Below are 57671 nucleotides of genomic sequence, written 5' to 3'. Positions count from 1 at the left end.
GAAATGACCTAGTTCAGCTGCACCTCCCCAGTGACCATGTAGAAGCTTACCAGCCGTCATGACTCCCCCACCAACTCCTGTCCCTAAAGCTAAGCAGACAATTTCCTCATAGTTGCGCCCGGCTCCAACGACTTTTTCAGCTATCGTCAACACATTAACATCATTATCAACGTGAACTGGCAAACTCGTATAAGAATGGATAATATCACGTAAAGGGATGTCATTCCATTCTTTAATATTGGATGTACCAGATATAATTTTTCCTTCCTTTACATCGACTTGACCTGCACTACCAATGCCAATCCCACTTACCCTTAACTTTCGTAAATCCGACCATTCAAGCAGTTTCAAAATAACCTCTTTTAAGTCAATTAAAATTTGCTCCTTGCTTTCTTGTGATGTATTTATTTTGAGCTTATGTTTAACTTCCCCATCTCCTCCGACAATACCAGCGGCAATTTTTGTTCCACCTATATCGATTCCAATTGCAAATTCCATAGATTAGCTCCCCTCTGCTTGCTCACCATTTTCACCAAACTTAATAATGAATAAGAGACACAGGAGCAATTCCTTTAAAAGGCTTTTCCCCCTCAATTAGACTCTTAAGAGCATAGATGACTTCTTCTGTATTGCTATAAGTTGCAATATAACTTTCAACACGAGTCTCTTTAGGAAAATGATGAACGATTTGTGGGTTCCACAAAGAAACAACGATAATGTTATCTGTCTTTTCAGAAATTTTTTGATACGCCATTGCCCATTCCTCACCTAAAGTTCTACGTTCATTAATGAGGAAGAGCACAGTCTGATTTAATTCAAGTGATTCACTTATCTTACTCATTTCCATTAGAGATGGTTTTTCCTTTTCTAAATAAACAACTTCATAGTTCCCATCGTTAAACACGTATTCGACAATTGCTCTTCTGTCACCCATATAGTTCTCATCATTATACGTTTGTTGACTAATGACCTTGACTTTTTGATGCCCCAAGATTGGGATTAGACCTCTCTCGTTTCGTTGCAATGTAACTCCCGCTTCAGCTATCTCGAGCATTTGTTTTCGATAATGCTCTTTCTGTTTTTTAAAAGCTAAAGAGCTATGAGCTCCCATTTGTTCTTTTCTCATCCACTTATCTTTATAAAATAAAATCCTCTCAACAGCAACATTAACTACCGCTTCATCTAACTCACCACTAAAAACAGCCTGAATAACACGTTCCATCATCGCACTTTGTGAGGTTAAATCTTGACCGCAAGCCAATATAATATCTGCTCCTGCTTGAATTGCCTTTACCGTCCCTTCTTCTCTTCCATAAAACTTCGCAATCGCATCCATTTCCATTGAATCTGTTATAATTAAACCTTTAAATTGATACGTTTCTCTTAATAAATCCGTTAAAATTGTTTTACTTAATGTTGCTGGATATTTTTTATCAATGGCCGGGAAAACGATATGAGCAGTCATAATTGCGTCCAAGCCTTCTTCTATATTTTCTTTAAAGGGTAGAAGTTCATGCTGCTCAAGCTCTTCAAGACTTTTATTAACAACAGGAAGGCCAAGATGAGAATCAGTTGCTGTATCACCGTGACCAGGAAAATGTTTGGCAACGGCAATAACTCCAGCATCATGATATCCACTAACAGCGTGTTTACCGAATATACTGACCTCTTGAGGGGAATCACTAAAGGCTCTTGCTCCTATAACAGGATTTGCTGGATTATTATTCACATCAATGTTCGGTGCATAATTCATTGTAAAACCTAGTTCAATTAATTGCTCCCCCATTACTTTGGCAGCATCATATGCATATTGTGCTTCTCCCGTAGCAGCAATAATCATATTGCCTGGAGATAACACCATGCCCTCCCATAGATAAGAGATTCCCCCTCCCTCTTGATCAATCGATATCCATAAAGGTGGTCTGTTATGCTCACTTGCAAGAGCTTGAATTTGCTTGTTTAGCTTTACAACTTTATTATTGTCTCGTAAATTTCTTTGAAACAAAATAACCCCGCCTACATTCCACTCAATAATTGCTTGCTTGAGCTCCTCAGTCATTTCCTCTCCCGCAAAGGCGATTATAAACATTTGACCAACTTTTTCCTTTAAAGACCAAACTTCCACTTTCATCCCCTCGATTCCTTCGATTTGGGTTGTGCAAATAAACCTGTTTTTGAATAGTTTAATGAAAAACCGATTTCAAACATTCTTCTCCAAGGAAGATAGACATTCTTCAATTGAATATATCCCTCTGATAAATCACTTAAATATTCCTCAATAAATTCGTTAAGTTCTTTCTCTACTAACGACGTAATATCAACAACTTGCTCCTCTAAAAATCTAGGAGTCAGTCCAAGCGTTGGCAACACTTCATAAGAAACATACTTTCTCACAACAGATTGATAACCCCAATCCTCTACTAACCTTGAATAAAAAAAGGTCCGATCATTGCGTTCATATTCAACTGGTTTATTAATCGGATTTGTACGGTAATAAGAGGATATTATCGCATGGGCAACCACCGTTCCCATCGTATTACCGTTTGTATTCCATCCCGCATAAGCTATTAAGCTCTCTAACATGCCTTGCTTTTTAACTTGCTTTAACAAAGAATGATCAGCCCCATTGCAAATCGCGACATCCGCTAAGGCAACTCTTACTCCTTTTGCTACAAAATGCTTCATAACTTGAATAAACTCACGATTATTGACCTCTGAAAAATAAGAACGATGCCTCTTATCATAAGAGAAGCTCGATTCAGCCATTGTTTTTGGTGTATCGGCTGGGGAATGAACCATTAAGAGAAAATCATTTTCTTTTTCATTATGAATAATGACACCACCCGCTGCTGTAATATGTGATTTAATACTTTCTCCTAAACTACGATCCTCGTATCTTGGTATAACAAATGGACCATTTATTGACGAATATCGTAAAGCGATTTCTGGCGTATATAAATTAGCTTCACAAAATACACGGGCAAATAATGTACAGGCAATTTCATCTGCTCCAGGATAAACAGCCACTCTATCTGCAATATTTCTTTTTTCAATCTCATAAGTTAGTTGACGTTGTTCCATTGCTGAAAAACCGTACTCGGCATTATCATCCAATGGAATGATTAAATAATCAATCTCCTCTAACTCCACCATCTCGAGAACCTTTTTTGTTAACTGTGCATTTTGATTTCTTCTTTTAAAATAATCATTCAAAATATGATCCGGAATATCCTTTTTCAGTTCATCTAATTCAGTATTTTCACCGTCCGTTGCTAAAAGTTGCTCCCTCTTATCACTCAACCAGCCTAATCGATGAATTTCAGCACCATATTGCTCATAATAATCAGGCTCCTCTTCACTGCTACTATAAGCTGGCACCCGCATAATAAGGTCATAGGCGAAAATTTGCAACGATGGATTAAGCTTTTTCAATTCTTTTAAACTATGTAACCTTGCCAAGCACTCTTCCACTGAATGATTATGCAACCTAGATGGCACAATCCCCCCATAAAGAAGCATATCAATAGAAACAATTGCATATTTAGCCTCTGTAGCTATCGATTTTAACCAATTAACGATTGATTTAGTTTGAGCAGGCTTTTTCATATCCCCTAGCATTCCTCTGCTTGGTAAAAGCATTTCCAAATCAGTCATCGCCGCTAGTGTTTGTGGATAATCGTAATTACAAGGTCTTTCATCTAATGGAACATAAATTACTTTTGTCATCTTCAATACCTCCTAATAGACTCATTACCACCAGTTGTATTTTTCTAAATAGATTGAGTCAAAGATCATAAATCGGTCACTTTTGCCCTGACAAAGCTCAATCGCTTCTTTAAACCGACTGTAATTTCCCTCATAATCAAAAACGAATAAACTAGGCAAAAGAGTGACTTTATTAGCAGTTGCTTGCTTGCTCATTTCGATTGCTCCTTCTACACTCTTCCATTCCTCTAACCCTTTATTTTCAGCTTCTGCTTTGATCAAATCAGCGTAATAACAGCCCACCATTAAGAAATCAAGCTCATCTGCTATTCCTGTTTGATAATAATCCTTATTAACCCATTCTAAGTCTGCACGATATTCTTTACTCCCCCAATTGACCCCTTCATGAAAATAATCTGGATACCAAGATCCAACATATAAACCAAAGAACATAAGAGGATTAAATCCTTTCACTAAATTTTTTGCTTTTAAAATAAAACCTTTTGTTACACTCGCCCGCCACGTAAGCCATTCTTGGAATAGTGGTCCAGGCTCAAATCCGCTTGCTAGTGGTGTTAAAATATCTGCTGGCCAATTCTTTACTTTGATTTGGCTTGCCTTCTCAAAAATCTCACAGCTAGTTAAACTGAAATCAGCGTAGACATTAGGGTAGCGACATCGATCTAAGATAAATCCTTCCCCTTGATAATTAGTTAAAATCTCTTGCATAATAGAAAGCTCATATTGCTGAACGTCTAATAAGGCAGGATTCACAAAAATACCTTGCTCTGTATAATTTTCCGCTTTTGTGTATACAGGCTTTCCCTTTTCAAAGTGATAGTATTGAATTTGCCAATTTGTATTAAGATGACATTTTCGATTTTTAAAAACAATACTTCCTTCTGAAAAAATATCGCATTTTATAAGGACTTTCAAATTAAATTGTGAGGCACTCTCACTCATGAGCCTAACGTAATCCTTGTCTTTCCAGTTACTAAATCTCTCCCATTCACTTATATGTGGAGCAATTGAACTTGGGTAAGTGACAAAACCATAAGGAGTTTTTGCATCAATAACAACGTGAGTAAATCGTGCTTTCTTAGCATTTTCCATGTATTTTGTTCGATAGAATTTGTCTAAGAGATTTTCACTATTCGCCATAAAATCAATCCAAAGCACGTTTGTAAGGATCTCGTTTTCCATCCTTCTCCCTCTTTTCTTTTTAAAAGAGATTAGTATGAAGAAATGGTACCTAAATTAGGTACCATTTCTTCTGTTTTTCGTTTACCTGTTGCTGTACCATTCATTCACTTCATCAGTCCACTCTTGCCCACCATCACGATACCATCTGTCAACAAAATCATCGAAGGCGTCAATTGAACTATTTCCAGCAATTATATTTGCAAATACTTCATCTTCCATTGCATTTAATTGTCCTCCATATAAACCACTTGAACGTGTTGGTGGACCATTATATTCAGAGAACATAGCGTTTTCTTCAATCTTCGTCACATTATCAAATAGATTAAATTCTAATCCTAAGGAATCTAAACGGATTTTGGTTGTTTCTGGGTCTAAAGGTTCAACCGTTGTATACATTTGACGGTACAAATGCTCATTATGCTTTTCAAAATCAGTTGTTGCCACATCATCTTTTATTTCCCAAACATCGCCTTCAAATCCTAAGAAAATTTCTCTAAATCCGTCTGAAACGATAAAGTCTAACATTCTAACTACAGCTTCTGCTTCATCACTCGTAACGGGCACAGCATTATAACCACGAACTAATGCACTTCCTGCTGTTCCTGAATCACCATTTGGTCCTACTGGATATGGTAGTGGCACCCACTCAGCGGCATCATTATTTTGTGAATTTGTTAAAATCGGTCCTCGTGTATCCCACCATGCAGCTGAGAATAAACCAGTTCGATCATTGGCGACCTTTTCACCAAGAACGGTTAAGTTATTGGAAGGAAACTCTTTGTCTAAAATTCCTTCCTCATACATATCAGCTAAAAAAGATAATGCTTCTTTCATTTCAGGAGTTGTACTCGAATAAACCAGTTCTCCGTCACTCTCTACCCACTGGTTTCGTTGAACTCCAAAGGCACCTAAGATAGGAGCAATTCTTCCTAAAGCGTCTGTCATAATATAGCCCGTGTTGTTATAACTCTCTTTAAACGCTCTTAACACCTCAACATATTCATCTAATGTTTCTGGTTGTTCCAAACCTAATTCGTCTAACCAATCTTGTCTCACATAAATGATTTCCGTTCCAGCTTCTTGGAGAATATGCGGAATTGCATACACCTTACCATCTATCGTTACAGCTTCCCAGGCTTCAGCTGGAATTAGCTCTAAGAGGTTTTGGCCATACTGTTCCACAACTTCCGTTAGGTCTGTTAAAGCATTTTGATTCACATAGTTTACAAACCATGTCGCATCAGGGCTATAAATCATGTCCGGCAAATCATTCCCTGCCATTAATACATTAAGTCTTTCCATATACCCTTCCGCAGGTGGGATTTGTACGTTCACCTCAAGGTTTGTATTCTCTTCAATAAAATCTAAGTAAGGGTTGTTGCCTTCATCCATCCCACTAGGAAAGCTTCTTCCATAATTATTGACGACAATCTCAATTGTTCTTAACTCCTGAACTAGTTCTTCACCTTCACCATCTGTACCAGGTTCAGAGTCATCAGTACTACCAGTATCTCGATTCGTATCTTGTGAACATGCCGCAACAAACATTAGACCAATCAAACAAAAAATTAAAAAGTACCTTTTGCTCAACATTCCTTTCATTTTTTCATTCCCCCTTAATATTTGTCCAATCAATAAATCCGGGCACAAGCGGTTTAGTTCTATGATGTATCTACCCCATCCAATCACCCCCTGTAATTTTGAATGAGTCAACCTTTTACAGAACCTAACATGACACCTTTAACAAAGTATTTTTGTAGAAATGGATACACAATAAGTATTGGGACGGTACTCGCAATTAATGCTGCTGCTTTTAGTGATTCGGTCGCTAGCAATTGCTGTTCAAAATTATCACGTAAACTTATATCAGACTGATCGAACTGAATTAGCTCTCGTAAATAAACTTGTAAAGGGTATAAGTTTCGATCGCTTATATAGATCACGGCATCAAAGAACGAATTCCAATGAAATACCGCATGGAATAAACCAATTGTTGCAATAACAGGCATCGATAAAGGAATGACAATTCTAAATAAAATTCTTATATTCGATGCTCCATCTATCTTGGCTGATTCTTCTAACTCAGCCGGTACACTTTGAAAGAAATTTTTAACAATAATTAGATTAAAGGCACTAATTAATGAAGGAATAATATAAACCCAAAATGAATTTAATAACCCTGTTTCTCTAACAACCAAATAAGTAGGAATCATTCCTCCATTAAATAACATCGTAAAAACGATTAAAAACAGGATTAGCCCTCTGCCTTTTATATACGTTTTCGAAAGTGGATAGGCCATTAAGCATGTAAAAAATACATTGAAGAAAGTCCCTACTACTGTTCTTGCTACACTGACAATAAAAGAGTTAATAAAATGAGCGTCCATAAAAACTTCTTTATACGCATGAAAAGTAATTTCTATCGGGAAGAAAATAACTTCACCTGATACAATTGCTCGATGGCTACTTAAGGATTGGGCAATAACATGCATAAAAGGAAATAGACAAAGCAGGGCAAAGGCTCCTAAAAAGATTACATTAAAAATCGAAAACGCTTTCTCACCTTTCGTTTGATATACAGCCATGGGTAACCCTCCTTACCACAATCCATTTTGTCCTAATTTTTTGGCCATTTTATTAGCAGACACGACTAATATTAAAGCAATGACTGATTTAAATAGTCCAACCGCCGTTGTATAACTAAATTGACCTTGTGTAACCCCAACTCGATACACATAGGTCTCAAATACATCACCGACGTTGTATACGAGTGGATTTAAGAGAATAAATACTTGTTCAAAACCAACTTCTAAAATATTGCCCATTTGTAAAATAAATAGAATAACAATAGTCGGTAAAAGACAAGGTAACGTAATATGCCAAGTTTGTTGCCATTTATTAGCCCCATCCACTCGTGCCGCTTCATAAAGCTGTGGATTAATACCTGCTAAAGCAGCTAAATAAAGAATCGTTCCCCATCCAACACTTTTCCATAAGTCACTTGTAACGAGTACAGTTCTGAACCAGCTATCATCCGCAATAAAATAAATCGGGTCGAAACCAAAAAACTGAATAAAATGATTCACAATACCAGTAGAAGGCTCCAAAATGTTAATCATTATCCCGCCGACAATAACCCAAGATAAGAAATGAGGCATGTAAATGACGGTTTGTATTGTTCGTTTATACAACATATTTCTTAATTCATTTAGCATTAAGGCAACAATAATAGGTGCCGGAAAGCCCCAAAAGAGTTTGTATAAACTAATTAACAATGTGTTAGAGAAAATTCGATAAAATTCCTCCGTCTGAAACATCCGCTCAAAGTGCTTCCAGCCAACCCATTCACTCCCACTAATTCCGGCAAAGACACTATAATCTTGAAAGGCAATAACAACACCCCACATCGGAACATATCTGAAAATTAGAAAAAATAAAATCCCTGGGATCATGATCAAATATAAATCCCAATGCTTTAATAAAGCATTTTTAGTCTTTGGTTTTATCTTCGGCTCTAGCTTCGGTGTCTTTTCTAAGTTTATCGATGAGCTTTTTGCCATTTATGAAACCTCCTCTCATAGCAATTTTTCCTTTTGCTTTAAACGGCATGAATACTTGGCCAAGTCAGCTCAATTCCTTCTTGTATTAGATGTTTTTGAAATTGTTCTAACCACTTTTTATCATTTCTGACTTGTCGTGGTGTCACCTTATTTCGAATACTAAAAGCCACTAAATAACCACTTACTTCCCCAATATTCCATTCGACCGGATGCAAGCGATAACATCCATTTGTGATGTGCGTTACACCAATATTTTTAGAACCAGGGAGTAAGTTATTAACTCTTACAGGAATTAAACTACCTAACGGGATTTGAAATGGGAGGCTCGAAATATCAATAAAGGACGATAATCCCGTACTTGGATGAAGGTCGATGCGGTAGCTTCCAATCCCAACTGAATCTTGGAAAATTTCCGCCCCTGCCTCTCCTCTCACTTCAGTACTAATATGCTGCTCCAACACAGTAAACTCCGTCTTCATTCTTCTCGATTCTCGAATATAAGGGAACATCGCCAACCCATCATCTGTCCCAACTACGTCATTCCTCAACCTTAATCCAGGATATCCTGCTTTCCCATCAGGTCTTGGTGCTTCCGTCTGTAACCAGTAAAGCAATGACAATGATAGTTGCTTCGCTTGTTTTAAGTGCTTTTGACGCTCGTCTTCCTCTACATCAATAATAGGACCTAACCAATAATCATTTTGCGGCCAATTAATTAAAGAAATATCTCCTTCGTATAAATCAGATGTAAATTGTGACTTATCTATGATACGCCGATACTCCCATAACGGAAATTTATCATTTTCTTTAAAAAGACCATATGTAATTGGCTCTAACGTAATAGGGTTAACCGCCGTCCAGTCTAGAAGCTTATTAGGCCAGAAGGACGCTTGATAATTCGACCAAAATTGATAGCTTTCTGGTTTTTTTATCGTAAAATCTTCTCCCTCAATGTAATCTACTGCAAAGCATTGGGTAAAAGCTTGCATATCCATCGGGTCTGACTCTCCTGTTAATGCATGTGGTTCACCTGTTTCCTTCTGAGACTCAGCACCTGTGACATATTCGCCCCCCGCTAACGGCAGGACATCGCCACAATCGGTTGCATCAATAAAATAAGGAGCTACTAAAGTGTGAGTTTGCTGCCTAAACAAATGCTCGACTTCAATTGCTTGAACATCATCCCCATTTGTTTCAACTTTTGTTAGTTTCGTTTCCGTTAAAATCATTAGCCTTCCGCTATGTATATACGGGGCTAGCATTTCATGAAGAACAGCTAATGCCGCTCTTGGTTCACACGATATTCGACTCACAATCGCATTTCCTGGATTAAATCTAGGAGTATTCCTTGTTTGCTCGGTTAGCGAAAAATGTTGTTGATAATAACCACGGAGTCGATTGCGAAAGACTCGGTAACTACTCGTACAACCAAAGCTTTCGATCCAACGGTGTTCGTCTGGTGGAACAGCTTGGTTTGTTAGCTGACCACCAATCCATTTTGTTTCTTCCGTCATAACAACTCGACAGCCCGCCTTTGCTGCTGATAAGGCAGCGGCACAGCCGCCCGTACTCCCCCCGATAATAATGACATCCGCAATAATTTCTGTATTCATTAATAAAACCTCCTAGTATAGCTTGTCGGATACTGATTTCGCTGTATTCTTTAAAGCCTCCTGAGAACGTTCTTTATTTTGTAGTTCAATATATCTCGTCAAAATGTCAAGAACATGCATTTGCGAGATTATGGAAGAAAGTGCTCCCCCATGCAAGGGGCTTTCCTTTGTTGATGTTAGCAAAACAACATCTCCATATTTTGTAATTGGTGAGCGCATATGATTTGTAATACAAACAATAAAAGCTCCCTTTACTTTTGCAATTTTTATTGCATCAACTAAATCTTTTGTACTCCCTGAAGTTGAAATACAAATTACAACATCTCCTGGTCCTGCTAATGAACTGTTCATGGCAATTAAGTGTGCGTCGGCTGCCGTTAAACTATGATAGCCAAGTCTCATAAAGCGATACTGAGCTTGCTGAGCCATAATTCCTGATGCTCCAACACCAAATACATAGAGCTTTTGTGATTGAATAATTTGCTCAGCTACTCGCTCAACCGCTTCTGGGTCGATTAACTTCATCGTATTTTGCAGCATATTTGTATTTGCCGAGGTAACTTTTTTTGCTAAAGTAGAAACATTGTCTGTATCCTTCACTTCTTCTATTTCTTCTTCCTTCGACGATTGTTCTGTGGCACTTTGGGCAACAGCAAGCTTAAAATCTTGATAACCCCTATATCCTAATCTCCGACAGAAACGAATAACTGTCGTTTCACCAACTTCAGCTTGTTCAGCAAGGTCTGAAACAGACCAGTAAACCACTTCTTTTAGTCTACTTTTCACGACTTCTGCTACTTTTTGTTCGGACTTCGTTAATGAATTAGCAATACTCGTAATCATCATTTCTGGACTTATTGAATAACTAATTTTTTCCATCCGTTCATCTCACCTCTTCATTCTAAAATGACTTATAGATACTGTTTGACATATAAAAGAGTTTTGTCCATATGCTCAATAATGGCCATATCATGCCCTGAGAAAGGATAAACCTCAATCGACTTTTCCGCATTGATCCTGTTATACACTCCATAAATAGGCATCGGTGGGCAAATTAAATCCTTCAATCCTACTGAAATCCTTGTTCTACATGTAATCTGCTCACATAGATTCAAATTATCAAAGTAAGTTAGATTCTTATAAACAGTTTCCACATATTCGGGATGGCGATGAAGAAATTGCTCAACAATCGTCAACGACCCTTCAAACTTTTGCTTCATTGCCAACTCGATATCGCACATATTAGGTACATCAGCTACGGCTAACTTTGGGCGATCGTCTAAAGCAGCTACGGCTAATGTAATGCCACCTCCCATACTTGCCCCCATAACCCCAATACGTTCTTGGTCAACCTCAGTCCTTGTACAGACAAAATCTATTGCTCGAATGGCATCAACATAAACTTTTCGATAATAATAATCTTTTTTATCTAGAATGCCTTTCACAACCCAACTGCCTAGTTCATCAGAGGTATAACCTGAAAAATCACCGCTTCTTCCTTGCCCTCGACAATCAACCGCTAAAACAGCATAACCTTGTATAAGCCATTTCATATAATGTGAAATCGAATTTTTATGCCCACCATACCCATGAAAAATGACTAAACAAGGCAATGATCCTTCATGTTCTTCTGGCACGATATAAAAAGCTTGGAGAGGTGTTTCATCAAACCCTTGATAGCTAACTTCGTAGGCCTTTATTTGTTTAATTGGATAATCTACCTCCTGCAATGTTTCATTTAATGGTTTCAAGTGTGCATCTCTTATTGTATCTGTCCAAAATAAATCATGATTCGCCTGTTTAGTTAAAATCGGCTCATACATCTCTAACTGTTCAATCGTTTCCTTCAAATACTTCATGTCTTATCACCGACTTCCCTTATGATGATGAATTCTTGTCATTTACGTTCTAGCATTTAATGTTTCATTGGCTTCTTGAATAGCTTGATAAAACCTTTTTGTTATAATTTGTGGCCTCGTTATCGCCGCTCCCACAACAACAGAGTAAGCACCAGCATGTAAAGCATTTGCTGCTTCATCAGGCGTTTTTATATTGCCCTCCGCCACGATCGGCACATCTGTCGCTTTGGACAACTTCTCTATTAATGGAAGATCCGGGATGACCCGCTCCTTTGTATAAGACGTATAGCTTGATAGTGTCGTCGAAACTAGATCAACTCCGGCTTCAATGGCCGCCATGCCTTCCTCATATGTAGAAACATCGCCCATTATTAAACAAGTGCTAGATTGATGTATGTATTGGACGAGTTCCTCGAAGCTTTCTTTATTAGGTCTTTCCTGAAAGGTAGCTTCAATCGCAATGACATCTACCTCTACTTCAATTAAAGCATCGATTTCTTTCAGTGTTGGTGTTATAAAGACTTTGCTATTTTCATAGTTTTGTTTTATTAAACCAATAACCGGTAATCCAATTTCCTTTTTGATCGCTTTTATATCGTTTACACCATTTGCTCGAATCGCTGCTGCTCCGCCTTCTTTGGCAGCTAATGCCATTTTCGCCATAAAATTCTCACCATGCAACGGTTCACCTAGTAGAGCTTGGCAAGAAACAATCAATTGACCTTTAATACATTTCATAAAATCCTCTCTATTCATCACGTAAACACCCCAACTTTTATCGACTTTAACTTACTCATATTTTCAGAACAGCTTCTTCCTTTTGCTCCCCTTTTTCCTGAAGATCTTCTACTTTAACAAATGCCCGATAGCTAACTAGCATTAAGCCAAATGCCAATGCACTACCAGAAAATAAAGGAATTAACCCTGGTAAAGCTCTTAAAATAATTGCAGCTACACCAATCATTAAAATATACGAAATCACAACAAGTGGATTCAAAACCATAATGAGAAGAGACGATTTATAGTATCGCCACCACTTATTTTGATATTGCACATAAACAGGAAACAAAAAGAAACCTAATAGAAGATAAATGAATGTTACAACCCAGAAGAAGTAATAAAGCACTAAGGTGATAATGGTTGAAGGAGAAGAAAAATATAGGATATCGATGTATAAAATAAAGCCGATTAATAAATAGCTAAGTCCGAGCATATTGCCTTTTAAAAATTCTTTTTTAAAAGCATGAAAGAAAGTAGAGAAAACTGGAACTTCTAGATTTCCTTGCACCCATTGGCGTACAACGGTGAACATGGCAATTGTTGCGGGAAAAAAGCCAAAAATGATTAAACCTAACGCAATAAATAGAAGCCAAAGTAAATTAATATAAGCTAATCGAACGAATAACATAGAGAATTTATAAAAACCACTCATAAAACTTTCTTGATTCAAAATAAACACCTCGCTTGTAAAAAGTTATCTATGAAGAGGCTTGCACATATTCATTAAATAAAGTGGATATTTCCTTCTTTTTTAAATATTATTTTGGATTATACCTCCAATTATAAATTCACCTCAACTTTTTGTAAACTATTTTTTAAAAATATTCAGATATTTTAAATAAAAAACTGGCTCTTTTCTAAATAGAGAGCCAGTTTAAAAAATCTATTAACATTCTCACTTACTGAACCATTTATTTGAGGACAAAAAACGGACTCGAGCCTACCATTTAAATCTTCCTCACCTTAACTCATTAGCAGCAGTTAATAGTTGCTCTGCATGCTCTTCATTAATATGCTTTCCTTTATGACGATTAATATGGTCTTCAAATCGCGACAAGGCAGCAAATGCTCTTTCTTTTTCTGCCTGAGCCCTCGAATCATCTCCTTTTTCGGCATGCTCCTCCATCTTTTTAAAATGCTTTTTCGTATTATCTAAGTGTGTGATTAACGAATTTCTAATACCTGGAGGATGCTTAACAAACTCCTGTACCATTGCTTGTATTTCATCAATTTGTACAAAATAATCAACCTTTACACCTATCATCATAAGCTCTGTATAATGAGTTTGATATTCATCAACCATCACTTGAACGGTGACTCTATTCTCTCCTTCAGTAATCGGAATCTCTATTGAGAAATCACCACTATTTTCTAAGTCTACTAGTATATCATTTATGCTCACATTTGCTACTCCTGGACCGACTACATCGATATTCCCTTTAAATTCAACAGGACCGACATTGAATTCCTTGCCATCATAATCAAGAAATCCTCTGTATAAGGCGGCTCTCACCTCATCACCAAGGTTATATGTGTGAGCAACTAGCTGTCTTTTTTCCCTCAAACCCGAACCATCAAGTGCAGATATAACAAAACCACCCTCTGGAATTAAACGATTATTATCTTGAACATTTACCCAACTCCAATTTAACGCCTGCTGTTGATTAACCATTTCAACAACAGTTCCTGTTTCATCCACAACCGCCTCTACTCCCCATGTATTCGTTCCAGTCGACGGTCCAAATTGACTCGAATAAACATTCAAGTTATTATCATTTCGATTCACATTAAGAAAATCACCAACGATCGATTGCTCATTATTTTGTGGATTACTGATGCCAAGTTCATAGTTTTTTACATACTCAACATCGGCAATTGATGCTTTAATGACATCAAAATTAGCTTGTGAATAATCAAAAAGCATAAGCCCATTCGTATTATTTAACCCCGCTTGGAATACTTCCCTTTGTAAGGGTGGATCTTGAACATTGACAAGTGCCATTCCCGCATAAAGTGGTATTTCTCCGTTGGTTAAAACATTTCCTAACGTAATGTACCTTTTTACTTCATTAGCGGTTCTTTGATACGTGCCAATCATTAAGAAATCTAAGTTGTCTGTATATCCTGTTTGGTAATAGTCATCCGTGTAAAGACTTGATTGTGGAAATTCTAAACGCTCGTCATATTCAAAATTTGGACTGGCCCAGTTCACTCCATTTAAATAATAGGATTCGTACCACGAGCCTACATAAGCAGACAAAGCAATATTTCTATCTTCTTGTTCATTGTAAGAATCAACCAGATTTCGTACTTCTTCAGTAAAGCTTTTAATCACACTTGAACGGTACGTATACCATTCATTAATTAAAGACCCATCCACACGGTTTGAACCATCATAAGTAAATACATCTGCGGGCCAATTTGTTAAACTCTTGCCCCTCTCATTCAAAAACTGTTCAAATTGCTGTTTCGAAATTTCGCTAAAATCGGCAAAATAGTTATCATAACGCCCACGATCTAATAAAACTCCGTCCACATCATAATTTTTAATTACTTCTTCGAAAGATTTCAATTGGTAATCACGAACTTCTGGATTAGCCGGATTAACAAAGGCCACTAATGCTCCACTTTCTCCATACTGACTCTCCCTTAATCTTAAAATTTCCCCTCCATCTTCATATCGATAAACCTCTTCTTCCCATTCCAAGTGATTATCTAAAACAGCAAATTCATTATGAGCAATCGATCCTTCTGCAAATACATTTAAAGCGGCATGAATTTCTAATCCAAGCTCATGACCATGCTTAATAAATTCCTCCAAAAGATCTAATTCTGGATTAGCCCCCGCCCTAGCGGAGGCCGTCATTTCACTCACATAAGGGCGATTTGTTAAATCATTTTTTTGATAGGCAGCAAAACCTTCTACACCTTTTACATCTAAGGCAACCGCTGTAACACCAGCCTCTTTTGCTTGTACGAGCATTTGATAAATACTTTCAGAAGTTTGGAATCTCCTTGCATTTGGACCTTGTTCGACCCATAGAAAGACGTGCTTGTCCAAAGTTTGCTCATCCTTATAAAAAACAACTAATGATTGGGTATCATTAAGTTCTCCCTCTTTATAAATAGACACGTCTATATAATTCACCTTCGAATCTAACAAATAGTCGTAACTAAATTCACCATTGGCTGACAAAGGTACTTCGACCCCATTCACATCAAGACGGTAGGAATAATCTTCGTCAAAGTTTCGAATAGAGCCTGAAATCATTGTGCCTGCATTTGTCTCTGTGTAGATCGCTTGGTTAATTAAAATAACACCTGCAAGCGGCCCTTGTCCTGTCATTAGATCAGTAACAGGTATGACTTCATCATTTCTCCTCAACTTAATGACATCTCCAAGCTTAAAATTCGTCGCTAAAAACTTCCGGAAATCTTTATTCGCCCAAGAGTCATCATGAGCTAATAAAATATAACCTCCTTCAGGAATATCAAGGTACTGTTCATCCTCCCAATCTGGTGCCTCACCATCATTTGAGGGGTTAATTACTTTTGTTACTCGATTTTGATGATCAATTTGCACAGCGACCCATAATCTTTTTACTAAAATTTCGCTCGCATATTCCGTGGTAAAAAGACTAATAAAATCCGATTTTTCTTCAATACTTTCATCAACATAATTAATCTCCTTAGTCGGCCCTCTCGTCCCTATACTTATATCCTCTGGTGGTGCTTCGACTTCAATTAAGTCATCCTCATTTGCTTCAATTGCTGTCGGTACAATGAACAGTAAAGATAATATGCCAATTAAACTAATCCACCTCTTCATCCCATCACCCTTTTCCATTTTTTATTACCCTAATTCAAAATTTGTTTTTGTATGACATAACTATTAACGACACACAAAAAGGAATTATCCACCAATATAAATAAATAAAAAGGATAATAACTTCATATTAAAAATTTCAAGCTCGGTTGTAAATAAAATTATTCAGAATTTTAAGAATTTAATTCGAAAGTCTCAGTTGAAGTTTGTCGATATTTCTCTAAACAAGTCAAATCAATAAAAAAGCCATCTTCTGGCTCCATCGACAAAAGTTAAGGCTTTGGTTATTGCATATAAAATCCCACATAAACATTACCCTTAAAAGCACGACAAAAAAGAAGTATATGATATAGATGGCCGTTGTAATGATTCCACAAATCAGACCAGCAACAGCCATTCTTTTTCCATCATCTTGACTAATATTAATTTTTTTAAAATCAAATGTAGCTAATATAATCGCGAGAATTCCAATCACTATGCCAACATACGGAATAATGAATGATAAAATACCTAGTATTATTTAGCTAATTACTGTTCCATTTGTTTTCCGTACTTTTTGATTGGTGATGTTATCCAACCCCGTTGTATCTTCCAGAACAGAAGATCAATGCCTACACGAAAGAAAAACATCTTTTTACATAATGAGTGCCGATTAGATAAACCTATAAAATTTAAAATTATTTACTGAATTCACAGCTCTTATGTAAAAAGATTTAAGTTTCTTCGTGGTGAAAAGTTGGACGAAAGATAACACCAGCGATGATGAGGATGAGCAATAAACACCCAATCGCGTAGTATAAACTTCCTTCTCCCATCCAATCGATTAACACTCCTCCTATCAAAGGACCAAGCATGCTGCCTATGCTAAATGAAATCGCGATTAATACATTCCCCGTAGGCAATAATTGTTTGGGCAATAAATCAGCCAAATACATCAGACCGAGAGAATAAAAAGAGCCAAGTAATCCACCTGAGACTAAAAAAGCGGCTATTAGTAAAGGAATATGTTGCTCATATTGTGGAAGCGTTAGAAAAATTACGGATCCAAGAATAGCGAGAATAAGTAGCACTTTTTTACGTCCTACTCGGTCACTTAGGATACCGAGCGGAATTTGGGTAATAACTCCTCCGATAACAAAGGCCGGTAGTATAAAAGAAAGCCACTCGACATCAATCCCGATACGCAAAGCATAGATTGGATAACTACCATGTATGGTGGCCTCCATAAAACCAAAAGCCAGAGGAGGTAAAAAAGCAAACCAACCATATTTGACGACCAGCCAATAGCGTCCAAGTGTCCCTGACTGTTGAATCGTCTCAACTGTATTATCAGGCCACTCATTTCGAATTTTTAACAAAATAAGCCAAATAACAGCACAAAATAGAGCGGCAATAACAAAGGGCAATCGTTCATCTACAGATAGCAAATTAGTCATCAGAGGACCTCCCGCAAAGCCGGCACTAAATGCCAAACCGTAAATGGCAATATTCCGTCCGCGGACTGCCTTTGAACTTGTTGATGTAATCCAAACTTGTGTCGAGAAATGAACCATATTATCTGCCACACCGATAATTAAACGGAGTACAAACCAAAACCAAAAACTTTGCCATAATGGAAATAACAACAATGTCGCAATAATAACGATCATTCCGATTGATATAACCGGTTTATAACCATATTTACGAACAGGGTGCTCAATAAAAGGGGAAGCAAGTAGAATTCCTATATAGAGAGCGACAGCATTCATCCCATTCATTGCTGAAGAATACCCTGCTTGTTCAAGTAAAATGGCAAGTAGAGGTAAGAGCATTCCCTGAACAAAACCAGCAACAAAGACCATGACGACTAGCATAATTAAACGAAGATTTGGTGAGTTGTTCTGTGCTATAGACAAGCAAGCTCCTCCTTTCTGTCATAACCTTCGTACACTTTTTTAATAGACTTAGTTGATTGGTTAAAGCATAAGACTCCCAATCAATTATTGAATATGTATCGTATAAACTGCCCTATATATGAGCTAAGAAAGCCCAGAAGAAGCAATCCTATATGGGAGCACACCCAATTATCTAACAATCCCCCTTCGTAATACAACAAAAAAAGGTGAAAAGTTTTTAATCACCTCTCACCTTTTTTTAATTTCTTGAATTGTCTATAACATAGAGCATCCATATCATTCTAATCATCCAAATAACAAACGACCTTCTGCTCAGTCATCTCCTCTATTGCAAACGCGATCCCTTCTCGACCTAGACCAGAGCCTTTCACTCCTCCAAACGGCATCGCGTCAATTCGATAGTCACTACTATCATTGACCATTACCGCCCCAACTTCTAATTCAAAAATCGCTTTTTGTGCCGCTTTTAAATTATTAGTAAAAATACCTGCTTGTAATCCATAGTCAACCGCATTCGCTTCTGCAATGGCCACATCTAAGCTACCGACAGGAAATAACATGACAACGGGGCCGAAGATTTCTTCTTGAGCGATCGGGTCAAGCCGGTTTACATTCGTTAAGACGGTTGGCTCAACAAAATTTCCTACTCTTTTACCACCCGCTTTTATAATCGCTCCTCGAGTTGTAGCATCTTTGATAAGTCGCTCAACACGAATCGCTTCTTTTTCATTAATAAGCGGTCCTATGTCTGTTTGTTCCTTTAATTTAGGACCCACCCTAACATGTTTTGTTTTCTCCACAAATTTTTCTTCAAATTGCTCATAAATTTCGGCTTCCACATAAATCCGTTGAACACTTAAGCAATTTTGACCCGCTGCCCAAAAGGCACCTGAGACGGTGGAATCAACCGCCTTTCCTAAATTGGCGTCCTTTAATACAATAACCGGTGAATTGGATCCGAGTTCCATACTTATTTTTTTCAATCCGGCTTTTCGTGTAATCGCTTCTCCTACTTCACGGCCACCTGTAAAGCTGATCATTCTGACACTTGGATCTGTGATTAAAATATCACCAATTTCACGACCATACCCGCTCACAACAGAAAGAATTTTTTCGGGAAGACCAGCATATTCAAACGCCTCTGCTAAAAGCAATGCACTTAAAGGCGTTTCAGTTGCTGGTTTAACGATAATCGCATTCCCTGATGCAATCGCAGGACCGACTTTGTGTGCGACTAAGTTAAGTGGGTCATTAAAGGGTGTAATCGCTCCGATAATACCAATCGGACAACGATAATAGTATCCATGCCTTGTTTCACTTCCCGGCATTTGATCAAAATTAATCGTTTTCCCTTCAATCCTCCTCGCCTCTTCTGCACTAATCCGTAACGTTTCAATGGCTCTTGTTACTTCTTTTTTTGCTTCTTTAATCGTTTTACAGCCTTCATTAGCAATCGTTATCGCAAATTTCGAAAAATGATCCTCCACATAAAGAGCCGCTTTTCGAATGATGTCCATCCGTTTATGAATTGGCAATTTAGCCGCAAGCTTAGCTCCTTCCTTTGCCTCTTCTATACAAAAAATCATATCTTCTACCGATGCAGCTGGAACCGTTTCTATGATCGTATTATCTTCAGGGTTTCGCACTTCAATTTGCTGCTCTCTCGTGACCCATTTTCCAGCTAAAAACATCTTTTGATTCATTAGTTTAAGTTTCATACAATATCCTCCCCTCTTATAGAATCCCTACCTTTTGACGCTGACGTTCGATATGAATGAGATCAATTAACAAGGAAAATCCCGTTTCTACTTTCCCTGCCCCCGCACCGCTTAATGTCACTGTACCGAGCAAATCACATTGATAAGCTATCGCATTAACAGCACCATTTATCGCTGCTAACGGATCTGAAAGCAATACTTTTTCTGGTCCTACTTTAGCTACAACAGCCCCCTTTTCCTTTTTTACTGTTGCAATCAGCTTCCAGCGCTTTCCTTCTTGTTTTGCTTCTTCAATCATTTCAGGCGTAATTTCTGTAATCCCATTGCAGCTTACATCCGCTACGGTTAACGGAGTATTCATAACATGATTTGCTAAAATCACGATCTTATATCGGGCATCATATCCTTCCACATCACTCGTCGGATCAGCCTCCGCATAACCTAATTGCTGCGCTTGGACAAGGGCATCTTCGTATGACATGCCCTTGTGCTCCATTTGCGTTAAAATAAAATTTGTCGTTCCATTTAAAATGCCACGGATCTCCGTTATCTCGTTTCCAGCCAATGTCATCTCCGGCATCCTAAGGGCAGGCGTTCCACTCAAAACTGTTCCTTCAAATCCCCATTGCACTCTATGTTTTTCCGCTAAAGCCGTTAGCTCTTGATAAGCTAAGGCAACAGGTCCTTTATTGGTCATCACAACGTTTTTCCCACTTTCAAAAGCCGCTTCACAATGGGAGATAGCTGGTTGACCAGTTTCTACATTTGTATAAGAAACTTCAATAATCGTATCGGCATTCGATTCTTTAATTGTCTTCAAACTATCCCATCCACGTATTAATCCAGTTGTTTCAGGATAGGCGTCAAGAGAGCCTGTTTGTTCGACAACCTCAAGTACCTTCTTTATATCTAGACCTTCTGGATGGTAGAGTGCTCCCTTTTTAAAATCAGAAATGGCTACTAGCCTAGCGTTGAACTGCTCTTGTTTTAATAATATTTCTTTTTTATCTCGTAAAATTTCTGCTAACCCTTGCCCTACTACCCCAAATCCAATAAAGGCTAACTTATGCACCATCTAACTTGCACCTCCCACTAATTTTGATCGACTGCCTCATAAAAATCGCTGAAATAATCTAATGTTACCTGAGTCATCATCGCCGTTCCTACTACTAGTACTCTTTCGTCGAGATCAAAGATCGGTGTGTGTAAATCTCTTTGGATTCCATCATCTGTCGCACATCCAAGGAAAAACATCGCACCGGGTACCTTTTGGGTGACATAACCAAAATCCTCACCACCCATACCAAACTTCTCATCAACGATTTTTATCGTCGGCCTCATTTTTTTAGCTGCTGCAGTAAATAGTTGATTGAGAAGGGAGCTATTATATAAAGCAGGCTCCCCTCGGGTAACCTTCAATTGATACTGCCCTCCTAACGGCTCTAAAATCGCAAAGGCTTTCTTAAGCTCCCTTTCTAATAAATCACGAATTTTTGGTTTATAGCTTCGGATTGTTCCCCTCAACAATACTTCAGAAGGAATAATATTCGTTGCTGAGCCTGCTTTTATTTCTCCAATACTAATCACGGCTTCATCCAATGCTGATATTTTACGTGCGACAATGCCGTGCAGTGACTGCAATAATAACCCTAGCATCCATGTCGGGTCCGTAGCCTTTTCCGGATAACCACCATGACCACCTGTGGCGATGATTTGCGCTTCAAATTCATCGACATTGGCCATACTGTAGCCATCATGCACTTGCATTTCTCCTACCTGCAGCCAAGGACACATATGCAGAGCTAATGCCGCATCAACCCCCTCATAGGCTCCTGCTCTTATTAAATAAGGGGATCCAGATAACCCTTTCTGATCAGGTGTCTCCTCTGCTGGCTGAAAAACAAACTTAATCGTCCCGTTCCATTTCCCGTCCCCCGCTAAGTCGGCTAATAATTGAGCTGTTCCTAACAGAATCGCTGTGTGCGCATCGTGACCGCACGCATGCATCACTCCATCCCGCTTAGAACGATAGTCAACCGCTGTTTCTTCTTTAATCGGAAGAGCATCAATATCAGCACGTAAAGCAATAGTAGCACCATCACCACAAGACAGCGTTCCGATTACACTCGTTTCAAGGCCAATCCCCGTCTCTACTTTGATTCCCGGGATAGAAGAGAGGGTCGTAGCGATAAATTCAGCTGTCTTGAATTCTTGAAAACTCAACTCCGGAAATTGATGAAAATGACGCCGCCACCGCACAAGCTTCTGCTCGATTCCACTTGCCTGCTCAAAGATCGTTCGCACTTCTCTCCTCTCCCTTCTTCTTGGCTCTCTTACACTTGTAATCCCGCTTCTACTTGTTTAAAAGCTTGAGAGAAATCTTCTATAATATCTTCAATCGCTTCTATTCCGCACGAGACTCGAATTAACCCTTCTGGAATTCCCATCGCTGCTCGCTCTTCTGGTGTACATTCAACATGACTCGTCGTTCTGGCAGGACCAACGGTTGTTTCCACGGCCCCAAGATTGGCAGCACGATGGGCATATTTTAGTTTTGGCAGCAGCTCTCGAACAGTATCAATTCCACCTTTCACGGCAAAGCTTAACATACCGCCATAGCCTTTCATTTGTTCCTTGGCAATGTCATGATTTGGATGGGTTGGCAAACCAGGATAGTAGACGGCCTCTACCAAATCTTTCGTTTGTAAATATTTTGCTAGCTCCAGTGCATTAAAACTTTGCTCTCTCACTCTTAAATGAAGTGTTTTCATTCCTCTTAATGTTAAGTAAGCAGCCATTGGATCCATCGTGGCTCCATTAATTTCGCGATAATGATAGATTTTTTCAACTAATTCCTCAGCCCCACATACAACGCCTCCTAAAGCATCCGCGTGGCCTCCGAGAAACTTGGTCGCACTATGAATCACTAAATCTACTCCAAGAGCAAGTGGATTTTGATTAATCGGAGTGCCAAAAGTATTATCGACAACCACAAGAGCACCCGCTGCTTTACCTGCTTTAGCCATCCGTTTAATATCCGTAATTTTCACAGTAGGATTGGTAGGTGTTTCTAAATATAAAATTTTACACCCTTTTGCCACCTCTCCTTCAATCTGAGCATGGTCTCCTGTTTCGCATAAGACGACATCGATTTGCTGTCTCGGCAAAAACTCTGTGAAAATTTTATTCGTGCCACCGTACGTATCTTTAATCGAAACAATTCGATCACCAGGCAGCAAAAAGGTCGCTAATGTATTGCTGATCGCCGCCATGCCTGTCGAAAAACTCGTCGCTGCCTCTGCACCTTCTAAAATTTTTACTTTATCTTCAAACGATTGAACGGTTGGATTTGTATTGCGACCATAAATATGGCCTTTTTTCTTACCAATGGCGACATCATACCACTCATCCATATCGTCATAATTGTAGGCCACACTTAAAACGACCGGTACTTGAGTAGCTCCATGTACTAAATATTCCTTTTCTCCAGCCCAGACCGCATTTGTCCCTGCTTGCACCTTCTTTTCCATCTAATCACTCCCACTACTCATATTTTTATTGGTTTTCCCTTTAGAAAGTTTGTGTGTAATAAAAACCGGGCTGTCGATTACGCATCCCGGTTTGTTTTTGTTCATCTCATCGATCCAAAATATTAAATAACAGGGTTCAGCTTCTCAAAAGTCATGCCGTCTTTAATGACAAGTTCTCTCGGTAAATCAACTAATGGCTCACAACCAGTCGGTGTCACGCGAAACGATTCACTAATTTCAAAGCTGTCACCTTCTGACCAAATGGCCGGAATTAAATGAAACGTCATATTAGGCAGGAGTATCGTTTTGTCACCTTTACGAATACTCGCCGTATGCTCACCCCAATCTGGTGGGTAATTAAGCCCCATAGAATAACCGAGACGCGACTCCTTAGTCACCCCATATTTCTCAACGGTTTGGCGCCAATTCGCTTCAACTTCCTCACATGTCACACCTGGTTTAATAAAATTCAAACAAGCATTTAATCCTTCTATAACAATATTTGAAAGGTTTTTCATATTCGCAGTCGGCTGCCCTATCTGTACCGTTCTCGCAATCGGTGCATGATATCGTTTATAACAACCCGCTAATTCTAAAATCACGTTTTCCCCTTTTCGATATGGCTCATCGGTCCACGTTAAATGCGGCGTTGATGTTCTTTCCCCCGCTGGTAAAAGTGGCACAATAGCCGGGTAGTCGCCACCATATTGAGCGGTACCACTTAATTGAGTGTAGCTAATCTTTGCGGCGACATCACAGCCACGCACACCTTCATCCACCATCTCAATTCCTTCTAACATCGAATGTTTAGCAATAACGGCCGCTCTTTGAATCAATTCAATCTCTCGAGGAGACTTGATCAACCTAACCCAGTTAACGAGTAATGTGGCATCTATAAATGTGGCATTCGGTAAGCCTTTAACTAATTGTTGGAAACATTTAGCTGAGAAATAATAATTGTCCATCTCCACCCCAATTTTTCGTTTATCCTGTCCGATCTGAGTTAAAATCTCAGCGACAAAATCCATTGGGTGACGGACATCAGATTGAACATACGTATCTGGATACGGAATAATATTTTCGTGATATAACCAAGTTGTTACTTTTGCTCCATTGGCATCAGCCGTTCGACCAATCCAGATCGGTTGTTCTTCATCATCAAATATCGCGAGAATTTGATCGACATAAAAGGACCAACCATCATAACCAGTCAAGTAGTTCATATTCGCTGGATCCGTTACTAATAAGACTTCTATCCCTTTAGTCGCCATACGTTCTTTCGTTTTTTTCATCCGCTCCTGATACTCCAATAACTCAATAACCACAGGAACACCCCTTTCCAGCAAAATCAATATTGACAAAATATTCTGTTTCTAATTTCATTATATCGACAAAGCATCAAATTGGATATTCGCCAAAGTGTATGAATTTTCTAATATTATTTCAGTCAATTTATCATACAGCCTTGTCTGATTATCTTTCACTACCAAAAAAGGCCCTTCTGTTAAGTAGCTTCTTAACAAAAGGCCCTCTTTACTAATCCTTTAATTCTCCATGAAACACTCCGCCCACTCTCCATGTTTTAATACTCAAATCCAAGAGAAATAGGTGGTCAGGATCATTAAGGGAAAGGTTTGTTAGTGATTCAATTTTCCGCAAACGATAAAGCAATGATTGTCGATGTAAGTTAAGAGATCGAGCGGTTTGACTCACATTTCCACGATACTGATTGAAGGCGACAAACGTTCCAACTAAATCCATTTGCCTTTCTTCATCATATTGCACTAGCGGCTCAATGGTATCAATAATAATTTCTCTCATCTCTTCATTTTTAGTTAACTGCAACAGGACACGGTCAACTCTTGTTTGTTCAAACCAAGTTCGATGATGATGTTTATCTTTCACACGACCAATTTGCAGAGCGAGTTTGGCTTGCCTATAGCTTTCTTGGAAATCTTCAAACCGTTTTTTTCTTTTACCTATTCCCCAAGAAATATAAACATCCGGCATTAAATTATTCAATCTTCTGTCAACTATATCTAAATAATCAGTCGCATATTCATGTTCGGTTTGATGTTGAATTTCTAAATAGAGCGTAATCATCTCCTCATCTCGGGTCAGCATTATTTTTCGCCCGAGCGATTGAGCCGCATAAAGCATCTCCTCTTCCATATAATAAAGCATGCTTTTACGCCAATGTTCAAATGAGTCAATCATCTGCTCCCTTTTTTCATACAAAGACTTTAAATTTTCAGGTAATCCTACGATACAAACATAGGCAAGGTTTAATTGATATTGTAGCAAACTCGCTCTTGATTGAGCCTGTTCATATGTTTGAAACCCTCCCTTAGCAAGCTCTTCAACAAAATCACTCCTTAACCGCAGCTTCGTTTCTTCAATCGCATTTTTCCGTGAAAGCCAAAGAGCAATAGTCGTAGCCGCATGCTCTAATATATGAGTACGATTATGAGTTAAAAAGCTAGAAGCCTTTATATGCTCAGGAATAAAAACAAATAAATAGCCTTGTGCCTCACCAGAAATTTGCAAAACCGGAACTTGTAAAATATCTCTTTTCTCATATTGAATGAGATCAAATTTTTGCATAAACGGATCTTGATTTGCTGGCGTTACATGTTTAATCGGTAAAACCCCTTCAAGAACAAGCTGCTTCCACTGTTGTTCAAAATCGCGATCGTACTGTTCGCTCTCCAACAAATTGCCAAAACGATCGGTCAAATAAATCTTCGCATAAATTTGTTCCTCGATATAAGCTAGCAAGTCTTCCAAATCACGTTCTGTTAAAATAAGATTTAAAAGATCTTGCTGAATTTTCTCAGACTTCTCTCTATCTTTGTTAGCTGTTATATTTAGTTCCTTCATGACCATCTCCACAATATTGGCAAAGCGGATTTCCCAAGGAACAATCATTAAAATAAAATTATTCTTTTCAGCAATCTCAATCGCCTCACGTGGAATATCAAAAATAAACCTTCCCAGTGCAACCATCAAAGCGGCCGCTTCTGATTCGATTACATCTTCCACAAACTGGGTAAATAAATGAGGGTCCTGCTCACAACCAATCGCGGTCGTCAAAACAACTTCATTTTTCCTAACAAAATTCTCAACAGGTAACTCAATGACTGATATCCATTGGATTTTTTTCTTTGGAGCTAACTTTTCACCTGTCACAACCTCAACACCGTGTAATAAATCATCCTTTAACACATCCGCCACTGTCAGAATAGCCGTTACCTCCCTTATTTTGTTATAAAAGTTATTCCTTATTAAGATCGATCTTAAAGCCAAAACAAGGAAATGACAATGTTGAATTTTGAATGCATGAAGGGCATCTATGCGTACTACTTGTCATTACATTCTCATTAATATTCAACTGTACCAAGACTTTTTTGATTAATATATCTTAAAGCACCCATAGATTGTAAGAGCAATTAATTATATAGAAGTTTCACATGTAAACTTGCCAACCTAAATGGTTAAAACCACAAGCTCTAAAGTACTTTAGTAACATATTAGTATACTAATATTAAAAAATATGTTAAATTATTGAAAAATATGGTACGTTAGTTGTGCATCAAAAAAACATACTATTGGAGGCTTTTTCTATGAAGAAATTAATCACACTATCAGTTTTAACAGTAGCAGCAATTTTTGGATTTAATGCCGAGTCCACTGATGCAGCATATGATACTGGCATATCCATGTCACACCCTTCTTCTATTTCAGGTGCTAATGCAAACACATCTATTACTTTAAATTTTTCTGGCGACAGAGGAACAGGTAATTTATACAGATGGGTATTCATTCCTGGAGATGGTTCCACTAATAATTCTGGTCAAACTAGTGCAACAAGAGTTGTAATTCCAAAGACGTACTCCTTAATAAATCGAGATATTGCAACTTATAGAACTCAGGCTAATGTGTCTGGATTTAGTTATGCAAATACAGCTGGATCGATTCGACATACGAGATAATATATTTATAACGGCAGTAGGATAAATCCTGCTGCCGTTAGATAAAAATAAGGAGCGAACTCAAATGATTCATCTACATAATGTTACTTATACTTATCAATCTAATCACAGTACCCCGGTTCTTCAAGATATTTCTTTACATATCCCCAAAGGCTCATGGATTTCCCTTGTTGGTCCATCTGGTTCCGGTAAAACCACACTCTTAAAGTTAATTTCAGGAGTGACTTCTCCTACTTCCGGCCAAATTAAAATTAACGGAACAGATATTACAACCTTCTCTCCAATCAAAAGAAATGATTATTTACGTTCACAAGTAGCATCCGTTTATCAACAATTTCGTTTGCTTCCCCAATTTACCGTTTTAGAAAATGTGATGCTCCCCCTTATCCCTTATGAAAAAAAGAAAGTCATTAAGTATCGTGCACAAGAGTTAATTGATAGAGTAGGATTAAGTCACCGCCTCCATCACCTTCCCTCTCAGTTATCTGGTGGAGAGCAACAACGAGTTTCGTTTGCTCGAGCCCTCATCACACAACCTTCTATTCTTTTATGTGATGAACCGACTGGTAATTTAGACGTGAAGAACCGAGATAATTTATTACAACTCATCCGTGATTTCCACCGTTCAGGTCAAACCATTATAGTGGCCACACACGATCCCATTGTATCGACTAATGGAGACTATTTATTCCAAGTCCATAATGGGACCATTCATGAAGGAGAAATCACTCATGCTTCGGTATAGTTGGAAATCTATTACACGAAATCCTATTCAATCATTTTGGTTTACGCTAGCTTTTTTAACGATATTTATGGCCCTTCCGCTTAGTTTATCCATGCTTAATCAATCACGAGCCATCATCGATACAAATATTCAAGAATATGCTAGAGGTAGCTATGATTTACTCATTCGACCAAGTGGCTCCCAATCAAAAGTGGAACAAGAAATTGGGGCGGTAGAAGAAAACTACTTAGCTGTAGGGTCAGGAGGAATCACTCTTGAAGAGTGGCAGGCAATGAAAGAGCTTGATCACATCGACATAGCGGCTCCGATTGCCTCTTTAGGCTATTTTGCTGGTGAACAAAATACGATGGAATTAGCCAATCCTGAAACAAGTTCTTTTATCGAGCTAGAGTATCAAACTTCTGATGGTGTCAATCACTATTCATTAGGCTCAGGTGGTTCCTATTATTTCCTCGAAGAGAACGATTTCTTTGAAGGATTTGATTATGTTGAACAAAATACAAATTTAGATTATTTAAATCTAGGAGCAAGACCTGTCTTTAAGATGCCAACAACGTATCACCTGATGGTTGGAATTGATCAAGAAGAAGAAGAAAAGTTAACAGGGATTGATTTATCAGCCTTTCACGAGCCAATCTCCCCCAATTTAATTGCGGGCTATCAAAGCTTAAATGTTGGCAAGCATATCCCGGTTATCTACTTAGAGGATACGCATGTTTCTTTGGATGCCATTGTCGATGTCACTAGTCTAGATTGGTCAAGTGCTCAAACGAAGCACTTAAAGAATGAACTAAATGTAGAGCCTGATTTATCGTTTGTTTTTTCGGAAAATTATTATGAATTATTTGATCAATTTAAAGATATCCCCAAACTTAATAAAGAAACCTATTGGCTTCAACTGACGGAACAGATCAACCCCTTTCAATATACCCCTTTTTCAATTACTTATGATGGGCAGATTAGCACACCTATGACCTTTGCTTTTGGTGTAAGTGAATCCTCCCGTTTTTATCATACGGAGAAAATTGATTATGAAATTCTTGACCAGAATAAATTGAGCGTTAAACAAATTCAGTCAGAATCTGAGGTCCCGGTCTTTAGAGAAATGAAAGAACAGGGTGGTGCGGCTTATGAGTTAGCAGAAATCCCTTTTTTGATTTATCCTGTCGGAAGTTTTACGACGGAAGAATATCAGTCTTCACTTTCCTCGAGTCCTCTTGGGATTTATCAACAAGCACCTTCTACCTTAAAAAAGGACGGAACCACCTTGCATGAAACCTTGACACCTGGGAGTTTTGTCAGTGCTCCGGCTCAAGGTTTGGTCAGCTTAGAAAGTGCCGTTCACATTAAAGGAGAAAGTCCAATTGATGCCATTCGAGTAAGGGTATCTGATATTACTGCTTACGATGAAAAAGCGATTAATCGAATCAGTGAGGCTGTGACCGAGATTTCAAAAATAGGTGATTTTCAAATTGATGTGGTGGCCGGAGCCTCTCCAACCGATATGGAAATGATCGTTGAAGGTATTGGGGAAGTGACTCAGCCTTGGACTAGTTTAGGGGCAGCCACTCATATACATGATGGATGGAATACAGCAAATGTGATGATTTCAAGTATGCTGATTATCGTCAGTTTTGGTTACTTAAGTAATCGTTTTTTATTCAGAAGGTATACGAAACAAGAAGAACATCAAATTTTATTTGATTTAGGTTGGAAAATGAAACATATTCAACGGAATCATTTGCTCGAACAACTGTTACTAATGTTCTTCGCTATTGTAGTAGCACTCATCATCTTTACCTTTATCGACTCTACTATTTATCACTATTTGGCAGCCACAATTCTCTTAACACTTTTGGTTTGTATCGTGCTTTCGTATAAAAAAGAGAAAGCTAAAGTTACGTCACCGAACGTAAAAATTGGTCAACCGATTTGGTTACGAAATTTAGTGCATTATCGAAAATTTTTATGGTTAACATTTATCCAGCTTTTATCTGTTTCGATTTTATCGATATTTGTATTAGCTACATTAGAGGCGACGATTGATTTAACAAATGCTACGTATTTAGGTCAATTTATTAATAACTCTTTAAGTTTAGTCCTGCTCTTTATTATGATCGCCTCTTTGTTCCTAGCCTTTTTATCCATTGGTGAGAGTACGACAGGTTTTCTCCTTTTGAGGAGTGAGGAATTAATGACTTTAAGAGATATAGGTTGGAAAATAAGTGATGTTCGAAACTTATGCTTAAAGGAATCGGCTTTCTGGTTGAGCATTGCTATTTTTAGCGGGACACTCATTAGTATTCTTTTATTAAGTATCCTATTTTCATTAACTTGGAAGTTAATTTTTATTTCGATAGCTATGATGCTCTCTTTAATATTTATAGCAATCTTTATTGCTTACTTATCTATCCGTTCTTCCGTTAACAAACTGGTTAATTAAATAAAGACCTTTTTCATTATCCCTCCTAAAAAGCAGGTAAGTAGTTCTCCACGAACCACTTACCTGCCCTTTAAATTCTCATTTAATCAAATCGACGTCTTTTATAAATCAGCACCGTAATCACGATCGTTACTAGTGCCCATATTCCTAGAATCACTAAATTTTCCCCAACTGGCAGTCCTTGATGCAGATTAAGGACGAGTGTCGCAAATTGTCCATCCGGTAAGTAAGATAGAATGTTATATAACCACTCAGATTCAAAGAAATTGCGAAACAATGAGCTCATTCCAAAAATAATTAACACAGGCATTCCAACTACTGTTGTTTCCATAACCGTCCGCGACATCAACCCGAGTATCGTTCCAATCCCAATATAAATGACTAAGCTAATAAAAATAGCCACGATAAACAATAACGTATTTTCAGGAATCGGAAAGCCACTTATCAAAATCACACCAGCAATCATGATGGCCGTAAGAACTGCAGAAAGCAAACTTTTCCCAATAAACACTTCCGATGTACTTAACGGTGATAATAATAAACCTCTTAACGTATTCTTTTCTTTTTCTTCAGCAATCATCGCCGCCTGAACAAATGAGCCGACAATAACCATTGCTAATGTAATCGGAACAATCGAAACGATAAGTTCTACCTCTTCTCCTCTGCCGAACAGAAAAGCAAATAGCAAAGGCATTATGGCCGTTGACAACATATATGAATTTTTCATTAGGTCTTTATAGTCTTTAATAAAAATCGTTTGAATTCTTTTAAGGGATAGCATTAAATTAGCTCCTTTCCTGTTACACGTACAAAAATTTCACCTAATGTAGGCTCATTTGAATGGATCGCCTTTAATTGGTTCGTTGTAATGGCTTGCTTGATCAATTCGGCTCCTTCATGATCTTTGTCTACCGTTTTTTCACTTCCATCTTTTAGCAACAATGTAATAGACGAATCCGTATAACCTAATCGTAAGTTGGAAGGAGTATCCATCAATCTAATTTCTCCCTTATTAAGGAAAGCGACACGATCACAGATTTTCTCAGCTTCATTCATATCATGAGTAGTTAAAAATATCGTTGTCCCTTGCTCATTCAGTTTTTTTAATGAACGGTGAATTCGTTCTGTACTAACAGGATCAAGAGCAGAAGTTGGTTCATCAAGAAATAACAATTCTGGTTGATGAAGAATTGTTCTCGCCAAAGTGACACGCTGTTTCATCCCTTTAGAAAGTTTACTTACTTGCATTGGGCGTTCTTTTAACAAGCCGACCTCTTCTAATACTTCATCAATTCGATCATATTTGACACTATATAAATCACAATACATTTTTAAATTATCTTCAATCGATAATCGCTCGTATAGTCCTGTATTATCCGTTAATACCCCAATTCGTTTCATTTGGGAACCCTTTTTTAATTTCTCCACAGGTGCACCAAATACTTTCACTTCCCCATTAAAAGCTGTTAATTGAGCGGTTAAAATTTTGATTGTTGTCGTTTTACCAGAACCACTCGGCCCAAGAAAGCCAAAAGTTTCCCCTTTCTTAATGGTAAAAGAAACGTTTTCTAAAGCCTTTTTCCCTTCAAAATCTTTTTGTAACTGTGAGACTTCAATAATATTCTCCATATAATTCTCCCTTTCCGTTTTCCTATTTGCTTGACTTCAGTTTACGCCCGAGAGCCAATTGCCGCCTTAAAATAACGGTAAAAGGAGTAAAAATGATGATGAATGGAGACATTTTATCGATAAACAAACAGGTATATCTTATGTTAAAAATCCAAACGAAGGCCGCGGAGTATGACCTAACCTTAATAAAAAAAGAAACCTTCTAGGTCGGCCTCGTCTATAGGTCAAAGCAGGGGACATACAAACGACACTTGCCGACAATTTCCGGGGAAATAAAACTTAATTACATTCCTAAAACCTCTTTTAAATCATTAAGTTTCCCTTTTGATAACGGAATATTGCTTTTATTTCGATCATCCAAAATCAAACTATAGCTGTTTCTAGTCCAAGTCATGACTTCTCGTACCTTTTGTAAGTTGACAATATAAGAACGATGACAGCGGAAAAAGCCAAATGGTTGGAGTCTTCCACTTAACTGATTTAATGTGATCGTACAAGGAAATGATTCTCCCTTTACATGTAAATGGACGGTTCCATCATTGCTTTCGATATAATCAATTTCAGTAGGATCAAATAAGATAACTTTCTCTTCGACCTTGGCTGGAATACGTTCGAGTTGCACTTGAAATGATTGGGCTTCACTCTTTTCTGCAGTAGTACTCTCATTTACACCTTGTTCAGAGACAGGTGCTTGAAGCGGCATTGTACTCGTTATTTCCTCGCTTTGATCTAAAACCTCAATTTTTTTCATCCCATCTTCATTTAAGCGATAAACCTGATTGGTTAAAATGATTGCACTTTCCATATTACTAGTAAGAACCAATGAGGCTACCCCCTCTTCGGCTAGCTCGGTAATTAACCTTCTTAAGGTAATTTTGCTTTCTAAATCGATGTTTTGGTCTGGTTCTTCAAAAATAAGCAAATCTGGTTGATGAATCATTGCTTTTACAAACGATAAACGTCGTTTCGCTGAAGCGTCGAGAAATTTGATTTTACTGTTCTTAACCGCTAATAAGTTGGCTTTGCGAAGATACTCATTTACATCTGTATCTACGTCATACAAGTTTTTAAAAAGTTGTAGGTATTCAAATGGCGATAATCGCTCGTAGTACCCTTCTTCATGCATCACCACACCTATTTTCCGATTATATTTATTCCAATTTTTAGGGTGTTCAAGTCTGAAATAACGAATTTTCCCTGTAGCCGAAGACTCTTCTCCAATCAAGAGCTTCAACAACCTTTTGCCAAGGTCTCGTTCACAATGTATCGCTGCTACCTCTCCTTTTTTAACTTCAAAATCAAACGGATGGAACCATATTTTATTGCCTTCTACGATGCTAATATTGACTAATTGGATAAGTGAGGTTGACATTGCTACATCTTCCTTTCTGAACAGGCATAAATTCCCTTTATTACTATCATACATATTATCAACTATAAAGAAAACTCGTCCCATCCTTAACTAAAAACAATGACTAGCCCTCGTTCCCTTTAACTACTTACTTAATAAAAGAATCTTTTAAAAGTGTTCACTTGTTCAATTTCTGAAATGGGCTAAAGAGGTGTATAATAATAAAGTATGTTTTTGACTGGACAGACCTTCTGATAGATGAAGGTTTTAATTGGAGTGAACAAAATGGAAGCAAAAAAAGTATTGCCAATATTATTTGCGATTATGTTTTTAGTCATGGTCGGGTTTGGGATTATTATTCCCGTCATGCCGTTTTATGCCGAGGAGCTTGGGGCTTCCCCAACTCAATTAGGCTTGTTAATGGCCGTCTATTCTTTAATGCAATTCATTTTTGCACCGATGTGGGGGAGAATCTCCGATTCGAATTGGCCGAAAGCCCGTATTATTAATTGGAATTGCTGGTCTTTCTTTATCTTTCTTTTTAATGGCCTTTGCTTCCACTCTTTGGATGCTGTTTGCTGCTCGTATAATCGGTGGCTTTTTGTCAGCAGCAAATATGCCAACTGTTATGGCTTATGTAGCAGACGTTACGAGTGAAGAAAACCGAAGTAAGGGAATGGGAATTGTCGGTGCTGCTGTCGGTTTGGGATTTGTCTTTGGTCCGGGAATCGGTGGGATTTTTTCAGACACGAGTTTAACGATCCCCTTTTACCTTGCAGGTGCTTCATCGCTTATTACTTTTTTCCTTGTATTGACTGTATTAAAAGAATCCTTAAGTAAAGAAAACAAGGGAGAGTCGAACCGAAGTCGACCGTCCCTAAAGTCGGCCTTTAACGGACCGACCTCAAACTTATTTCTCTTACAACTTTTTGTCACATTATCGCTCGCAGGCCTTGAAGCAACCTTTGCCTATTACGCTTTTGAAAAAGCTGGCCTTGGCCCGGTTCAACTCGGATATATATTTATGATTATGGGTTTTGCTGGAGCCATCGTGCAAGGTGGTTTAGTCGGGCGCTTAACGAAAAAAGTCGGCGAAGGAAAAGTGATTCAGCTCGGGATTTTTATTTCGGCTTTAGGTTTTGCCCTTATTTTATTTATCGATAGCTTTGTGACCGCCGCTATCTTTTTATCCATATTTGGAATAGGAAATGGCTTTATTCGTCCGAGTGTTTCTTCCTTAGTAACCAAAAGAGCCAAATCTGCTTATGGCCAAGTAACCGGCCTTTTATCTTCCATGGATTCCCTTGGTCGGATTATCGGTCCACCACTTGGAGGGTTATTATTTTCCATCGCGATTAACTTACCTTTTATTATTGGAATGATTTTATCGCTTATCGCGTATTTCATTTATCGTCTCTACGCTCACCAAGTAAACAAAGAAGAAAAATTGAGTCCATCAGGAGAATCGGTTTAGAGAAAAAAGGGGCTGCCATTAGGTTCATTTCGAAAACCTAATCGGACAGTCCCTTTTCTCTTTTTATAATAGGTAATCAAAAAACCTTGTGATATAAGATAAGGCTTTAATCTTCCTAACTTTCCAACCACTCACATCAGCCTCCTCAACATTAGGATCAGCTTCATACCCATCACCCAAAACCCGTAAACTTTTCTGTTCCATCGCATAATCAATCTCTTCCTGTAAATGCCTAGCAAACGGTTCACTATCAATCAAAACCATTACCTCTGTATTTAAAAAAGTACTTCTCGCATCTAAATTAAAGGAACCGACTAAACTAATTTTTTGATCAAAAATATACGTTTTTCCATGTAACGACTCTGTGTTTGATTGGAATTCATATAAGGCATTGGATTCCACTGCCAAGTGATCACGATTTGGATAGTACCCTGAAAAAGCGACAGCATTAGGAGTCGAAGCAAATGAGTTCGTCATTAACTTGATCTTTTCTATCTCCACTTCGCTGTCTTCTAAATACGCAAGCATTTTTTTCGTTGGAATAATATATGGACTCTCCATATAAACAAAACCTGATGCGTTTTCTAATTGGTGAATGAGCTCTAACCAAATGATGGGCTCCTTATTCAGTCGCTCAATTGGACTATGCAGAAACTTGACCTGATTTGCGGGAAAAGATGTCGCTAACCAATCGACTTCCTCTAAAAAATATTGAGGATATTGTTCAACAGCTTGCTGATATGTTTTTTTTACCTCTTGTTCTCGAGCTTTTCCTTTATTACGTTGCCTTTTCGAAACATCGGTTACAACTGCTTTTGTATAATCGTGGTTCCAAACCATATCATAATATTGCCCTACATCAAATAAAACACTCTGTTCATATCGTTCTTCATCTGTATTCATCACAATGACATCGCGATCATTGGTCGCATCTTTTGCACCTTCTGGACCAAAATAACGGTCGCCAATATTTCTACCCCCGACCATTACCATCTCATTATCAATGACTAATAATTTATCATGATAACGATTATTCCATGTCCACGGTTTGAGTAAGTTCAAAGGTTCGTAAAACTGATACTCCATATTGGGATGCTCAAACATCGCATAACTTAACTCACGAAGGTCTGAATTCCACTTATTGACGATCCCGTCTAAAAGAATTCGGACATGAACGCCACGATCAGCTGCTTCAAACAGAGCTCCAAAAAATAAATCAGCATACTTCCCCTCATGTACAGCATATGAAGAAATTTCAATTGATTGTTCAGCGTGATCAATCAATTGAATCCGAGCCATTCCCGATTCAAAACGATCCTGTACGAGCATGACCCGATCATCGGATTCATTCTCCCCACTTTCAAATGTGGGTTGCCAATCCGGGGCAGTTGGTGTGTGGATTTTAAAAACAAGAGTTGTCGAAATCAAAACATACCCAACGTATAGGAGAATTAATATAAAAGTAATCTTTAACCATTTTTTTATCATAAAATCGAACCTTTTCTGCTTTTTTATAGCATATGAAAGAAGATGGAAAAGCATCCCTATTAAATGGGATAGCATTTTTCGACGTTAATGTAAAAGCCAATCACTGCCTTGGTTTTTCGTACTGTAATTTCTCAAACTCAAGTCAAGTCCTTCATTCTGTGTAAATTATGGTTAGTAATGTTTTATGGTTTTTCTGAAGGAAGGGGGTACCCCCTTCCTTCAGAAAAACCTGTCGATTCTATTTTCGGTTCTTTTCACTTCTGTTTTCTCAATTAAGATAGGATGTTCTTTTGTGATTTACGCTCATCTAATTCTATAAGTAAAGCACCAATTAATCGGAATGCCGAGTTGTCATTTGGAAAGATTCGTATCACTTTTTCACGACGACGTATTTCTTGGTTTAAGCGTTCAAGTGAATTAGTTGAGCGAATATGACGTTGCCATTTAATCGGTTCGTTCAGGAATTGGATGGCATCTTCAAAACCTTCTTCGAGTTTCGTTAAAGTTTTTTGTAACTTACGATTTTCCTTATAGGTTACCAGAAATTTCTCTAATTTCTCTCTTGCCATTTCAGCGTCCAGTGAGTTAAATATATCTTTGATAATGGCTTTTTCGATTTCCATTCCTTTCTTCGGTAATTCACTAAATAAATTTCGTTTGAAATGAACGGTGCACCTTTGCCAGGGAGTCCCTACAAACACAGTACTTATCGCTTTTTTGAGACCTTGGTGTGCATCTGAAATCATGAGTTTAGGTGACGCTAGCCCTCTTTGTTTCAAACTCTGCAGAAACTCTTTCCATGCTTCATAACTCTCTTGATGACTAACCATGAACCCGATGATTTCTTTCTTGTTTCGGTTCGTAAAGCCCTGGGCAATATAAACAGCCTTAGACACGACCTTTTGGTGCTCTCTTACTTTTATATACATCGCATCCACAGATACATAAGGGTAATACACCACGTTCAATGGGCGGATTGACCATTTTCTGACAACGGGATCTAACTTTTCTGTCATCGATGATACAAAGGACTTTGATACGTTTTGACCACAAAGTTGTTCGACGATATGCGTTACTTTACGTGTAGAGACCCCTTGAATGACCATCTCCATCATGCTTAATACCAAGCTTTGTTCAACCCTTGAATACCGCTCAAATAGGCTTGGAGAAAATTCTCCACTACGTGTCCTCGGAACTTTTAGAGTAATTTTCCCTGAACTTAAAATTAACTCACGCTCATAATATCCATTTCTATAATCGACTCGACTTTCTATCCGCTCATAGGATGAGGCTCTTAAATAATCATCCTGCTCTTTCTTCATAATTTCATTAAAAACTAATACAATAGCTGCTTTTGTAATTTCATCTAGATTCGAATGATTGATTTTCCCTGTTAAACTTTCCAAATTTAGGTTAAACTGTACTTGGGTCATCTTTTTCCTCCTGGTTTTGTTTTTTAGCGGTAAAAAACATTCTAACCAAAGGGAATTAAGATGAACCCTTTTTCTTTTTACACAATTATACGGACTTAATCCAAACTCATGATTCTCCTTACTTATCCCGGCCTTTCCGCACCCTAATTTTCCAAGCTCGTGATTTTCATTACTTATCCCGGCTTTTTCTCACCTTAATTTATCAAAACCACGATTCTCATTACTTATCCCAGATTTTTCGCACTCTAATTCACCAAAACCACGATTCTCATTACTTATCCCAGCTTTTTCGCACCCTAATTTCCCAAACTCGTGATTTTCATTACTTATCCTAACTCCCCACACTAAATAATCCCACAAAGCCAGCTAGTGACCTTATGGGACTATAGGAAAACTAGATTCACTGCGTCCTTTAATTATCGCTTCCTCACAAAAACAACCTTTAAATAATCACCCTCACGATATTGTGGATGGATTTTGAAGTCTGCTGGTAAGGAAAATTCTTCTTCGATTTTGTACTTTGTATTCGTTTGTTTAAAGGCCTGATCAATAAAATCTTTAAATTTCTTCATATCAAAGGAAGCACTATTTGTCGAAGCAACTATGGCCCCTCCTTTTTCAGTAATCTCAATCGCTTCCTTTAGAAGATTCGTATAATCCTTCGCGGCACTAAAAGTAAACTTTTTAGAACGAGCAAAACTGGGTGGATCAAGCACAACAAGATCAAAGGTCTTCTCCTTTTTCTTCGCATATTTAAAATATTTGAAGACATCATCAACTATAATATCTTGTGCTTCATAATCGACACCATTGACACTGAATTGCTCGATCGTTTTCGCTAAACTACGATTGGCTAAATCAACGCTCGTCGTTTTAAGTGCTCCTCCTAACGCGGCATAAACAGAAAAAGCCCCCGTATAAGAAAAAGTATTCAGCACCGTTTTACCCTCTGCATAATGGTCACGGATCGTTTTCCGAACCTCACGCTGGTCCAAAAAGACACCGACCATCGCTCCGTCGTTTAAATAGATCGCAAATTGAACACCATTCTCCTTCACAATAAGCGGGAACTCACCGCGTGTGCCTGCGACAAAATCATCTTCTTCTATGTACTGCCCACCCGTATTAAATCGTTTCTTTTGATAAATTCCTTTGTAATCCACTGTGTTTTCTAATGCGGCAATAACATCCTTCTGAAAAGAAAACATTCCCTCACTGTACCAGCTAATTAAATAATAACCATCAAAAAAATCAATCGTTAAACCTCCAACACCGTCTCCTTCTGCGTTCAAAACTCGAAACGCATTTGTATCGTCCGATTGAAACAATTCTCTGCGCTCTGCTACTGCTTTTTGAATTTTTTCTTCAAAAAATGATTGATCGATTTTTTCTTTTTCTTTATTCGTTAAAATCCAACCAAAGCCTTTATTTTGCTTCCCATAATAACCTTTCCCTAAAAATTGATGCTTATCATCAACTAACTTAACGAGGGTCCCTTCCTCTGTCAGTTGATTAATATTCTCTAATGCCTCTTTAGAAATAAGAGGATAGCCTGCTCGATATCCTTTTAAAAATTTGGGCTTTACTTTAACCGTTACTTCTTTTCTCATGATCTTCATCCTTTATGTATCCAACATATTGTATTCAGTTTAACGTTTTTACTTTTCAATAACCAGCCTTCCAATTCTAGCGACCATGACATTGGTATAAAGAGCACTAAAACCTTGTAGCATTATCTCACATAAATGACCTGCTTAAAAATGTAGCCACTATAATAAATGATTAATCCCCTATTTATTCATCCGATGAATCGGATAAACAAAAGTTAACATAAGCACTTTTACACTTAAATTATTTATATAAACCTAGCGTCAGGTATTTTTACATTCCCAATTAACTAACTTAACCAAATGGAGTAAATAAATTTAGATGAATTGAACATCCACATCCCACCATGTCAATGCTACTCTTTTCTTAATCACATTTCAATGTAAGGAACGACAATATAAGCGATGAAGCCAATTCTCCAAGAAAGGATTGAAGATATATGAGTTTAGACTTATTAAATAAACGAGTGCAAAAAGATCTTTCTTATCTAAATTTTGGAGGGGCTGATTGGCTAACTCCTACCACCCACTCTGATGAGCATGTTTATGATGTGGTCATTGTCGGTGGGGGTCAAAGTGGGCTTGCGATTGCCTTTGGTTTATTAAAAGAACGAATTTCCAATATATTAGTGCTTGATGAGAACAAAGAGGGACAGGAAGGACCTTGGGTCACCTATGCCCGGATGGTTACACTGCGAACGCCAAAACAGCTCACATCGATTGACTTAGGTGTCCCATCTCTTACGTATCGAGCTTGGTGGGAGGCCCAATATGGCGAGGAAAGTTGGGAAGCTATCGACAAAATTCAACGTCATGATTGGATGGACTATTTGCGCTGGTTTCGTCAAGTGTTACAACTGCCTGTTGTGAACGAGACAACGCTAGAGCTTGTAGAACCAGTAGAAAAAGGACTTCATCGTTTACATTTAACAGGTCTAGGAGCACCTTCTAAACAAGTCTTAGCACGTAAAGTTGTCCTAGCAACAGGGATACAAGGTGGAGGACAATGGCATATTCCGGCGATGATTTCAGAGAACCTCCCACAACATTTGTATGCTCACACATCACAATCCATTAATTTTGAACATTTAAAAGAAAAAAAAATAGCGGTTTTAGGCGGAGGAGCTTCTGCTTTTGATAATGCAAACTACGCTTTAACAGAAGAAGTTACCGAAGCCCATGTCTTCGTGCGCCGAAAAGAAATGCCGAGAATAAACCCAATCCGACAAATGGAGCTTTCCGGAATGATTGAGCGTTTTGCCGCATTAGAGGATAAGGATAAATATGAAGCAATCGCTCATTTTTTCAACCATAATCAACCACCAACAAATGATACTTTTAACCGTGCTCTTGCTTGGCCTGGGTTCCAATTACACCTTGGCTCCCCATGGCTTTCGGTTGAAGAAACAACAGAGGGTGCAAAAGTGACAACCCCAAAAGGAACGTATACGTTTGACTTTCTCATTATAAGTACAGGTCTCTTAACCGACCCATCCTTACGTCCAGAACTGGCTTTAGTTGAAGAACATATTGCCCGCTGGGGAGATAAATTTCGAGCAAAAGACGAGGTGAAAAATGACATCCTCGACGCTCATCCTTATTTAAGCTCTGGTTTCGCCTTTTTGAGTCGAACGACAGAAGGCACGCCAAAACTACACGGTCTTTTCTCCTTCAACTATTCAGCGTTAATAAGCTGTGGAATTACCGCTTCTGCACTATCAGGAATGAAGTTTGGGATCCCTCGTATTGTATCAGCTATTGCGGACCAGCTATTCATCGACGATCGAAAAGAAATTTTGGCGAATTTTTATAACTATAATGAAGCCGAATTTTTGGGAGAATGGAAACAAGAGGAGCTCACTTCTTTTAAGCAAAAATAAGAGCCTATGAATATTGCTCGTTTCTTTTTAGAGGGAGTAGGCTGTTTAATGTTATTCCCTATGTAGAGTCAATAAAAAGGTTAATTAAAATATTTTAAAACAAAGAACCTTGCATTATAAGAATGCAAGGTTTTGATTCGTTTACTATTGGTGAACAAATGTCGTCCCTCACACAACAATAGTAAATGTTTCACAAAATAAACACTTTAATTAATCTCTTCCCTTCAACAAGCAGGACCGTTGGATTGAGTTCACCTGATGTAATCATTTTAATAAGTAATGGCAAATAGTGAACAACAGGCACTTACATCAAGCAAAGCTTTCAAAAAATCACTTTTCTTATGATTAGTTAGTACAATCCACTCATCCTCTTAGAATCCATTAATAATTTTTTACTTATTGGTTAATCCTATTCAAAAAAAATGTCATTCAATTCAGTTCTTATTCCACTAATTCACTGCCTCAAATAAAAATTTTGACAAGCTTAAACACATACAGAGTAAGCGTTTTCTTACTTTCTTAAAGATATTCCCAAATTAATGCTTTGACAACTGCTTCAAAATGAGGTAAATTACCTAATGGACGAACATTAATATTATCTTAACGATAAAATATTCGTATTTAGAGGTGCATATAATGGATAACGTATTTGATTATGAAGATATTCAACTAATCCCCGCAAAATGTATTGTGAACAGTCGTTCTGAATGTGATACGAGCATTACATTAGGTGGTCATACATTTAAATTACCGGTCGTACCAGCAAATATGCAAACGATCATTGATGAAAAAATCGCCATTAATCTAGCTGAAAACGGGTATTTTTATATTATGCATCGTTTTCAACCTGAAAAGCGTGCTGATTTTATTAAAGACATGCATAACAAAGGGTTAATTGCTTCGATTAGTGTCGGTGTAAAAGATGATGAGTATGATTTTATTGTACAATTAGCAACGAAAGAGTTAATTCCTGAGTTTATTACAATTGACATTGCTCATGGACATTCCAATGCTGTCATTGAGATGATTCAACATATTAAAAAACATTTACCAGCAAGCTTTGTTATCGCTGGAAATGTCGGAACTCCTGAAGCCGTACGTGAACTTGAAAATGCAGGTGCTGATGCAACCAAAGTTGGAATTGGTCCTGGTAAAGTATGTATTACGAAGATTAAAACAGGTTTTGGTACAGGTGGTTGGCAGTTAGCGGCCCTTCGTTGGTGTGCAAAAGCAGCGAGTAAACCGATCATTGCCGATGGTGGTATCCGTACTCACGGTGACATTGCAAAATCAGTCCGCTTTGGTGCTTCAATGGTCATGGTCGGTTCACTATTTGCAGGACATGAGGAATCTCCAGGGGAAACGATTGAAAAGGACGGTAAGCTCTATAAAGAGTATTTCGGTTCGGCTTCTGAATTCCAAAAAGGAGAAAAGAAAAACGTCGAAGGTAAAAAAATGCTCGTTGACCATAAAGGCTCTTTACAAGATACGTTAAATGAGATGGAGCAAGACTTACAATCATCTATCTCTTATTCTGGCGGAAATAAACTTGAGGCGATTCGTAACGTTGATTATGTCGTCGTCAAAAATTCGATTTTTAACGGTGATAAAGTTTATTAAAAAAATAATAGGGCTGTGCAAAAGAGATAACATGACTTTCGCACAGCCTTTTTCTTGGTTAAGACTTTCTTGTCTCAATTCCCAGCTTTCACCTTCAGCAAGATCAGTTTTTCCATCAAAGCATAGGGCAGTAATCTCTTAAGATAATAGAGCAAACCTATACCTTTTCCTACTGGATAGCGCAGCTTTGGTTTCTTTTTCTGAGACACCTTCATGACTAATTGAACGACCTCATTAGGGTCACCTGCATTAGCAGACGCTTCTTTTGCTTGATTAATCACTTTTGCTTTGAATGGCGACTGCTCAAGATTATATTTTTCAGCATCCTTTAATGACTTTTCCCAAATTCTCGTTTGATAAGAGCCTGGTGCAATTAACGATACGTAAATTTGCTCACTTAATAGTTCAATTCTTAAGCTTTCACTAAATCCTTCTAAGGCATACTTAGAGGCACAATAAGCAGACAATCCCGGAAAAGCAATAAAACCACTTACACTACTAATATTAATGATCTTCGCAGGTGCAGATTTTTTTAATAAAGGCAGAAGTTCCTTTGTCACTAAAAAAGCTCCTGTTACATTGACGTTAAATTGTTCCTGCCATTCATCTAATTCCAGATCATTAAAAAAACCAGCCTGACAGTAGCCTGCATTATTAATTAATATATCTAATTGCCCAAATGTAGCTGTTAATTCTTCTGCCACCTTCTTAACTTCTTCAGGATTAGTAACATCCATTTTTTTTATATGTAAATGTTCTTCAATACGAAGTTGATGGGCCTGTTCAACAAGCTCCAAACGATTTTCTAACTTTCTCATCGTCGCAACGACTGTATATCCCTGCTTTAATAATTCAATTGTGATCAAAAAGCCGAAGCCACTGTTTGCACCTGTTACTAAGGCAAGTTTCATTGTTTCCCCATCCTTTTCTCTAAATAAATCTCTCTACTAACAAATAAATCGCTGTAAAAAATAATAGAATATATGTAAGAATACGGAAGGTTCTTTGATCCATTTTCCGATACAGATATTGTCCCACCCATAAACCACCGAGAACAAAAGGTAAACTTATAACCGTGGAAGTCCAAACAACCTGACTCGTCCCAGCAAATATCATTTGGATAACAAAACTAACAAAATAGATAAATAAATAGAAAGCTAGAGTTGTTGCTCGAACGGTGGCTTTTGATGTATTTGTACTTAAAAAATAGAGCAATAATGGTGGACCAGGCATGCCAATCGCCGTAGTCAGAGTACCTGTGATGCTACCGACTCCATAATCCCTTGACTGTTTTTGTTTAATTCGAAATGAGAAAAGGAGTAATAGCGTTAAACATAGAATAATGATACTAACCCCAACTTTTAACAACGAAATATCAACAGTTAAAAAAATATAGATTCCCAGTGGCAAACCAGGAAGGCTTCCGATCACTAAACGCCTTAACATCCCATAATCAATATCAGAATTTATTTTTCTAAATAGAAGCATAGAGATAATAAGTGATACTAATAAATTAATTTGAATAGCTTCAAACGGCTCAAATAAAAGTAATAAGAAAGGAGTAGCTAATATTGAAAAACCGAATCCTGAGCTAGTTTGCAAGATTGAAGCAACAAGTATGATAAAAATAAATAGAACTAATTCCATAAACACCTCTCCATTAGAACGATGCGTTACTATTATCATATAGGAAAAAGGGTATAGTTACCATAAAATCAGTAAAGGAGTTGAAACAAAATGTATCAACAATACTGTCGGACTTACCAAATGATAATGCGGACCTTCACTACTTTTTTAAAATGGAGGAAACCTCAACTAATTGAAGGAGTTGGAAGTATAAATAACGTCCCCTCTTATATCATAAATCAAAAAATAAATCATCTATTTATCGTCACCGATAAAGGCATTGTCTCCTCAGGATTAATGGAACCTTTGCTCATACAATTAGATAAAACAAACATTCGTTACGATGTCTTTAGCGACACAAAACCAAATCCAACGATTGATTTAATAGAAGAAGCTCTACAACAGTACAAAGAGCTTCATTGTGACGCTCTTTTAGCCTTTGGTGGCGGCTCTCCAATTGATTGTGCAAAAGTTATTGCCGCTCGAGTCGCTCAACCGAATAAAAAAATAAGTGAATTAAAAGGGGTAATGAAAGTACAAAAAGAAACACCACTACTTATCGCCGTTCCAACTACAGCCGGAACAGGTAGTGAAGCGACACTAGCTGCCGTTGTTTCCGATGCGAAAACGTTCGAAAAGTATGCTTTAATGGATCCGGTGTTAACACCAGACATCGCCGTTCTTGACCCCAACTTGACCATTAAACTGCCGAAAAACTTAACAGCAGCAACAGGCATGGATGCGTTAACACACGCAATCGAAGCCTATATTGGCAAAAGCACTACATCCGAAACCGAACAGCAATGTTTAGAAGCGGTTAAACTCCTCTTAGAAAATTTATATGAGGCTTATGAAAATGGGGAAAATATCAAAGCACGCGAAAAGGTGCAAAAGGCCTCCTATTTAGCTGGGTTAGCGTTTAGCCGTGCTTATGTCGGAAATGTGCATGCTATCGCCCATACTTTAGGTGGGTTTTATTCAACCCCTCACGGATTAGCCAATGCGATTATATTGCCTTATGTATTAGAAGCTTATGGGGAAAAGGTCTATCCTCGTTTAGCTAACTTAGCAGACGCTGTCAACTTAGTTGAGTCAACCACTCCGATAGCCGATAAGGCTGTGGCATTTATTGAAGCGGTTAAGAATTTAAATGATAAGATGGGTATTCCAAACAAAACAAAAGTGGAAGATAAGGACATTCCATTAATGGTAAACCGGGCTTATACAGAAGCAAACCCCCTTTATCCAGTTCCACAAATTTTTAACAAAAGCCAATTTGCTCAACTTTATCAGCAAATTCGCGAAAGTTAAACCACAGCATTCGATCTGATGTTCCTCAAAAAGAGTACGAAGCTAGTGCTCCAAGAAAAAACGATGAGAGGTGATTTAACCTTCTCATCGCTTTCCCAATTCATTTATTGTATCCTATGATGGTCTCTTTTTATTTATTTTCATGGTGAACGAGTGCTCTTAATTCCGCACTTAATTCTTTTATCTGTGCGATTGATTCGTTCATTTTCATAATTAAATTGTGCTCACTTTCCAAGGTTGATAATATCTCTTCTGTTGATGCGGCATTTTCTTCTGATATATTGGCGACATTCTCGATTTGTGCTTGAACATCCATAAAATGTTCAGTTGCCCCTTTTATTTCATCCATTCCTTTTGTGAGCTCCACATTCGTCTGTTGATAAGAATTTTTTATTTCGTAAAAGAAGTCAGCAACATCTTCAAGTAAATGTGCTCCTTCTTTAACAGCCCGTTCACCTTCCACTGATTTCTCTTGGGCAAGTTGCGATTTTTCAAAGAGTGTCGTGGTCACATCTGTAATCGTTACGGTTATTTCTTCACTTTGCTCCGCTAATTTACGAACTTCATCAGCGACTACCGCAAACCCCCTACCATGTTCCCCTGCACGGGCCGATTCAATCGCAGCATTTAAAGCTAATAGATTCGTTTGCTCGGCAATCTTCTTGACGCCACCTAACAAACTATTTACTTTCGTTAAGCTCTCCTGTAAATCAGAAACGGTTGTTGTCGTTAAACTAATTGATGAATGCATCGTTCGTACATGATTAGACACTTGTTTTATCTTTTCTAAACCGTCCGCTACTCGTCCATTCATTGAATCTGATGTTTGGACAATTCCTTCTGATATCGTGACTGTTTCATTAGCTTTTTGTAATGAATTCCCCATTGCTATATTCACCACATGGAGACTGTTCGATTCCTCCTGGATCGCTTCGGTCATTTGCTGTACAGCATCAAGCATATACTGACTGGATTCATAAATAGTCTCGATATTTGTATTAAAGTGAGTTACGTTATTCTCTAATTGATCCGTCCCTTTTTCAATTGCTCCGAACGTCTCTTTGAGCTGTTCTAATAATTGGTTAGCCCTTAATTCCTTCTGATACGATTCTTCAATTAATTCACGTCCCCATTTGGTTAATAAATATAAGACTACTAAGATACCATTGACCATTGCTAAAATCGTAACCATCGCCTTAAGTTGATGGTCCGCACCAAGTAATTGCTCTGGTCCAATAAGATAAATTGTGATTAAGCCAATATTTAGAAAGATACCGAAATAGAGAATCAAATTTTTCTTAAAATAAAGGGCGACAACACCAATTGTGACAATAATTATATAATGTTTATTTAAAGTGAAGCCGTCTAAAACAAGAAGGATAAGAGCCGCACAATTTGGTATCAGAGCAAATGAAAACCCTTTCAAATATGCTGAAATTGGTAAGAAATAATTCAAAACACTTAGTAAAACAATCCCTGCACAAGCAATTACTATAGGAATAGTATCTTGTAACCCTCTGTCCATGACAACTGGAACAATTAACAACAGCACCAAAATACAAATTAAGGTTAAGCTGACAAGATGAACTCTTTTTGTGTTATATGCATCATGTATTTCCATCTTTTCCCTCCTCTTCTTTCCCCTGCTATAAATTTAACTACTAATAATTTTATCCTAATATAAATGTCCTAGTTTTGATAGTCTTTATTTATTCGACAAAAAAAGCCGGTAGGAGGAACACTCTAAGTTTCCCCTACCGACTTTTTGTTTAGCTCAATCTTTTCTCAATCTCTTCAACTAGAGCACTGTTTTTATCTAATCCTGTTACTTCAACAATGACTTCTTTTAGCTCTTTTTGAGCCAACATTTGTTGTAACTTGACACTTTCCTCGTCTGATTGGACATCAAAGTGAAACGCTGCTTGGATTCCTTCTAATAAGGCTTTTGGTTCATAGCCGAGTTCAACTAATTGACGGGCTGGTTTAATAAATCTTTCATTAAAGCTAAGCTTTCTAAGTGGACCTCGGCCGACTCGTTTGACATCATCAGAGAGATATGGATTTTTGAATCGGTTTAAAATCTTTTCGACATACTTTTTATGCTCCGCACGATCAAAGCCGTACTTCTCAGTTAATAAGGTGGACGTTTCCTCTAAAGCCCCTCGGACCTTATGTTCAATTGTCTCATCGGCAATCGCTTCATTAATCGCTTCAATTCCTCTAGCGTACCCTAAATAAGCAACCATCGCATGTCCTGTATTAACCGTAAAAAGCTTTCGTTCAATATAAGGCGCTAAGTCCTGAACATAAGTAACACCACTAATTTCAGGTCGGCTTGTATGAATCGCCGCTTGATCAATAACCCACTCATAAAACGGTTCAACCGCTACCGTAAGAAGCTCTTCATGCTGTTGATTCGGTACAATTCGATCAACGGCTGAGTTAGGGAAGCTTGTGACCTTTTCAATCTCAGTGATTTCTTGTTCCGTCAAATGTGTCTCGATATGAGATTTTAACGTCTCTGTTGCTCCAATTGCATTTTCACAAGCTATGACAACTGCTTCTTTCCCTCGGCGTTGCTTTAGTCCTTTTGCAATCGGCTCAGCGACAAATTTTAAAATATTAGGTCCTACGGCAGTTGTAATAATATTAGCAGAAGCAATTTCCTCAATCACTTGTTCTACTTGAGTTTGACTATTTAAGCCTCTTACATTCGTCACTGTTTCATGCTGTCCATTTTCTTCTGCAATATGAACTGTATAAGCTTTTTTTTGATTTAATTCGTCAATAATTTCAGCATTTACATCTACAAAAACAACCTCATAACCTGAGCGATGCAAAAGAGCACCGATAAACCCTCTCCCGATATTACCTGCTCCAAAATGGACCGCCTTCATCATTAGTTCACCTCTTCGAATAGGGCTAATACTTCACTCGGCTCTGATGCCTCAACAATTTTATTTACATTTTCTTCTTCTGAACAAACAATGGCAATTTGAGATAAGATTTCTAAATGCTCATCACCAATTCCGGCAATTCCAACGACCAATCGAACTTCTTCACCATTCCAATCAATTGGATCTTGATAAATTTGAACCGCTAAACCAGACGCTATTACTTCTTTTTTTGCATCGTCTGTTCCGTGTGGAATCGCCAACATATTGCCCATAAACGTCGAAGTGAGCTCTTCCCTTTCTAACATTTTCTCGACATAACTTGGATTTACATATCCCTTTTCCGTTAAAATGGCACCGACTTCTTTAATTGCCTCTTCTTTCGTTTTCGCTTGACCATTAAATTGAATGTTTTCTTTTGCTAAAATTTGTTTCATTTTGTCCACTCCTTTTGTAAAGTTTCCTGCAAAAATTCTTTAAAACGATTTGCAAGAAATTGTTTTATCTCTAATTCTTTCTCTTGTTCAAATAAATGAGTTGATTGCTCACTTTCAATAATTAACGCACTAATATAACTTAACAAAGCTAATCGATGCTCTGTAAATGTTTCGGGTGCTAATAAAACTAAGATTCTTTCGACTAAAATGCTTTGGTTATCCATCCCTCGTCTTAAAAGAGGCTCTTGCAATTGATATATAGAGAAAAATGGCTGATTGATTTGCTGATGTCTCGTGTGAAATAAAGCTAATGATGTACCTGGTATCGCTAGTCCGCCTAATTTTTCTCGTTCAAGTAATGCCTCTAAAACATCCTCAGAAGACTGAATAATCTTCTTATGTTGATACGATTTACATAGAGCGGCTAAGTTATTCTCTAATAGGTCAGGTTTTAATTCTTTAAGCTCGAACTGTTGCAGAACGATTTGGATATCCTCATTAATGTCTCCAACCACTTTAAAAAAATGCTGATTGTATGATTGAAGTGTTCCTTTTTTAGGCTGAAGAACGTTCTCTTTCCAAACAACCGCTTTTTCAGTTAAGACGTTATCAAGATAATTTCTAATGGTTTGCACTTCATCCTTTGACAGAAATGGCTTCACATGAAAGTAATGGCCGATTCCTTGTAATGGAACCGTTGAAATGACTAGATCATAATCATGGAGTTGAAGCTGCCCTAATTCAAATAGAGAGGCATTCTTCAACATCGTAATCTCCGGAAATTCCTTATTTAATCGACTTGCCAACAACTTTGATGAGCCGATTCCACTAGAACAAATAACCAATGCTTTTAATTCAGCTTTTTTACGCCTAATTTCTAATACAGAACCAAAATGCATAACAAGGAAACCAATTTCTTCATCTGGAATATCCAACGAATGAAAGATACGTTTGGCAACCATTTTGACGGCATGAAAAAGCTCTGCGTAATCGTCTTTTATTTTTTCTAAAAGAGGATTATGAATTTTCATCCTTTGACTCATTCGATACATTGCCGGTTTTAAATGAGCGACTAGTCCTTGGTAAAGAGCATCGTCTTCTAAAAAGAGATTAAGCTCCTTCCCTACTTCATCAATAAATTTCTTGACCGTCACAGCTAATTGTAAATCTGAACCTTCTAATACCTCTTCTTTTTGATTCATCCATTTTACAGCTCGCAAATGCATCGAGATATAGCCCACTTCTTCATCTAGGATTTGGATACCCATCACTTTTTCAAGTTCACCTGCTAAAGATTTGGCAAGGTCAAACTCTTTATACGTTTGCAAAGAATGGAGATACTCTCCTCTTAACTCAATTCTCTCACCTTGCTTTAATCTCTCAATCGCCAATGTAACATGAACGATTAAACCAACATATGAACTATCAACCATTTCCTCAGCTACGGTAATCCGCCATTTGTCGATCGTTTCTTTTACCTTTTTTACAGTATCCAAATCAACATAATGCATCAGCCGCTTTAAGACAACTCTTGAAATAGCCGTTTGTTCTTCTTCCACACCACTGAGGATTTGATAAAAGTAATCCTCATTTAAATTTTCACTAATTAATTTACTTAAAGCTCTGCGTATAATAACTTCATCACCGACTACCTCAACCCCATAACCCCGTTTTTTTATGAGGGTCAACTGGAATTGACTTAGCCACTTCTCTACTTTAATTAAATCATTACTGACGGTGGCGACCGTCACATTCAATTCATTCGCTAACGCAAATAACTTTACAGGTTCTCGCACGTGTAAAAGGTGAGAGAGGAGCACAACTTGGCGCTCCTCTGGGGTGTATTCTTCATGGTCTAATGTCCCTAGAAAAGACATTAAATTTACGCGGTCATCTAGATTTCCTACAACCCCAAACCCATTTATACCTTTTTTTAAAGATAAGTTAAACTCAGCTAATATATCCTCAATTCCTTTAAGGTCACGTTGGATCGTGCGCGTACTAACTTCCAACGACTTAGCTATATCAGATAATGGTATTCCATCGTTCTGCTTCACTATTAACGTTAAGATCGAACGTTCTCGTGCGGAAATGTACAACGCAACTCCCTCTTTTCCCTTATTTATTTAGTCGCTCAATTAACTCATCGTACTTTGGACTGTTTAAGAAATGCTCTACTGAGATATGCTCCGCATTTGGATTTTTTGCACGAGCACGGTCTGTTAAATCTTTGTGAGTAATTACTACATCCGCATCCGCCGGCAAATTATTAATAGATGTATTCGTAACATCCATCGTAATTTCTGCTTTCTTTAACTTATTTCGGAGTAAAGAAGCCCCCATTGCACTTGAACCCATTCCAGCATCACAAGCAAAAACAATTTTATTAATGTCTGTTTTTTCTTGTGCTTGAGTTGCATCTACTTTTTGTTGTTCAAAAGAAGAAGCGACACTACTCTTTTTCCCTTTTAAACCTTCCATTTTCTCGGCAGCAGACGATAAATCCTCTTCTTCTTGTTTACCCGTTTTTAAAATAATCGATGCAATTAAGAAGGAAACAGCAGTCGCCACAATTACACCGGCTAAAACAGCAAAGTATTCTCCACGTGGTGTCATCGCCATTAATGCGATAATACTTCCAGGTGATGGTGTTGCTACTAACCCTGCATTAAGTAATGAAAATGTAAAGACTCCACTCATTCCACCTGCAATCGCTGCCAAAATAAGGGCAGGTTTCATTAAAATGTATGGGAAGTAGATTTCGTGAATTCCTCCTAAGAAGTGAATCACAACGGCACCAGGTGCTGATTGTTTGGCCATCCCTCTACCAAATATACAAAAAGCTAATAATATACCAAGACCAGGACCAGGATTTGTTTCCAATAAGAACAAAATCGATTTCCCTGCTGAAGCTGCTTGATCAAGAGCGATCGGACTTAGAATACCATGATTAATCGCATTATTTAAGAATAATACTTTCGCTGGCTCGATAAAAATACTCGCAAGTGGCAATAAGCCTAAATTAATAATTGTATTTACGCCATTTGCCAACCAACCGCTTAACGTAACGACAACTGGTCCAACCCCACCAAATGCTAAAATGGCTAAGATGGCCCCTAAAATTCCTGATGAAAAGTTATTAACAAGCATTTCAAAGCCTGATTTCACTTTTCCTTCTACTAACTTATCAAACTTTTTGATTAAGTACCCACCAAGTGGTCCCATAATCATGGCACCAATAAACATTGGAATATCAGCACCGACAATAACCCCAAGTGTAGCCGTGGCACCGACGACGCCCCCGCGGACATCATAGACCATCTTACCGCCCGTATAACCAATTAATAAAGGTAGTAAATAAAGGATCATTGGATCAACTAATGATGCTAAATTTTCATTAGGTGTCCAACCAGTCTCAATAAATAACGCTGTAATGAATCCCCACGCGATGAACGCTCCAATATTCGGCATAATCATGCCACTTAAGTTACTTCCGAAACGTTGAACCTTTGTACGAAAACTCGTTTTTTCCGACATATTCATCCTCCTTTTATGATAAAGAGTTAGTAAAGTTAAGATAATTTCTACCTTAAGAGTAAACGCTTTCTCTGTTGCTCTCAATCAAATCAAAACACAATTTCGTCACAATTAAAGATGACAAAATTTAATAAAGCTTTTGTTCTAAGTCTCTTTTTATGAGCAGCGCCTCTATCAAGCACTGAAAAATGGTCTACTCGTTAAAATAGGGTGTCATTAATTAGTGTACTCGACCAGTAGGATACCCTATGTTTCGTTTTAAACTATTCCTTATTTTTGTGCTTTAACGATTATCTAATTCAAAACAAACAAAACCTCCAATAAGATTGATTCACCTTACTGGAGGTTCCATAAATATACTTTCTTTAAAAATCCCTCTTTACAATCAAACCTTATTTACTCGCCTTTGAACCTCTTCCATTTTGTTATAAAAACTTTTTTCCATATCAATCTCGAAATAGTTGGCAAACTTTATAATATAAGCAATACAATCAGCCAGTTCTTTGCTGATGTTTTCTTTATGTAGTTCTTTGGCTCGGATAAATGCTTCTTCTTCGGTTAGATTCTCGGATTGTTGAAGTTGTTTTGTCATTGTAAAAATCCCTCTAAATTCTTCTGCCACTTCACTGACCTCTGTTGTTAGGAGCATATAATTGTTCAAAATCGCCATTTTTGACTCGAGGAATTCTCGATTTGGAATATCCCAATTTTTTTCTTTTTGAAAATCTTTTAAATAATGCTGAACTTCCTTCATCAAACAACCTCTCCTTATTCAGATTTTTCTTTTATTTTAGCATAAGGATTACCAATTACAGATTTTTCGCACCCTAATTTAGTGATGCTTGAGGTTAATTACCAATCATCACTTTTTCGCACTCTAATTTAGCAAATCCTCGAGGTTCATTACCAATCACTTCTTTTTCGCACCTTAATTTGGCCCATCCTCAAGCTTCATTACCAATAAAAACTTATACGAGCTGCTTACCTAACGAGCTGGAGAAAACATAAGAAAAGAACCCCGAGACGTTTCCACACGACTCGAGGTTCTTTTTCAATTAAAGCTCATTATTCATGTTCTTCACTATGCTCATCATGATTCATATCCGTACTCGTTAAAGGATTTTCCCCTGTAATGAGGGTGAAGCCGATAATCACAATGGCTAAATATGCTACCCCGCTCATGATCCATGTTTTCATTTTCATTATGCTTCACCCTTTCTTGTTAACTTAAGCCTTTGTAATCGTAGGGCATTTAACACAACGGAGACCGAACTAAAGGCCATCGCTGCTCCAGCCACCCAAGGAGCAAGCAAGCCAATTGCTGCAATCGGAATCGATGCGGTGTTGTAGAAAAAAGCAAAAAATAGGTTTTGCTTAATATTACGCATCGTTTTTTCACTTAGTTCGATACTATCCGTAACACTGTGCAGGTCACCGCGCATAAGCGTAATGTCTGCAGCCTCAATCGCCACATCTGTTCCTGTACCAATTGCCATCCCGATATCGGCTACAGCTAGGGCAGGAGCATCATTAATTCCGTCACCAACCATCGCAACCTTTTTACCTTCTCCTTGGATTTTTTTAATTTCATCTGCTTTTTGTTCTGGAACGACCTCTGCAATGACACGCTCGATGCCAACCTGTTTGCCAATCGCTGCTGCGGTTCGTTTGTTATCTCCAGTTAGCATAATCACTTCTAAACCAAGGTCATGCAGGCGCTTAATCGCTGCTTTTGATGTTTCTTTGACTGTATCAGCAACAGCAACCATTCCGGCAAACTGACCATCGATTGCGACGAGCATCGCCGTTTTTCCTTGTTCTTCAAGCACACTCATGCGTTCTTCAAAATGATCGATTTCGATTTCTACATGGTTCTGAGCCATTAAATGACGTGTTCCAACCAAAACCTTTTTTCCTTCGACTCCTGCTTGAATTCCATAACCAGGTACCGCTTCAAAAAAACTAACTGCCTTCAAAGAAATACCCTTTGCTTGCACGCCTTTGACAATGGCTTCAGCAAGTGGATGCTCTGAATTTTTCTCAGCACTAGCTACATAAGCTAACATTTCTTCTTCATCGATTTCGGAAGCGACAACGACATCGGTTAATTCTGGTTTTCCTTTTGTAACTGTACCCGTCTTATCTAACACAACCGTTTGAATTGAACGAGTATTTTCTAAGTGCTCTCCACCTTTAAAAAGAACACCCATTTCTGCCGCTCGTCCTGAACCCGCCATAATCGATGTCGGTGTTGCCAAGCCAAGAGCACATGGACAAGCAATGACTAAAATTGTAATTAAAGGAACAATTGCTGAACGAAAGTCTCCTGGAGCAACAATAAAATACCAAACAAAAAATGTGACAACCGCTAATGCAACAACGATCGGTACAAAAATACCGGACACTTTATCGGCAACTCGTTGAATATCAGCCTTACTTCCTTGAGCCTCTTCCACAACCTTGACAATTTGGGCAAGAGCCGTATCTTTGCCTACCTTTGTTGCCTCTATCTTCAATAAGCCATTTTTATTAATTGTCGCTCCAATCGCGGTATCGCCTTGCTTTTTATCAATAGGAATACTTTCACCTGTAATCATTGATTCATCAACGGCAGATTGACCTTCTACAATCTTCCCATCGACTGGAATTTTTTCTCCTGGACGCACAATAATCATATCACCAACGACTACTTCCTCAATCGCAATCTCCACTTCTTCACCATCACGAACGATTCTCGCTGTCTTCGCTTGCATCCCTAATAGTTTCTGGATTGCTTGACCAGTACGTCCCTTCGCTCTTACTTCAAATAACTTTCCTAAAATAACAAGCGTAATGATGACAGCTGCTGCCTCAAAATACAATTCAGGCATCCCTTGCTGACCTTGGGCAAGCCATTCCCAGCCTAAGAAAATGCTATAAAAATACGCAACAGTTGTTCCAAGAGCAATTAAAACGTCCATATTAGCACTTTTACTTCTTAAAGCTTTATAAGCCCCCCGATAAAATTGGGCACCCACAATAAACTGAACCGGTGTTGCTAAAGCAAGCTGTACCCACGGATTCATAAACATATCAGGCATATAAATGAAGGAAGTAAACTGAAAATGTGTGACCATCGTCCATAATAAGGGCAATGTTAGGATCGCTGAAAAAATAAATTTTCCTGTTTGATGAGTAATTTCTTTTTCTTTACTGCTTTCCGTTTCTTCTTTTGACGTTTGTTTCTTTAAACCATATCCAATTTTCTCCACTTTTCCGACCAGATTATCGATCGTTACTTCATTTTGATTATATTCGACGGTGGCCGTTTCTAAGGCTAAATTGACATTTACACTTGTGACACCCGCCATTTTTGATAAACCTTTTTCAACCCGAGTTGCACAAGCCGCACACGTCATCCCTGTGACATCAAAGGTTTCTTTTTCATGAACAACGCCATAACCTAATTTCTCGATTTTATCTTCAAATTGTTGAACATCTGTTTTTTCAGCGTCAAAAATGATTTTCGTTTTTTCAACAGCATAATTAACATTTGCCTCATGTACGCCTTCCATCTTGGATAAACCCTTTTCAATTCGATTCGCACAGGCGGCACAAGTCATACCACTTATTTGTAAAGATACTTCTTTGGCTTTCATCTGAGGTCCTCCTCTAACAATATAAAAAGCATTGTCTCTAACAGACATAGCTGAACTTAATTCTCTATTTCCCTAAAATAATCATTCACATACGTATATAAACGGTTCTTTATAAAAGGCTTCTGATCCCTTTTGGCTTGAATTAAATCCACAGCAAGCTCAGGTGTCATTTGCTGATACCATACACCTTTTGGGTATTCGATTACAATGGGCCCCTTTTTACATTGCCCATTACAAAGTGTCTTGGTCGTATGAATTTGTGTGTGAAGCTGACATGATTTAATTGTTGAGCGAATTGACTCTGTCACGGATTCCGCTCCCTTTTTCGTACACGAATTCCCATTACACAAAAGAAAATGAGTGGAAACTGTACTTAAGTTCATTTTGATAACTCCTTAACTAAACTTATTAAAGAATGAATTGGAACTGGCATTTCAATAATGGCTGTTTCTCTCTATCACCAATATACTATACCCCCCTAATGTATTTCAAGTACTTTAAGAAAATAATTAAATTTGTCTATCACTTAAATATGGCCTTACAACTATCATCACTCGCTCTTTAGTTGAAATACAGTCTTTGTGCATCTTTAAAACTATACCCTCACTATGTATATTAAAAAACCACTGGAAATTGGTCAGCTATAATTACTCTGTGACTTCATTTCACACCGTATCAATCAGTACTCAGGATGACATACATAGCCAAATGCAATTTAACATCCCTTATAAAAACTCGCTCCATCAATAAAGTTCGTCAGTATAAGAAACAAAAAAGACGTCTCAAAGCTTTAGTTAGCTTTTGCGACATCTCCTGATATTCCGAGGTTACGGAAAAACGGTCTACTCGTTAAAGTATGGTTACATTAGTTAGCTTA

At 37.9% G+C, this 57671-nt stretch carries 45 protein-coding genes and 1 pseudogene (1 of these 46 running past the window's edge); 8 read left to right on the top strand and 38 right to left on the bottom strand.

The features are described from left to right. The 21 genes from AA0017_RS20285 to AA0017_RS20185 form a co-directional block, all read right to left on the bottom strand. A protein-coding gene (locus tag AA0017_RS20285) for an ROK family protein (RefSeq protein WP_413377424.1) crosses the window boundary here: on the bottom strand, nucleotides 1-498 show its 5' portion. Its footprint begins 444 nt before the window's first position; the window shows 498 of its 942 coding nt (coding positions 1-498); its start codon is at nucleotides 496-498; the stop codon falls past the left edge of the window. A 40-nt stretch (nucleotides 499-538) separates the two neighbouring features. Next, nucleotides 539-2131: a beta-N-acetylhexosaminidase gene (gene nagZ / locus AA0017_RS20280; protein ID WP_413377423.1), complete on the bottom strand. Its 1593-nt coding sequence runs from the start codon at nucleotides 2129-2131 to the stop codon at nucleotides 539-541. Beyond that, complete coding sequence (locus tag AA0017_RS20275; RefSeq protein WP_413377421.1) at nucleotides 2128-3726, bottom strand: DUF4127 family protein; 1599 nt, start codon at nucleotides 3724-3726, stop codon at nucleotides 2128-2130. Before AA0017_RS20275 ends, nagZ begins: the two co-directional genes overlap by 4 nt. A gap of 24 nt (nucleotides 3727-3750) precedes the next feature. Beyond that, nucleotides 3751-4908 (bottom strand): alpha amylase family protein, encoded by a 1158-nt coding sequence (locus tag AA0017_RS20270; protein WP_413377419.1) that lies wholly within the window; start codon nucleotides 4906-4908, stop codon nucleotides 3751-3753. Between the two features lie 81 nt (nucleotides 4909-4989). Then, nucleotides 4990-6510, bottom strand: a complete 1521-nt coding sequence (locus AA0017_RS20265; RefSeq protein ID WP_413377418.1) for an extracellular solute-binding protein — start codon at nucleotides 6508-6510, stop codon at nucleotides 4990-4992. A 107-nt stretch (nucleotides 6511-6617) separates the two neighbouring features. Beyond that, a complete protein-coding gene (locus tag AA0017_RS20260) occupies nucleotides 6618-7493 on the bottom strand; it encodes a carbohydrate ABC transporter permease (RefSeq protein ID WP_413377416.1) in 876 nt (291 codons plus the stop codon). A gap of 12 nt (nucleotides 7494-7505) precedes the next feature. Then, complete coding sequence (locus tag AA0017_RS20255) at nucleotides 7506-8468, bottom strand: ABC transporter permease (RefSeq protein WP_413377414.1); 963 nt, start codon at nucleotides 8466-8468, stop codon at nucleotides 7506-7508. Nucleotides 8469-8506: 38 nt separating this feature from the next. Then, on the bottom strand, nucleotides 8507-10081 hold the full coding sequence (locus AA0017_RS20250; protein WP_413377412.1) for an FAD-dependent oxidoreductase: 1575 nt from the start codon (nucleotides 10079-10081) through the stop codon (nucleotides 8507-8509). Nucleotides 10082-10093: 12 nt separating this feature from the next. After that, nucleotides 10094-10960, bottom strand: coding sequence for a MurR/RpiR family transcriptional regulator (locus AA0017_RS20245; RefSeq protein ID WP_413377410.1), 867 nt, complete (start codon nucleotides 10958-10960; stop codon nucleotides 10094-10096). 32 nt (nucleotides 10961-10992) lie between these two features. Then, nucleotides 10993-11940 (bottom strand): acetylxylan esterase, encoded by a 948-nt coding sequence (locus tag AA0017_RS20240; protein WP_413377408.1) that lies wholly within the window; start codon nucleotides 11938-11940, stop codon nucleotides 10993-10995. 42 nt (nucleotides 11941-11982) lie between these two features. After that, nucleotides 11983-12696, bottom strand: coding sequence for an N-acetylmannosamine-6-phosphate 2-epimerase (locus tag AA0017_RS20235; RefSeq protein WP_413377406.1), 714 nt, complete (start codon nucleotides 12694-12696; stop codon nucleotides 11983-11985). Nucleotides 12697-12733: 37 nt separating this feature from the next. After that, complete coding sequence (locus AA0017_RS20230; protein ID WP_413377404.1) at nucleotides 12734-13390, bottom strand: YesL family protein; 657 nt, start codon at nucleotides 13388-13390, stop codon at nucleotides 12734-12736. A 288-nt stretch (nucleotides 13391-13678) separates the two neighbouring features. Beyond that, on the bottom strand, nucleotides 13679-16567 hold the full coding sequence (locus AA0017_RS20225; RefSeq protein WP_413377402.1) for a family 10 glycosylhydrolase: 2889 nt from the start codon (nucleotides 16565-16567) through the stop codon (nucleotides 13679-13681). 208 nt (nucleotides 16568-16775) lie between these two features. Beyond that, a complete protein-coding gene (locus tag AA0017_RS20220; protein WP_413382744.1) occupies nucleotides 16776-17054 on the bottom strand; it encodes a DUF4190 domain-containing protein in 279 nt (92 codons plus the stop codon). Between the two features lie 205 nt (nucleotides 17055-17259). After that, nucleotides 17260-18441 (bottom strand): MFS transporter, encoded by a 1182-nt coding sequence (locus tag AA0017_RS20215; RefSeq protein ID WP_413377400.1) that lies wholly within the window; start codon nucleotides 18439-18441, stop codon nucleotides 17260-17262. A 281-nt stretch (nucleotides 18442-18722) separates the two neighbouring features. Then, the gene (locus AA0017_RS20210) at nucleotides 18723-20159 is read right to left on the bottom strand and encodes an aldehyde dehydrogenase family protein (RefSeq protein ID WP_413377399.1); all 1437 of its coding nucleotides are present in this window, start codon (nucleotides 20157-20159) and stop codon (nucleotides 18723-18725) included. Between the two features lie 16 nt (nucleotides 20160-20175). Continuing rightward, complete coding sequence (locus AA0017_RS20205; RefSeq protein ID WP_413377397.1) at nucleotides 20176-21234, bottom strand: homoserine dehydrogenase; 1059 nt, start codon at nucleotides 21232-21234, stop codon at nucleotides 20176-20178. A 17-nt stretch (nucleotides 21235-21251) separates the two neighbouring features. Continuing rightward, nucleotides 21252-22463 carry a M20 metallopeptidase family protein gene (locus AA0017_RS20200; RefSeq protein WP_413377395.1) on the bottom strand — a complete coding sequence of 404 codons (1212 nt, stop codon included), beginning with the start codon at nucleotides 22461-22463 and terminating at the stop codon, nucleotides 21252-21254. A gap of 29 nt (nucleotides 22464-22492) precedes the next feature. Beyond that, complete coding sequence (locus AA0017_RS20195; RefSeq protein WP_413377393.1) at nucleotides 22493-23689, bottom strand: cystathionine gamma-synthase family protein; 1197 nt, start codon at nucleotides 23687-23689, stop codon at nucleotides 22493-22495. Nucleotides 23690-23811: 122 nt separating this feature from the next. Next, nucleotides 23812-24981: a M24 family metallopeptidase gene (locus AA0017_RS20190; RefSeq protein WP_413382741.1), complete on the bottom strand. Its 1170-nt coding sequence runs from the start codon at nucleotides 24979-24981 to the stop codon at nucleotides 23812-23814. Between the two features lie 244 nt (nucleotides 24982-25225). Further along, entirely contained in the window at nucleotides 25226-26923 is a 1698-nt protein-coding gene (locus tag AA0017_RS20185; protein ID WP_413377391.1) for a PucR family transcriptional regulator, read from the bottom strand. A gap of 389 nt (nucleotides 26924-27312) precedes the next feature. On the opposite strand from AA0017_RS20185, the gene AA0017_RS20180 reads away from it, so the two are divergent. The 3 genes from AA0017_RS20180 to AA0017_RS20170 all read left to right on the top strand — a co-directional run bounded on the left by AA0017_RS20180 (nucleotide 27313) and on the right by AA0017_RS20170 (nucleotide 30869). Then, nucleotides 27313-27681 carry a hypothetical protein gene (locus AA0017_RS20180; RefSeq protein ID WP_413377389.1) on the top strand — a complete coding sequence of 123 codons (369 nt, stop codon included), beginning with the start codon at nucleotides 27313-27315 and terminating at the stop codon, nucleotides 27679-27681. 64 nt (nucleotides 27682-27745) lie between these two features. After that, nucleotides 27746-28426, top strand: coding sequence for an ABC transporter ATP-binding protein (locus AA0017_RS20175; RefSeq protein ID WP_413377387.1), 681 nt, complete (start codon nucleotides 27746-27748; stop codon nucleotides 28424-28426). Continuing rightward, nucleotides 28413-30869 (top strand): hypothetical protein, encoded by a 2457-nt coding sequence (locus AA0017_RS20170; RefSeq protein WP_413377385.1) that lies wholly within the window; start codon nucleotides 28413-28415, stop codon nucleotides 30867-30869. Before AA0017_RS20175 ends, AA0017_RS20170 begins: the two co-directional genes overlap by 14 nt. Nucleotides 30870-30951: 82 nt before the next feature. On the opposite strand, the gene AA0017_RS20165 is transcribed toward AA0017_RS20170, so the two are convergent. The 3 genes from AA0017_RS20165 to AA0017_RS20155 all read right to left on the bottom strand — a co-directional run bounded on the left by AA0017_RS20165 (nucleotide 30952) and on the right by AA0017_RS20155 (nucleotide 33870). Then, the gene (locus AA0017_RS20165; protein ID WP_413377383.1) at nucleotides 30952-31650 is read right to left on the bottom strand and encodes an ABC transporter permease; all 699 of its coding nucleotides are present in this window, start codon (nucleotides 31648-31650) and stop codon (nucleotides 30952-30954) included. After that, on the bottom strand, nucleotides 31650-32498 hold the full coding sequence (locus tag AA0017_RS20160) for an ABC transporter ATP-binding protein (RefSeq protein WP_413377381.1): 849 nt from the start codon (nucleotides 32496-32498) through the stop codon (nucleotides 31650-31652). Before AA0017_RS20160 ends, AA0017_RS20165 begins: the two co-directional genes overlap by 1 nt. Before the next feature lie 283 nt (nucleotides 32499-32781). Further along, nucleotides 32782-33870, bottom strand: a complete 1089-nt coding sequence (locus AA0017_RS20155; RefSeq protein ID WP_413377379.1) for a LytTR family transcriptional regulator DNA-binding domain-containing protein — start codon at nucleotides 33868-33870, stop codon at nucleotides 32782-32784. Nucleotides 33871-34107: 237 nt separating this feature from the next. On the opposite strand from AA0017_RS20155, the pseudogene AA0017_RS20150 reads away from it, so the two are divergent. Both AA0017_RS20150 and AA0017_RS20145 read left to right on the top strand, forming a co-directional pair. After that, nucleotides 34108-34359 (top strand): annotated as a pseudogene (locus tag AA0017_RS20150) (MFS transporter); the annotation flags it as partial. Beyond that, nucleotides 34301-35323, top strand: coding sequence for an MFS transporter (locus AA0017_RS20145; protein ID WP_413377377.1), 1023 nt, complete (start codon nucleotides 34301-34303; stop codon nucleotides 35321-35323). The pseudogene AA0017_RS20150 and the gene AA0017_RS20145, both read left to right, overlap by 59 nt. 63 nt (nucleotides 35324-35386) lie before the next feature. Here the strand turns inward: AA0017_RS20145 and AA0017_RS20140 are convergent, their stop codons facing one another. The 3 genes from AA0017_RS20140 to AA0017_RS20130 form a co-directional block, all read right to left on the bottom strand. Further along, a complete protein-coding gene (locus AA0017_RS20140; protein ID WP_413377375.1) occupies nucleotides 35387-36811 on the bottom strand; it encodes a phospholipase D-like domain-containing protein in 1425 nt (474 codons plus the stop codon). A 272-nt stretch (nucleotides 36812-37083) separates the two neighbouring features. After that, nucleotides 37084-38244, bottom strand: a complete 1161-nt coding sequence (locus AA0017_RS20135; RefSeq protein WP_413377373.1) for an IS256 family transposase — start codon at nucleotides 38242-38244, stop codon at nucleotides 37084-37086. A 416-nt stretch (nucleotides 38245-38660) separates the two neighbouring features. Continuing rightward, entirely contained in the window at nucleotides 38661-39854 is a 1194-nt protein-coding gene (locus tag AA0017_RS20130) for a class I SAM-dependent rRNA methyltransferase (protein ID WP_413377371.1), read from the bottom strand. Between the two features lie 437 nt (nucleotides 39855-40291). Between AA0017_RS20130 and AA0017_RS20125 the strand changes: the two genes are divergently transcribed. Continuing rightward, nucleotides 40292-41731, top strand: a complete 1440-nt coding sequence (locus AA0017_RS20125) for an NAD(P)-binding domain-containing protein (protein ID WP_413377369.1) — start codon at nucleotides 40292-40294, stop codon at nucleotides 41729-41731. A 636-nt stretch (nucleotides 41732-42367) separates the two neighbouring features. Beyond that, the gene (gene guaC, locus AA0017_RS20120; protein ID WP_413377367.1) at nucleotides 42368-43351 is read left to right on the top strand and encodes a GMP reductase; all 984 of its coding nucleotides are present in this window, start codon (nucleotides 42368-42370) and stop codon (nucleotides 43349-43351) included. A 74-nt stretch (nucleotides 43352-43425) separates the two neighbouring features. Here the strand turns inward: guaC and AA0017_RS20115 are convergent, their stop codons facing one another. Further along, on the bottom strand, nucleotides 43426-44262 hold the full coding sequence (locus tag AA0017_RS20115) for an SDR family oxidoreductase (protein WP_413377365.1): 837 nt from the start codon (nucleotides 44260-44262) through the stop codon (nucleotides 43426-43428). 19 nt (nucleotides 44263-44281) lie between these two features. Next, nucleotides 44282-44998, bottom strand: coding sequence for a sulfite exporter TauE/SafE family protein (locus AA0017_RS20110; protein WP_413377363.1), 717 nt, complete (start codon nucleotides 44996-44998; stop codon nucleotides 44282-44284). Nucleotides 44999-45088: 90 nt separating this feature from the next. On the opposite strand from AA0017_RS20110, the gene AA0017_RS20105 reads away from it, so the two are divergent. Next, nucleotides 45089-46288: an iron-containing alcohol dehydrogenase gene (locus tag AA0017_RS20105; RefSeq protein WP_413377361.1), complete on the top strand. Its 1200-nt coding sequence runs from the start codon at nucleotides 45089-45091 to the stop codon at nucleotides 46286-46288. Nucleotides 46289-46418: 130 nt separating this feature from the next. Here the strand turns inward: AA0017_RS20105 and AA0017_RS20100 are convergent, their stop codons facing one another. The 9 genes from AA0017_RS20100 to AA0017_RS20060 form a co-directional block, all read right to left on the bottom strand. Beyond that, nucleotides 46419-47909, bottom strand: coding sequence for a methyl-accepting chemotaxis protein (locus AA0017_RS20100; protein WP_413377359.1), 1491 nt, complete (start codon nucleotides 47907-47909; stop codon nucleotides 46419-46421). Nucleotides 47910-48057: 148 nt separating this feature from the next. Next, on the bottom strand, nucleotides 48058-49185 hold the full coding sequence (locus tag AA0017_RS20095) for a mannitol-1-phosphate 5-dehydrogenase (RefSeq protein ID WP_413382738.1): 1128 nt from the start codon (nucleotides 49183-49185) through the stop codon (nucleotides 48058-48060). Between the two features lie 2 nt (nucleotides 49186-49187). Then, entirely contained in the window at nucleotides 49188-49619 is a 432-nt protein-coding gene (locus AA0017_RS20090) for a PTS sugar transporter subunit IIA (protein WP_413377357.1), read from the bottom strand. Further along, nucleotides 49616-51718 carry a BglG family transcription antiterminator gene (locus AA0017_RS20085; protein WP_413377355.1) on the bottom strand — a complete coding sequence of 701 codons (2103 nt, stop codon included), beginning with the start codon at nucleotides 51716-51718 and terminating at the stop codon, nucleotides 49616-49618. The genes AA0017_RS20090 and AA0017_RS20085 overlap by 4 nt, the downstream gene beginning before the upstream one ends. A gap of 19 nt (nucleotides 51719-51737) precedes the next feature. Next, a complete protein-coding gene (locus tag AA0017_RS20080; protein WP_413377353.1) occupies nucleotides 51738-53156 on the bottom strand; it encodes a PTS mannitol transporter subunit IICB in 1419 nt (472 codons plus the stop codon). Nucleotides 53157-53541: 385 nt separating this feature from the next. Continuing rightward, entirely contained in the window at nucleotides 53542-53910 is a 369-nt protein-coding gene (locus AA0017_RS20075; protein WP_413377351.1) for a MazG nucleotide pyrophosphohydrolase domain-containing protein, read from the bottom strand. Between the two features lie 311 nt (nucleotides 53911-54221). Next, a complete protein-coding gene (locus tag AA0017_RS20070; RefSeq protein ID WP_413377350.1) occupies nucleotides 54222-54359 on the bottom strand; it encodes a hypothetical protein in 138 nt (45 codons plus the stop codon). Continuing rightward, nucleotides 54359-56794 carry a heavy metal translocating P-type ATPase gene (locus AA0017_RS20065; RefSeq protein WP_413377348.1) on the bottom strand — a complete coding sequence of 812 codons (2436 nt, stop codon included), beginning with the start codon at nucleotides 56792-56794 and terminating at the stop codon, nucleotides 54359-54361. The genes AA0017_RS20070 and AA0017_RS20065 overlap by 1 nt, the downstream gene beginning before the upstream one ends. Before the next feature lie 56 nt (nucleotides 56795-56850). After that, the gene (locus AA0017_RS20060; protein ID WP_413377346.1) at nucleotides 56851-57177 is read right to left on the bottom strand and encodes a (2Fe-2S) ferredoxin domain-containing protein; all 327 of its coding nucleotides are present in this window, start codon (nucleotides 57175-57177) and stop codon (nucleotides 56851-56853) included. Nucleotides 57178-57671: the final 494 nt, after the last annotated feature.

The sequence above is a fragment of the Alkalihalobacillus phoenicis genome, from assembly GCF_047302405.1.
GTDB lineage: Bacteria > Bacillota > Bacilli > Bacillales > Bacillaceae_D > Alkalihalobacillus.
Note: the sequence above shows the minus strand (reverse complement) of the source record. Positions and strands in the feature narration are given on the sequence as shown.

Coding starts and splice junctions, on each gene's coding strand:
- nagZ (WP_413377423.1), bottom strand. CDS start 2,131: ATGAAAGTGGAAGTTTGGTCTTTAAAGGAAAAAGTTGGTCAAATGTTT.
- AA0017_RS20275 (WP_413377421.1), bottom strand. CDS start 3,726: ATGACAAAAGTAATTTATGTTCCATTAGATGAAAGACCTTGTAATTAC.
- AA0017_RS20270 (WP_413377419.1), bottom strand. CDS start 4,908: ATGGAAAACGAGATCCTTACAAACGTGCTTTGGATTGATTTTATGGCG.
- AA0017_RS20265 (WP_413377418.1), bottom strand. CDS start 6,510: ATGAAAGGAATGTTGAGCAAAAGGTACTTTTTAATTTTTTGTTTGATT.
- AA0017_RS20260 (WP_413377416.1), bottom strand. CDS start 7,493: ATGGCTGTATATCAAACGAAAGGTGAGAAAGCGTTTTCGATTTTTAAT.
- AA0017_RS20255 (WP_413377414.1), bottom strand. CDS start 8,468: ATGGCAAAAAGCTCATCGATAAACTTAGAAAAGACACCGAAGCTAGAG.
- AA0017_RS20250 (WP_413377412.1), bottom strand. CDS start 10,081: ATGAATACAGAAATTATTGCGGATGTCATTATTATCGGGGGGAGTACG.
- AA0017_RS20245 (WP_413377410.1), bottom strand. CDS start 10,960: ATGGAAAAAATTAGTTATTCAATAAGTCCAGAAATGATGATTACGAGT.
- AA0017_RS20240 (WP_413377408.1), bottom strand. CDS start 11,940: ATGAAGTATTTGAAGGAAACGATTGAACAGTTAGAGATGTATGAGCCG.
- AA0017_RS20235 (WP_413377406.1), bottom strand. CDS start 12,696: ATGAATAGAGAGGATTTTATGAAATGTATTAAAGGTCAATTGATTGTT.
- AA0017_RS20225 (WP_413377402.1), bottom strand. CDS start 16,567: ATGGAAAAGGGTGATGGGATGAAGAGGTGGATTAGTTTAATTGGCATA.
- AA0017_RS20210 (WP_413377399.1), bottom strand. CDS start 20,159: ATGAAACTTAAACTAATGAATCAAAAGATGTTTTTAGCTGGAAAATGG.
- AA0017_RS20205 (WP_413377397.1), bottom strand. CDS start 21,234: ATGGTGCATAAGTTAGCCTTTATTGGATTTGGGGTAGTAGGGCAAGGG.
- AA0017_RS20195 (WP_413377393.1), bottom strand. CDS start 23,689: ATGGAAAAGAAGGTGCAAGCAGGGACAAATGCGGTCTGGGCTGGAGAA.
- AA0017_RS20190 (WP_413382741.1), bottom strand. CDS start 24,981: ATGAAAAAAACGAAAGAACGTATGGCGACTAAAGGGATAGAAGTCTTA.
- AA0017_RS20180 (WP_413377389.1), top strand. CDS start 27,313: ATGAAGAAATTAATCACACTATCAGTTTTAACAGTAGCAGCAATTTTT.
- AA0017_RS20175 (WP_413377387.1), top strand. CDS start 27,746: ATGATTCATCTACATAATGTTACTTATACTTATCAATCTAATCACAGT.
- AA0017_RS20170 (WP_413377385.1), top strand. CDS start 28,413: ATGCTTCGGTATAGTTGGAAATCTATTACACGAAATCCTATTCAATCA.
- AA0017_RS20165 (WP_413377383.1), bottom strand. CDS start 31,650: ATGCTATCCCTTAAAAGAATTCAAACGATTTTTATTAAAGACTATAAA.
- AA0017_RS20160 (WP_413377381.1), bottom strand. CDS start 32,498: ATGGAGAATATTATTGAAGTCTCACAGTTACAAAAAGATTTTGAAGGG.
- AA0017_RS20155 (WP_413377379.1), bottom strand. CDS start 33,870: ATGTCAACCTCACTTATCCAATTAGTCAATATTAGCATCGTAGAAGGC.
- AA0017_RS20140 (WP_413377375.1), bottom strand. CDS start 36,811: ATGATAAAAAAATGGTTAAAGATTACTTTTATATTAATTCTCCTATAC.
- AA0017_RS20135 (WP_413377373.1), bottom strand. CDS start 38,244: ATGACCCAAGTACAGTTTAACCTAAATTTGGAAAGTTTAACAGGGAAA.
- AA0017_RS20130 (WP_413377371.1), bottom strand. CDS start 39,854: ATGAGAAAAGAAGTAACGGTTAAAGTAAAGCCCAAATTTTTAAAAGGA.
- AA0017_RS20125 (WP_413377369.1), top strand. CDS start 40,292: ATGAGTTTAGACTTATTAAATAAACGAGTGCAAAAAGATCTTTCTTAT.
- guaC (WP_413377367.1), top strand. CDS start 42,368: ATGGATAACGTATTTGATTATGAAGATATTCAACTAATCCCCGCAAAA.
- AA0017_RS20115 (WP_413377365.1), bottom strand. CDS start 44,262: ATGAAACTTGCCTTAGTAACAGGTGCAAACAGTGGCTTCGGCTTTTTG.
- AA0017_RS20110 (WP_413377363.1), bottom strand. CDS start 44,998: ATGGAATTAGTTCTATTTATTTTTATCATACTTGTTGCTTCAATCTTG.
- AA0017_RS20105 (WP_413377361.1), top strand. CDS start 45,089: ATGTATCAACAATACTGTCGGACTTACCAAATGATAATGCGGACCTTC.
- AA0017_RS20100 (WP_413377359.1), bottom strand. CDS start 47,909: ATGGAAATACATGATGCATATAACACAAAAAGAGTTCATCTTGTCAGC.
- AA0017_RS20095 (WP_413382738.1), bottom strand. CDS start 49,185: ATGAAGGCGGTCCATTTTGGAGCAGGTAATATCGGGAGAGGGTTTATC.
- AA0017_RS20090 (WP_413377357.1), bottom strand. CDS start 49,619: ATGAAACAAATTTTAGCAAAAGAAAACATTCAATTTAATGGTCAAGCG.
- AA0017_RS20080 (WP_413377353.1), bottom strand. CDS start 53,156: ATGTCGGAAAAAACGAGTTTTCGTACAAAGGTTCAACGTTTCGGAAGT.
- AA0017_RS20075 (WP_413377351.1), bottom strand. CDS start 53,910: ATGAAGGAAGTTCAGCATTATTTAAAAGATTTTCAAAAAGAAAAAAAT.
- AA0017_RS20070 (WP_413377350.1), bottom strand. CDS start 54,359: ATGAAAATGAAAACATGGATCATGAGCGGGGTAGCATATTTAGCCATT.
- AA0017_RS20065 (WP_413377348.1), bottom strand. CDS start 56,794: ATGAAAGCCAAAGAAGTATCTTTACAAATAAGTGGTATGACTTGTGCC.
- AA0017_RS20060 (WP_413377346.1), bottom strand. CDS start 57,177: ATGAACTTAAGTACAGTTTCCACTCATTTTCTTTTGTGTAATGGGAAT.